Origin of the sequence: Asticcacaulis sp. (assembly GCF_051954415.1) — a bacterium.
Taxonomy (GTDB): domain Bacteria; phylum Pseudomonadota; class Alphaproteobacteria; order Caulobacterales; family Caulobacteraceae; genus Asticcacaulis.
In genome coordinates this window covers 111477-166928 of sequence record NZ_JBQCHT010000022.1, presented here as the reverse complement: position 1 = coordinate 166928, position 55452 = coordinate 111477, and the positions used below count along the sequence as shown (strand labels likewise).

55 protein-coding genes and 1 tRNA gene (1 of these 56 cut by a window edge) are annotated in these 55452 nt (G+C 59.6%); 31 read left to right on the top strand and 25 right to left on the bottom strand.

Features of this window, described 5'->3' with window-relative positions; genetic code table 11:
* A protein-coding gene (gene galA / locus ACTHND_RS07895) for a beta-galactosidase GalA (protein WP_440177401.1) crosses the window boundary here: on the bottom strand, positions 1-1468 show its 5' portion. Its footprint begins 992 nt before the window's first position; 1468 of the gene's 2460 nt are visible here — the first part of the coding sequence; its start codon is at positions 1466-1468; its stop codon lies beyond the left edge, outside the window.
* Positions 1469-1717: 249 nt separating this feature from the next.
* Between galA and ACTHND_RS07890 the strand changes: the two genes are divergently transcribed.
* The 3 genes from ACTHND_RS07890 (at position 1718) to ACTHND_RS07880 (ending at position 3888) form a co-directional block, all read left to right on the top strand.
* Positions 1718-2383 (top strand): LolA family protein, encoded by a 666-nt coding sequence (locus ACTHND_RS07890; RefSeq protein WP_440177400.1) that lies wholly within the window; start codon positions 1718-1720, stop codon positions 2381-2383.
* Between the two features lie 284 nt (positions 2384-2667).
* The gene (gene xth / locus ACTHND_RS07885) at positions 2668-3468 is read left to right on the top strand and encodes an exodeoxyribonuclease III (protein WP_440177399.1); all 801 of its coding nucleotides are present in this window, start codon (positions 2668-2670) and stop codon (positions 3466-3468) included.
* Positions 3469-3888: a hypothetical protein gene (locus ACTHND_RS07880; protein WP_440177398.1), complete on the top strand. Its 420-nt coding sequence runs from the start codon at positions 3469-3471 to the stop codon at positions 3886-3888. It abuts the gene before it with no gap.
* 109 nt (positions 3889-3997) lie between these two features.
* Here the strand turns inward: ACTHND_RS07880 and ACTHND_RS07875 are convergent, their stop codons facing one another.
* From ACTHND_RS07875 to ACTHND_RS07865, 3 genes are all read right to left on the bottom strand, one after another.
* Positions 3998-4528, bottom strand: a complete 531-nt coding sequence (locus tag ACTHND_RS07875) for a lipocalin family protein (protein WP_440177397.1) — start codon at positions 4526-4528, stop codon at positions 3998-4000.
* Between the two features lie 241 nt (positions 4529-4769).
* Positions 4770-5018 (bottom strand): ribonuclease E inhibitor RraB, encoded by a 249-nt coding sequence (locus ACTHND_RS07870; RefSeq protein WP_440177396.1) that lies wholly within the window; start codon positions 5016-5018, stop codon positions 4770-4772.
* A gap of 21 nt (positions 5019-5039) precedes the next feature.
* The gene (locus ACTHND_RS07865) at positions 5040-5726 is read right to left on the bottom strand and encodes a response regulator transcription factor (RefSeq protein ID WP_023456094.1); all 687 of its coding nucleotides are present in this window, start codon (positions 5724-5726) and stop codon (positions 5040-5042) included.
* A 53-nt stretch (positions 5727-5779) separates the two neighbouring features.
* Between ACTHND_RS07865 and ACTHND_RS07860 the strand changes: the two genes are divergently transcribed.
* A complete protein-coding gene (locus tag ACTHND_RS07860; protein ID WP_440177395.1) occupies positions 5780-6289 on the top strand; it encodes a L,D-transpeptidase family protein in 510 nt (169 codons plus the stop codon).
* 128 nt (positions 6290-6417) lie between these two features.
* On the opposite strand, the gene ACTHND_RS07855 is transcribed toward ACTHND_RS07860, so the two are convergent.
* On the bottom strand, positions 6418-7221 hold the full coding sequence (locus tag ACTHND_RS07855) for an undecaprenyl-diphosphate phosphatase (protein WP_440177394.1): 804 nt from the start codon (positions 7219-7221) through the stop codon (positions 6418-6420).
* Positions 7222-7280: 59 nt separating this feature from the next.
* Positions 7281-8507 carry a citrate/2-methylcitrate synthase gene (locus ACTHND_RS07850; protein WP_440177393.1) on the bottom strand — a complete coding sequence of 409 codons (1227 nt, stop codon included), beginning with the start codon at positions 8505-8507 and terminating at the stop codon, positions 7281-7283.
* Between the two features lie 227 nt (positions 8508-8734).
* On the opposite strand from ACTHND_RS07850, the gene ACTHND_RS07845 reads away from it, so the two are divergent.
* From ACTHND_RS07845 to pgi, 5 genes are read left to right on the top strand one after another with little or no spacing between them, the layout of a single operon-like run.
* A complete protein-coding gene (locus ACTHND_RS07845; protein WP_440177392.1) occupies positions 8735-9691 on the top strand; it encodes a cation diffusion facilitator family transporter in 957 nt (318 codons plus the stop codon).
* Between the two features lie 43 nt (positions 9692-9734).
* Positions 9735-10436, top strand: coding sequence for an FtsZ-binding protein FzlA (gene fzlA, locus ACTHND_RS07840; RefSeq protein ID WP_440177391.1), 702 nt, complete (start codon positions 9735-9737; stop codon positions 10434-10436).
* 2 nt (positions 10437-10438) lie between these two features.
* Positions 10439-11572: a tRNA epoxyqueuosine(34) reductase QueG gene (queG, locus tag ACTHND_RS07835; RefSeq protein WP_440177390.1), complete on the top strand. Its 1134-nt coding sequence runs from the start codon at positions 10439-10441 to the stop codon at positions 11570-11572.
* On the top strand, positions 11562-12554 hold the full coding sequence (locus ACTHND_RS07830; protein ID WP_440177389.1) for a glycosyltransferase family 2 protein: 993 nt from the start codon (positions 11562-11564) through the stop codon (positions 12552-12554). The genes queG and ACTHND_RS07830 overlap by 11 nt, the downstream gene beginning before the upstream one ends.
* On the top strand, positions 12551-14155 hold the full coding sequence (gene pgi, locus ACTHND_RS07825; RefSeq protein WP_440177388.1) for a glucose-6-phosphate isomerase: 1605 nt from the start codon (positions 12551-12553) through the stop codon (positions 14153-14155). The genes ACTHND_RS07830 and pgi overlap by 4 nt, the downstream gene beginning before the upstream one ends.
* A 29-nt stretch (positions 14156-14184) precedes the next feature.
* Here the strand turns inward: pgi and ACTHND_RS07820 are convergent, their stop codons facing one another.
* Genes ACTHND_RS07820 through ACTHND_RS07810 form a run of 3 tightly spaced genes read right to left on the bottom strand, consistent with a single transcriptional unit; the run spans position 14185 to position 16380 of the window.
* Positions 14185-14700 carry an FKBP-type peptidyl-prolyl cis-trans isomerase gene (locus tag ACTHND_RS07820; RefSeq protein WP_440177387.1) on the bottom strand — a complete coding sequence of 172 codons (516 nt, stop codon included), beginning with the start codon at positions 14698-14700 and terminating at the stop codon, positions 14185-14187.
* Positions 14700-15125 (bottom strand): FKBP-type peptidyl-prolyl cis-trans isomerase, encoded by a 426-nt coding sequence (locus tag ACTHND_RS07815; RefSeq protein WP_440177386.1) that lies wholly within the window; start codon positions 15123-15125, stop codon positions 14700-14702. Before ACTHND_RS07815 ends, ACTHND_RS07820 begins: the two co-directional genes overlap by 1 nt.
* Positions 15126-15177: 52 nt before the next feature.
* A complete protein-coding gene (locus tag ACTHND_RS07810; protein WP_440177385.1) occupies positions 15178-16380 on the bottom strand; it encodes a threonine ammonia-lyase in 1203 nt (400 codons plus the stop codon).
* A gap of 216 nt (positions 16381-16596) precedes the next feature.
* Here ACTHND_RS07810 and ACTHND_RS07805 point away from each other — a divergent pair, with 216 nt between their 5' ends.
* From ACTHND_RS07805 to ACTHND_RS07795, 3 genes are read left to right on the top strand one after another with little or no spacing between them, the layout of a single operon-like run.
* Complete coding sequence (locus ACTHND_RS07805) at positions 16597-18609, top strand: NAD(+) synthase (RefSeq protein ID WP_440177384.1); 2013 nt, start codon at positions 16597-16599, stop codon at positions 18607-18609.
* Positions 18610-18653: 44 nt separating this feature from the next.
* The gene (locus ACTHND_RS07800) at positions 18654-18887 is read left to right on the top strand and encodes a hypothetical protein (RefSeq protein ID WP_440177383.1); all 234 of its coding nucleotides are present in this window, start codon (positions 18654-18656) and stop codon (positions 18885-18887) included.
* Complete coding sequence (locus ACTHND_RS07795) at positions 18888-19268, top strand: type II toxin-antitoxin system death-on-curing family toxin (RefSeq protein WP_440177382.1); 381 nt, start codon at positions 18888-18890, stop codon at positions 19266-19268.
* On the opposite strand, the gene ACTHND_RS07790 is transcribed toward ACTHND_RS07795, so the two are convergent.
* Positions 19269-19691, bottom strand: coding sequence for a hypothetical protein (locus ACTHND_RS07790; protein WP_440177381.1), 423 nt, complete (start codon positions 19689-19691; stop codon positions 19269-19271). It lies immediately after the preceding gene.
* 3 nt (positions 19692-19694) lie between these two features.
* Entirely contained in the window at positions 19695-20615 is a 921-nt protein-coding gene (locus ACTHND_RS07785) for a hydrogen peroxide-inducible genes activator (protein ID WP_440177380.1), read from the bottom strand.
* 69 nt (positions 20616-20684) lie between these two features.
* Between ACTHND_RS07785 and ACTHND_RS07780 the strand changes: the two genes are divergently transcribed.
* From ACTHND_RS07780 to ahpF, 3 genes are all read left to right on the top strand, one after another.
* The gene (locus ACTHND_RS07780; protein ID WP_440177379.1) at positions 20685-21221 is read left to right on the top strand and encodes a carboxymuconolactone decarboxylase family protein; all 537 of its coding nucleotides are present in this window, start codon (positions 20685-20687) and stop codon (positions 21219-21221) included.
* Between the two features lie 111 nt (positions 21222-21332).
* Positions 21333-21896: an alkyl hydroperoxide reductase subunit C gene (gene ahpC / locus ACTHND_RS07775; RefSeq protein WP_440177378.1), complete on the top strand. Its 564-nt coding sequence runs from the start codon at positions 21333-21335 to the stop codon at positions 21894-21896.
* Positions 21897-22134: 238 nt separating this feature from the next.
* Positions 22135-23721, top strand: coding sequence for an alkyl hydroperoxide reductase subunit F (gene ahpF / locus ACTHND_RS07770; RefSeq protein ID WP_440177377.1), 1587 nt, complete (start codon positions 22135-22137; stop codon positions 23719-23721).
* A gap of 153 nt (positions 23722-23874) precedes the next feature.
* On the opposite strand, the gene ACTHND_RS07765 is transcribed toward ahpF, so the two are convergent.
* Positions 23875-24744: a glutamate racemase gene (locus tag ACTHND_RS07765; RefSeq protein ID WP_440177376.1), complete on the bottom strand. Its 870-nt coding sequence runs from the start codon at positions 24742-24744 to the stop codon at positions 23875-23877.
* Positions 24745-24944: 200 nt separating this feature from the next.
* Between ACTHND_RS07765 and ACTHND_RS07760 the strand changes: the two genes are divergently transcribed.
* A complete protein-coding gene (locus ACTHND_RS07760) occupies positions 24945-27065 on the top strand; it encodes a M3 family metallopeptidase (protein WP_440177412.1) in 2121 nt (706 codons plus the stop codon).
* 37 nt (positions 27066-27102) lie between these two features.
* Here the strand turns inward: ACTHND_RS07760 and ACTHND_RS07755 are convergent, their stop codons facing one another.
* Positions 27103-27873 (bottom strand): DUF6065 family protein, encoded by a 771-nt coding sequence (locus ACTHND_RS07755; RefSeq protein ID WP_440177375.1) that lies wholly within the window; start codon positions 27871-27873, stop codon positions 27103-27105.
* Between the two features lie 42 nt (positions 27874-27915).
* Here ACTHND_RS07755 and ACTHND_RS07750 point away from each other — a divergent pair, with 42 nt between their 5' ends.
* The 4 genes from ACTHND_RS07750 to ACTHND_RS07735 all read left to right on the top strand — a co-directional run bounded on the left by ACTHND_RS07750 (position 27916) and on the right by ACTHND_RS07735 (position 30105).
* Entirely contained in the window at positions 27916-28425 is a 510-nt protein-coding gene (locus ACTHND_RS07750; protein WP_440177374.1) for a prolyl-tRNA synthetase associated domain-containing protein, read from the top strand.
* An 83-nt stretch (positions 28426-28508) separates the two neighbouring features.
* Entirely contained in the window at positions 28509-28880 is a 372-nt protein-coding gene (locus ACTHND_RS07745) for a GxxExxY protein (protein ID WP_440177373.1), read from the top strand.
* Between the two features lie 125 nt (positions 28881-29005).
* Positions 29006-29881 carry a thioredoxin gene (gene trxA, locus ACTHND_RS07740; protein WP_440177372.1) on the top strand — a complete coding sequence of 292 codons (876 nt, stop codon included), beginning with the start codon at positions 29006-29008 and terminating at the stop codon, positions 29879-29881.
* A gap of 8 nt (positions 29882-29889) precedes the next feature.
* On the top strand, positions 29890-30105 hold the full coding sequence (locus tag ACTHND_RS07735) for a Trm112 family protein (protein ID WP_440177371.1): 216 nt from the start codon (positions 29890-29892) through the stop codon (positions 30103-30105).
* Here the strand turns inward: ACTHND_RS07735 and ACTHND_RS07730 are convergent.
* Entirely contained in the window at positions 30095-32380 is a 2286-nt protein-coding gene (locus ACTHND_RS07730; RefSeq protein ID WP_440177370.1) for an alpha-L-rhamnosidase-related protein, read from the bottom strand. The genes ACTHND_RS07735 and ACTHND_RS07730 overlap by 11 nt on opposite strands.
* Positions 32377-33621 (bottom strand): UbiH/UbiF/VisC/COQ6 family ubiquinone biosynthesis hydroxylase, encoded by a 1245-nt coding sequence (locus ACTHND_RS07725; protein ID WP_440177369.1) that lies wholly within the window; start codon positions 33619-33621, stop codon positions 32377-32379. The genes ACTHND_RS07730 and ACTHND_RS07725 overlap by 4 nt, the downstream gene beginning before the upstream one ends.
* Before the next feature lie 92 nt (positions 33622-33713).
* Between ACTHND_RS07725 and ACTHND_RS07720 the strand changes: the two genes are divergently transcribed.
* The 3 genes from ACTHND_RS07720 to ACTHND_RS07710 all read left to right on the top strand — a co-directional run bounded on the left by ACTHND_RS07720 (position 33714) and on the right by ACTHND_RS07710 (position 35410).
* Positions 33714-33989: a hypothetical protein gene (locus ACTHND_RS07720; RefSeq protein WP_440177368.1), complete on the top strand. Its 276-nt coding sequence runs from the start codon at positions 33714-33716 to the stop codon at positions 33987-33989.
* A gap of 30 nt (positions 33990-34019) precedes the next feature.
* Positions 34020-34655 (top strand): glutathione S-transferase family protein, encoded by a 636-nt coding sequence (locus ACTHND_RS07715; protein WP_440177367.1) that lies wholly within the window; start codon positions 34020-34022, stop codon positions 34653-34655.
* Positions 34656-35050: 395 nt separating this feature from the next.
* Positions 35051-35410 (top strand): DUF2794 domain-containing protein, encoded by a 360-nt coding sequence (locus ACTHND_RS07710; RefSeq protein ID WP_440177366.1) that lies wholly within the window; start codon positions 35051-35053, stop codon positions 35408-35410.
* Positions 35411-35467: 57 nt separating this feature from the next.
* Here ACTHND_RS07710 and ACTHND_RS07705 read toward each other — a convergent pair whose 3' ends face one another.
* Positions 35468-36220, bottom strand: coding sequence for a Bax inhibitor-1/YccA family protein (locus ACTHND_RS07705; RefSeq protein WP_440177365.1), 753 nt, complete (start codon positions 36218-36220; stop codon positions 35468-35470).
* Positions 36221-36371: 151 nt separating this feature from the next.
* Here ACTHND_RS07705 and ACTHND_RS07700 point away from each other — a divergent pair, with 151 nt between their 5' ends.
* Both ACTHND_RS07700 and ACTHND_RS07695 read left to right on the top strand, forming a co-directional pair.
* Positions 36372-37406: an aldo/keto reductase gene (locus ACTHND_RS07700; RefSeq protein ID WP_440177364.1), complete on the top strand. Its 1035-nt coding sequence runs from the start codon at positions 36372-36374 to the stop codon at positions 37404-37406.
* A gap of 9 nt (positions 37407-37415) precedes the next feature.
* Positions 37416-38198, top strand: coding sequence for an HpcH/HpaI aldolase/citrate lyase family protein (locus tag ACTHND_RS07695; RefSeq protein ID WP_440177363.1), 783 nt, complete (start codon positions 37416-37418; stop codon positions 38196-38198).
* Between the two features lie 303 nt (positions 38199-38501).
* Here the strand turns inward: ACTHND_RS07695 and cimA are convergent, their stop codons facing one another.
* The 3 genes from cimA to ACTHND_RS07680 all read right to left on the bottom strand — a co-directional run bounded on the left by cimA (position 38502) and on the right by ACTHND_RS07680 (position 42326).
* Positions 38502-40085 carry a citramalate synthase gene (gene cimA, locus ACTHND_RS07690; RefSeq protein WP_440177362.1) on the bottom strand — a complete coding sequence of 528 codons (1584 nt, stop codon included), beginning with the start codon at positions 40083-40085 and terminating at the stop codon, positions 38502-38504.
* A 43-nt stretch (positions 40086-40128) separates the two neighbouring features.
* On the bottom strand, positions 40129-41241 hold the full coding sequence (gene zapE, locus ACTHND_RS07685; RefSeq protein ID WP_440177361.1) for a cell division protein ZapE: 1113 nt from the start codon (positions 41239-41241) through the stop codon (positions 40129-40131).
* A 254-nt stretch (positions 41242-41495) separates the two neighbouring features.
* Positions 41496-42326 (bottom strand): NAD(P)/FAD-dependent oxidoreductase, encoded by an 831-nt coding sequence (locus ACTHND_RS07680; protein ID WP_440177360.1) that lies wholly within the window; start codon positions 42324-42326, stop codon positions 41496-41498.
* Between the two features lie 100 nt (positions 42327-42426).
* On the opposite strand from ACTHND_RS07680, the gene ACTHND_RS07675 reads away from it, so the two are divergent.
* From ACTHND_RS07675 to rarD, 3 genes are all read left to right on the top strand, one after another.
* Positions 42427-42837 carry a response regulator gene (locus tag ACTHND_RS07675; protein ID WP_440177359.1) on the top strand — a complete coding sequence of 137 codons (411 nt, stop codon included), beginning with the start codon at positions 42427-42429 and terminating at the stop codon, positions 42835-42837.
* A gap of 111 nt (positions 42838-42948) precedes the next feature.
* On the top strand, positions 42949-43980 hold the full coding sequence (locus ACTHND_RS07670) for an aspartate-semialdehyde dehydrogenase (RefSeq protein ID WP_440177358.1): 1032 nt from the start codon (positions 42949-42951) through the stop codon (positions 43978-43980).
* A gap of 74 nt (positions 43981-44054) precedes the next feature.
* The gene (gene rarD / locus ACTHND_RS07665; protein WP_440177357.1) at positions 44055-44957 is read left to right on the top strand and encodes an EamA family transporter RarD; all 903 of its coding nucleotides are present in this window, start codon (positions 44055-44057) and stop codon (positions 44955-44957) included.
* 33 nt (positions 44958-44990) lie between these two features.
* Here rarD and ACTHND_RS07660 read toward each other — a convergent pair whose 3' ends face one another.
* A complete protein-coding gene (locus ACTHND_RS07660; protein ID WP_440177356.1) occupies positions 44991-46115 on the bottom strand; it encodes a serine hydrolase domain-containing protein in 1125 nt (374 codons plus the stop codon).
* A gap of 107 nt (positions 46116-46222) precedes the next feature.
* On the opposite strand from ACTHND_RS07660, the gene ACTHND_RS07655 reads away from it, so the two are divergent.
* The gene (locus ACTHND_RS07655) at positions 46223-47038 is read left to right on the top strand and encodes a class I SAM-dependent methyltransferase (protein ID WP_440177355.1); all 816 of its coding nucleotides are present in this window, start codon (positions 46223-46225) and stop codon (positions 47036-47038) included.
* Here the strand turns inward: ACTHND_RS07655 and ACTHND_RS07650 are convergent.
* Positions 47035-47850, bottom strand: a complete 816-nt coding sequence (locus tag ACTHND_RS07650; RefSeq protein WP_440177354.1) for a TIGR03915 family putative DNA repair protein — start codon at positions 47848-47850, stop codon at positions 47035-47037. The two genes, ACTHND_RS07655 and ACTHND_RS07650, sit on opposite strands and share 4 nt — an antisense overlap.
* 2 nt (positions 47851-47852) lie before the next feature.
* The gene (locus ACTHND_RS07645) at positions 47853-49085 is read right to left on the bottom strand and encodes a putative DNA modification/repair radical SAM protein (protein ID WP_440177353.1); all 1233 of its coding nucleotides are present in this window, start codon (positions 49083-49085) and stop codon (positions 47853-47855) included.
* A 54-nt stretch (positions 49086-49139) separates the two neighbouring features.
* Between ACTHND_RS07645 and cutA the strand changes: the two genes are divergently transcribed.
* Positions 49140-49457 carry a divalent-cation tolerance protein CutA gene (cutA, locus tag ACTHND_RS07640; RefSeq protein ID WP_440177352.1) on the top strand — a complete coding sequence of 106 codons (318 nt, stop codon included), beginning with the start codon at positions 49140-49142 and terminating at the stop codon, positions 49455-49457.
* A gap of 97 nt (positions 49458-49554) precedes the next feature.
* Positions 49555-49977 (top strand): DUF3597 domain-containing protein, encoded by a 423-nt coding sequence (locus ACTHND_RS07635; RefSeq protein WP_440177351.1) that lies wholly within the window; start codon positions 49555-49557, stop codon positions 49975-49977.
* 100 nt (positions 49978-50077) lie between these two features.
* Here ACTHND_RS07635 and ACTHND_RS07630 read toward each other — a convergent pair.
* From ACTHND_RS07630 to ACTHND_RS07620, 3 genes are all read right to left on the bottom strand, one after another.
* Positions 50078-50151 (bottom strand) — tRNA-Gly (locus tag ACTHND_RS07630).
* Between the two features lie 687 nt (positions 50152-50838).
* Positions 50839-52233, bottom strand: coding sequence for an efflux transporter outer membrane subunit (locus ACTHND_RS07625; protein ID WP_440177350.1), 1395 nt, complete (start codon positions 52231-52233; stop codon positions 50839-50841).
* Positions 52234-52243: 10 nt separating this feature from the next.
* Positions 52244-55450 carry an efflux RND transporter permease subunit gene (locus tag ACTHND_RS07620; RefSeq protein ID WP_440177349.1) on the bottom strand — a complete coding sequence of 1069 codons (3207 nt, stop codon included), beginning with the start codon at positions 55448-55450 and terminating at the stop codon, positions 52244-52246.
* Positions 55451-55452: the final 2 nt, after the last annotated feature.

The following is a 55452-nucleotide window of genomic DNA, read 5'->3' as shown; positions in this document are numbered from 1 at the left end:
CCAGCTTCTTGACCAACCGGCGCATATCGCGGGCGATCTTAGCGCCGCGCTCCGTCCCTTGCTGCGGCTCCTCATTACCGATTGACCACATGATGATCGAGGGGTGGTTGCGGCCGCGCCGGATCAGGGTTTCCAGCTCGGTCATGCCTTCCGGCGCCGAGGTCATCAGGCGGTTTTCATCAATCACCATAATCCCCAGCCGGTCGCAGGCTTCCAGCACTTCGGGCGTGGCCGGATTGTGCGACGAGCGATAGGCGTTCGAGCCCATGGCCTTCAACTGCTGCAACCGCCAGACATGCAGGCCGTCGGGAATGGCCGAACCGACGCCGGCGTGGTCTTGGTGATTATTGGTGCCCTTGATCTTCATGGCCTCGCCATTGAGGAAAAAGCCATCAACCTTGAACACCACCTCGCGGATACCGAAGGTGCTGGCGAACATATCCACCACCGCGCCGTTTTCCATGATCTCGGTGCGCACGCTGTAGAGATGCGGGTCTTTCAGCCCCCACAACCGCGGCGAGGCCAGTTTTGTCGTCTGGTTCGCTGTTATCTCGGCCTGCGCCGCCAGCTCGACCGGCGTTTTTAGCCGCGCCACCGCCTTGCCGTCGGCGTCGATGATCGTGGAGGTCAGCGTCACCGTCTTCGCCGTATCGGTGCCGTTAACGATGCGTGTTTCGATATCGACCGCGCCGGAAATATCCGATTTGATCCAGGCACCCCACTGATTGATATAGGTGCGCGCCGTCTTGACCAGCCAGACATGGCGATAAATGCCGGCGCCTTCATAAAACCAGCCCTCGCCATAGGAGGCATCCACGCGCACCAGCAGGATATTCGGCTTGTCGTCGGTATTGATGAAATTGCTGATATCGACCTCGAACGGCGTATAGCCGCTCTCGTGCCGGTTCAGGATATAGCCATTGAGAATGACCAGGGAATCGCGGAACACGCCGTCGAATTCCAGGGTCAGGCGCATGTCCTTATCTTCCGGTCGAAGGTCGATGACCTTCCGATACCAGCCGATGCTGGTTTCAGGATATTTGCGCCCGACGGGCTTGTAACCATGCGCCGCTGCCTCGTCTTCCTCGTATGCGCGGCGCTTGTCGGGCGCTGGCAGGGTATAGGTGTCGTTATTGACGAAGGGCAGCTCGACCGCCCAGTCGTGCGGTAAGGTGACCTGACGCCAGGTGCTGTCGTCATAATCCGGCTCAGCGGCCGTGACGCCGGAAAAGCCCTGCTTGGCGTGGGTATACTGATAGGCGCCGAAGCCGAAATCGCGCGTGACATCCGAGGCGTGACCGAAGGCGAAGCGCCAGTCGTCGTCAAAACGAATACGCTGGCGGGGCGTCAGATCGGCTGGCGCAGGGAGGATGCCGGCCAAGGCCGACTGCGCCGTCACCTCAGCACCCAGGCCGACACCCAAGACGGCCGCGCCTTGCAGCAGATGACGACGATGCACCTTCACCATGACTTCGATCCTTAAGAAAACCATAGCCATTAAAGCCGGTTTTTGTCCTCGCACAAGCATAAAGTATACGATTTAATCTGAAGCCGCCATTCACGCCGGGTTCAGCGCACGGCGTTTAGCTTGGTCGCGCACCTTATCCGAAAAGTGCGGCACACTTTTCGGGCTGCGCTTAAAAGGTCGCAAATATGCCGCCTTGAGATGTTTCTGAAGGCATTGGATTTTTACGAATTTTGCTTTTATGGGTAGACCATGACCGATTTTACCAAACGCACCCTGCTGGCTGGCCTTGCCGCCGCACTCGTCACCACACCCGCATTGGCCCAGGGCAGCAAGAACCAGTTCAGCGGCCTGATTTCGCCGCCCAGTTTCAATGCCGCCGATAAGGCGCGCATCCAGAAGGCGACGGATTATCTGCAAAATCTCGGCACTGCCCATGGCCGCTTCGAGCAGACCGATTATCGCGGACGCAAGAGCGCCGGCAACTGGTATCTGGCGCGCCCCGGCAAGATGCGTTTTGAATATGATGCGCCGACTTCGCTGCTGATCGTTTCCAATGGCAAGACGGTCAGCATGTGGGATCCGCGCCTGCAATCCTTCGATCAATATCCGCTGTCCGAAACGCCGCTGTCGCTGTTTCTCGCCCGTCAAATCCGCTTCGATCAGGGCGTGATCGTGACCGCCGTCAGTTCCAACGCACAAGGCTTTACGCTGAAGGCGCGCGACCGCCGCAAATCGGTGGAAGGCTCGGTGGTGCTGGGCTTCGACCAGGCGCCGAACGGCGCACTAGCCCTGCGAGAATGGACGATTACCGATGCGCAAAACCGCGCCACAAACCTGAAACTGACGAGTTTCACACGCGATTCGGCGCAAAAGCCTGATTTATTTGTGTTAAATAAGCCGCAGAAGAAAAAATAACGCCTTTTTCACTTTTTCCCTTGTGAATTTTTGGCAAGAGTGTTATTTTGAACACATGGAGATGGAACGGCGGATTATCTCCCGACCTGGACTTCCAGGTGTGCGTTTTCCCTTTTTTCTCTTCGTGTTATGTGCCAAATCTTTAAACCGATCCGTCAGCGCGGATCGGTTTTTTTTGTGTTTTTTCCGCTCAGGCACCGCGGGGCTCGGCGCATCAGCGCCGGCGGGCGGTCGCCCTTGCCAATGCCTGACGGCATTGGAAACACTAGAGAGTTTGCTCGTTTATGCGCCTTAGCCTTGTCTCGTGGAACGTCAATTCCGTTCGCCTGCGCCTGCCCCAGATCGAACAGTTCCTGAGAGATACCGATGTCGACATCCTGTGTATGCAGGAGATCAAGTGCCAGGAGCACGAGTTCCCGCGCGAGGCGTTCGAGGCTTTGGGCTACAGCCATATCCATATCGCCGGGCAAAAGGGCTGGCATGGCGTGGCGCTGGTATCGAAGCTCCCGTTCGAGACTCTGCCGGCGCCGGCCTTCTGCCGCCGCGGCGAGGCGCGCGCGCAGGGCATCCGCATTGATGGCATCGATATCTGGAACTTCTATATCCCGGCCGGCGGTGATTTCCCCGACCGCGAAGGCAATGACAAGTTCGATCACAAGCTGACCTTCTATGAGCGGCTGATTGAAGACCTGGAGCGGCGCGGGCCGGACAAGCCCCTGCTGATCTGCGGCGACCTCAATATCGCGCCGGGCGAATTCGATGTCTGGAGCCACCGCCAGATGCTGCGCGTGGTCAGCCATACGCCGGTCGAGATTGAAACCTTCGGCAAGCTGATGGAGGCCGGTGCGTTTCACGATCCCTTCCGCGTCGCCTATCCCGATCCGCAGAAAATATTTACCTGGTGGAGCTATCGTGCGGCGGACTTCCGCAAAAGCAATCGCGGCCTGCGCCTCGATCACATCCTGCTCAATCCGGGGCTGATGGCGAAGGTCAGGGGCGATATTACTGCCAGAATCCACGACACCGTGCGCGAATGGGAGCGGCCCTCCGATCACGCGCCGATCCAGACCATTTTCGAGCTATAGATGTCCGATTTAGTTGAAAGCCGCCTGCCTGAAGCCATCCTCGCCAAGGCAGATTTTCGTCATAACGAATATGCCTGGCGCATTGCCGACCTGCCGGAAGTGATCGAAGCGGCGCGCGCCATGGGCCTGCGCAATATCGGCGGCCAACTGCAAATCCGCACGCCGGATGCCATCGGCGAATGCGACTGGGTGCAGGTGGATGCCTGCCAGTTGATTCCGCCGTTCCTGCCCTGGGACGCCCAGGTCGAAATGGCGGCCAATGTCGCCTTTCAGGATTTACAATTGCTCAAGGCGGAATTTAATTTCGGCAAAGAGATTAGAGAAGCCTTTCCTGAACCGGTGGCGCGCTTTGTCGAAGCCGGCGGCACACTGGAAGATGCCATCTGGTTCGTCTGGTATGTGGACGCGGAAGAGGTTTAGCGGCGCTTGTCTTTGCGGCTGAACGCCATCAGGGCAATCACCCGGATCAGGACTGTGACCGCGATAATCGCAACGACAATATATTCTATAATCGTCTGCATTTTCGTGCCTAAAAGGCCGGAAACTCCAGCTTACTGACATCATAACCCAGTTCCCTGGCCTTGGAGACCATGACGGCGCGGGCTTCGGCTGTCGGCACGGTGCGGCTGTAGATCCACAGGTTTTTCATCTTCGGATCCGCACTGATGAACCAGTCGTGTTCCGGTGATTCATACAGCACCCAGTAGTTCCAGGTGATGAAAAAGGGATAATGGGCTTCCAGTTTGGTATTATTGCCGCCGGCATTCGTCAGCACGCCGCGCGCCTTGATCGTCTTGAGTTTGCCGGTCGGCGTATCCTTGTGGCAGCCGTCTTCCACCGCGATCTCGTTCGGTTTGGCGCCGGGGCTGTAGGTCGTATAACCCGCCACGCAGCCATTGGTCAGCCACATGGGGCGGCGGGCGATTTCCAGCCAGGTGCCGCTGTAATGGCTCATGGGAACGGCCGCCGTCTGGGGTGCCTGAGCACCGGAGGGCATGGACGCGCAGGCGGACAGCAGTAGAGCGCCGACGGCGCTGGCAATGGCGAGTTTCAGAAACATGCGAAATCCTTTGCTTGCCGCCCCTCTAAAGATACGCTGGTAAAGCGGATCGGATCACACATAAGAAGGCCGGCGCTTTAAAAGCGCCGGCCCAGAGTTCAATTTCGCTAGGGAATGAGGAGGCGTTTCTGGAACTGGTTGCGACGTTCACCGAAGCTGATGGGCAGCTTTAAGACGCAATCAGGTTGGTCTGGTATGCCGTTTGTGGAAAAAGCCGCATAAATCACATTCAGAATGAAGTTTAAATGGCTCTGTCATATCCGTCATACTCGCCGCGATTAGATCGTGCCAATGACCTTAATTTGCCTTCGATCAAGAGTATCTCAAATGAATTTACGGTCTTAGTGGCAAGGACCAACCATTCCTCTTCATCTCCTGATGCTCTTGATTCCACTAAGAAACCTTTGCGTTTCAGATGATGAACAACAGGCGCGGCTTGAGCTTCATCGGAAAAATACAGATAAAAATTTGTCGCAGTTCCACCGAACATCTCCCCCTCCAATTTGAACGTTCAGAACTGCAACCTATACCCGCCCGCGTCCGTCATCAGCAGGCGGGCATTGGCGGGATCGGGTTCGATCTTTTGGCGCAGACGATAGACGTGGGTTTCCAGTGTGTGGGTGGTGACGCCGGCATTATAGCCCCAGACCTCGGTCAGCAACTCTTCGCGGGTGATTGGCTTGCCGCCGGCGCGATAGAGGTACTTCAGGATATTGGTTTCTTTCTCGGTCAGGCGCGTCTTCTTCTGCGTCTGATCGACCAGAACCTTCAACGCCGGCTTGAATTCGTAAGGCCCGATGCGGAAGGTGGCGTCCTCACTGGTTTCGTGCGAACGGACCTGGGCGCGAATGCGCGCCAGCAGGACGGCGAAACGGAACGGCTTGGTGACGTAATCGTTGGCACCGGCATCAAGGCCCAGAATCGTATCGGAATCCGAGGTCTGGCCCGTCAGCATGATCACCGGCGTGGTCAGGCCCCCTTTGCGCAGCAGGCGGCAGGCTTCGCGGCCGTCCATGTCGGGCAGGTCGACATCGAGCAGGATCAGGTCGGCATTGACGCTCTTGCCCAGCTTGAGGCCCTCGGTGCCGTTTGACGCCTGAATGACCTTGAATTCTTCATGAAGTTCGAGCTGTTCCGCCAGGGCTTCGCGCAGTTCATCATCGTCATCGACGATCAGCAGGGTTTTTTGTTGCACCATGATCCTGTACTTTAAGTCTTGTCGTTATCAGATTAAGCCGCGATGACAAATAAATGATCAATAAGTTTAGTGCCGCCGCCGCTGGCCAATTCCACATCAACGAACATAGTGTGCGTTGCGCTATTGGGAAAGGGGGCGTTCGCCCCGCGGGCGATAAAAGAGAGGGGGATGGCGCTTCTCCGCTGGGAATCTGGCCGATTCGTTCTGTTTTTTACCGTCCGGACCGCCTGGCGCCGCCCGAAACCGCTTTGGAATTGGTGCCTTTGTCGCCTGATGACGGCTGGTGCGACGATCCGTCCTCAGAATTTTATAACCGGCATGTGAAGCTGCCCTTTCAGCCTGGCCACGAAAAGCTCTGGCGGTATGACCACGTCTATGATGTGATCGTGGTACTGGGGCATAATGATGACCCGCCGGCGCCCGGCATGGGATCGGCCATATTCATGCACCTGGCGCGGGAAGATTATTCCGGCACCGAGGGCTGCGTGGCGGTGGCCCTGCCGGACATGCTGGAGTTTCTGCGGGCAGCCCGGCCGGGTGATGCGGTTGAGATTCGACGCTAATCTAATGGGGCGTGGGGTCCGTGACCCCACAAACCTTACCTTATTCCAAAGAAAAACCCGACCTTTAGGCCGGGTTTTTCTTTGGAAAGAGAGAAGACGTGGGGCCGCAGGCCCCAAACCCCATTAGTTTAGTGCGCGAAGCCGAACCACCACACCAGTCCGCCCACGCCGACCACGACCCGCCACAGGGCGAAGAAGCCGTAACCGCGCTTCTGCACGAAGCTGATAAACGGCTTGATGACAAGGAGCGCCGACAGGAAGGCGACCAGAAAACCGATGGCGATAGTGCTGTACTGATCGGAGGTCAGATCCTTGTGACTGTCGGCGAATTCGACCACGAAGGCGCCCAGCATGGTCGGGATGGCGAGGAAGAAGGAAAATTCGGCGCCGGCCGTCTTGTCCACCTTGGCCACCATGGCGCCGATCAGGGTCGAGCCCGAGCGCGACATGCCAGGAATGATGGCCAGGCACTGGAACAGGCCGATCAGCAACGAGGTCTTGATGTCGAGTTTGGCGGAATCATGATGCACGGGCTTCGGGGCATATTTATCGACCGCCCACAAGGCCACGCCGCCAACGATCAGGGCGCAACAGATCAGCGGAATATTCTCGAAAAGAGTACCCAGGATGCCCGACTTCTTGACGAGAACACCGATGACCACAGCCGGAAAGAAGGCCACCAGCACACTGATGGCGAACCGGCGCGAATCCGCCGAGGTCGGCAGGGTGATCACGGCCTTCCACAGCCGGGCGAAATAGAGCACGACCACAGCCAAAATCGCGCCCAACTGGATCATGACGGTGAAATTGCCGCCCGGATCATCGAACGCCATCAGCTTTTCGGCGATCAGCAGGTGCGCCGTGGAAGAAACAGGCAAGAATTCCGTGAGCCCTTCGATCAGACCCAGCAGCGCCGCGAGTAAATAGTGCATGGAAACCCCTATATGATCGGGAAATCCTTAGAGCACTTTAAACGCCAAGTGAATCGAAATCATGCGTCAGCCGGCTCGGTCGCTTCCGGATGGATGCCGATATAGCGCAGGCGCGCCTTCGGCGAAGCGCCGGTCTGCATCTGCTCGATGGCGTGGGCCAGCCAGCCGGCGCTGCGGCCAAGGCCATACAGCGTCATCGGGGCTTCGCGCGGCAGGTCGAGGTGACGGCCGATCAGGGCCAGGGCGAGCGACATGCCGACGCTCTGGCCGGTCAGGTCTTCGCCGACGCGCAGGATCATCTTGAGGTCTTCGCCCATGTGCGGTGCGGCCTCGATCAGGTTGCGCGCGCGGAGGGTTTCCGAAGGCGAGGGTTCTTTTTCGAAGCCGGGCAGTTCGTGGCCTTTTTCGAGCAGCGCCTTGGCCAGGGCCAGCGGATTGCCGTGGCGCCGCACCTGGGTGACATAGGATTCTGCGCGCGAAATACGACCGCCCAGTTTCGGACTGGTCAGGGTGGCGAAACCGGCGATCAGCGGAATGGCCAGCGGGCCCATGGTGGCGGCGGCGACGCGCACGGCCAGGGTGGCTTCGTCAAGGCTGGTATCGGCCGAGAGCACGAGGGCGCGGCGCAGCAGGTCGACGTCCTTCAGGTCATAGACCTTCCAGGCGCGGGCCAGGCGCTGGTGGAAGAACAGGCGCGGCCCGCCATTGGTGACCGCATCGAACATTTCGTTGATCAGGCTGGCCGCCTCGGTGCCAAGGTCGCGTTCAGCCTTGATCTCGGAAAGAGCATCCTCTTCCAGTCGGCGGCTGAGCATGGAGAGCACGCGGGTGCGCGGACCGCCGGGGAAGTTGACATCCGGGCGCGGCTTGAGCGGACCGAACGGATTGGGGCTGTCGCTGCGCCACAGAAGCGCCGCCACATTTTCAAAGTTCTCGGTTTCGGCCAGGGAGACGAGATCGCGGCCGCGGACATAGTGATGGCCGTGCAGGGTAATGGCGACTTCGGTATCAATGGCCGCTTCGCCGCGCGTGATAGTGCCGCCGGAAAGACTGGGGGCGGCATGGTGGCGCGGCGCGCCGTGGTCGGCTCTGGAGTCTCTGGATATCCGGCCCGGTGCGCGGCGTGACAGGCGCTCGACATCATCGAGCGCATAGAGGCTGAGGCGTGGATGCGTGGGGTCGCTCTTGGCGGCGATGCGCTGGCGGCTGACATAGGCATAGAGGGTTTGCGGCTTGACCTCTAGGCGCTTGAGGGCCTCGGTGCGGCTGATCCAGACTCGTGACATGTCTACCTGCTCAAAAAACGAAACAAAAACCACGGCAAATATCAAGATTGATTATTGCGAGGTTTACACCCTTTGCGCCAAAGTCAAAGGTGGATTTACGATTTGTTAACATGTTTTTTCATCGTAATGCCGCCGTCCAGCCTCCAACGGCTTCCGGGCCAAATCAGGGCGGGAAACGGGCGATCGTGCGGCTTTGCAGACCGGCGGCAAGGTGCTAACAGATTTCAATGACTTCCAAACCGCCTCACGCCAAAGGCCCTGGCCTGCACAATTTGTCACCGGACAGCCTGGTGCGGCTGGCCACCACCCTGTCGGTCGTCACGGCCTGCGTCATGGTGGCGATGAAGGGGGTGACGCTTTACCTTTCGGGTTCGCAGTCCATCCTGGCCTCCCTGGCCGATTCCGGGCTTGACCTGCTGGCCTCCCTGATCACCTTCGGCGCGGTGCGTTATGCCAAGGTGCCGCCGGACAAGGAACATCCCTTCGGTCACGGCAAGGCCGAAGCTTTCAGCGCGCTTTTTCAGGCTGGGCTTGTCTTTGCTTCGGGCGCACTGGTCATGCAGTCCTGCATCCACAACCTGCAAAATCCGCAGCCGATCACGCGCTCCGGCCTGGCGATCGGCGTGCTGATCCTGTCGCTGGCCCTGACCCTGGGGCTGGTTTTCGTGCAGAACCTGGCCCTGAAAAGCAGCCAGTCGGTGGCGGTCTCGGCCGACCGGATGCACTATGTCACCGACCTGGTCAGTAATGGCGTGGCTCTGGCGGGCGTTGTGCTGGCCACCTTGGGCCTGGGCTTCATGGATGCGGTCGCCGGTTTCCTGATGGCAGCCTGGTTCATCTGGGGCGCGGTCAATGTGCTGAAGGAGGCCGCAGACCACCTGATGGATAAGGCTCTGGGCGATGACGAGGTGGCGCGCATCGCCGGCCTGATCGCCAATGACGAACGCGTGCTGGGCGTTCACCAGTTGCGCACCCGCCTGACCGGTCCCTATATCCAGATCCAGGCCCATGTCGAAATGGCGCCGACCCTGTCGCTGGATGCGGCGCACCAGATCATCATCGCGGCCGAAAAACGCCTGCTCGATATCTTTCCCAATGCCGATATCCTGATCCACCCCGATCCGAAAGGCCGTGCGGAGGCCCATGCCGGCGTTTTCAGTGAAGAACACGACGCGGATACCTGACTGGGCTTTGACTTACGGGGGGCGAATAAGGCATAGAGAAGCCATGACCGCCTGTTCGCGCCAGCTTTATCATTTTGCTTTCGACCCGCATTCGCGCATGGTCCGTCTGGCGCTGGGTGAAAAGAAGCTCGCCTTCGAGGAAATCCCGGTGCGTTACTGGGAGCCGGACGACACGATCCTGCGCCTGAATCCCTCCGGCCTGTTGCCGATCCTGGTGGAAACACCCGAACAGGAGTCTGGCGGCCAGACCCACCGTATCTGCGAGGACCGCGCCATCATGGAGCACCTCGAAGAAGCCTATACGGATATCCGCCTGTGGCCGAAGAACGTCAACGAACGCGCCGAGGCGCGCCGTCTGGTCGGGTGGTTCGAGCGCAAGTTCGATTTCGAGGTCAATGCCCTGCTGCTGCACGAAAAGATGGAAAAGCGGCTGATGGGCGGCGGCGTGCCCGATATACCGGCCATGAAGGCCGGCCGCGATGCGCTGAAAGACCATCTGCGTTATTTCGAAAGCCTGCTGGCCGTGCGTAACTGGCTGGCCGGGCACACCATCTCCTATGCCGATTTCGCCTGTGCCGGACAGTTGTCGATCCTCGATTATCTCGACGAGATCAACTGGTCGCGCTACCCGCATCTCAAGACCTGGTACATGGTGATCAAGTCGCGCCCCTGCTTCCGGCCGCTGCTGAATGACAAGCTGCCCGGCGTGGCGCCTTCGGCCCACTATAAAGAACTCGACTTCTGATCATGGACGATCTGGCCGCCTCCATCCGGCAGCAGGCGCATATTCTGGGATTCAGCGCGGCGCGCTTCGCCGCCCTGCCGGATGTATGGGCGGCGTCCGAGCGGCTTAAGGTGTTTGTCGAGGCCGGATTTCACGGCGACATGACCTGGATGGAAGAGACGCTGGAGCGCCGCAGGCATCCGCGCAATATGTGGAGCGGCGCGCAGTCGGCCCTGGTGCTGGGCTATAATTACGGCCCCGACAGCGATCCGCTGGCTTTGCTGGATCAGACCGATACGGCCAATATCAGCGTCTATGCCCGCGGTGACGATTATCACGAACTGATCAAGAAGAAGCTGAAACAACTGGCGACCTGGATCGTTGGGCAGACCGGCTGCGAGCTGAAGGTCTTTGTCGATACGGCGCCACTGATGGAAAAGCCGCTGGCGGCGCTGGCCGGCCTGGGCTGGCAGGGCAAGCACACCAACCTGGTGTCGCGCGAATTTGGCTCATGGCTGTTTCTCGGCGTCATCCTTCTGGATCGGGTGATTGCGGAGGATACGCCGGAACGCGACCATTGCGGCTCGTGCCATGCCTGCCTGGATATCTGCCCGACCAGTGCGTTTGAAGGGCCTTACCGACTCGATGCTCGCAAGTGCCTGTCTTATCTCACCATCGAATATCGCGGCCCGTGGCCTGAAATATACCGCCGCGCCATGGGCAACCGCATCTATGGCTGCGATGATTGTCTCGCCGTCTGTCCGTGGAACAAGTTCGCCCGCGCGACGCATGAGATCAAACTTCAGGCGCGGGAAGGGTTCGAGGGTTTGAAACTGGCCGATCTGGCCGGGCTCGATGATCCGTCCTTCCGGGCGCTGTTTTCCAAATCGCCGGTCAAGCGGATTGGTCGGGAATCGTTTCTGCGTAATGTGCATTATGCGCTGGGTAATCACTTCCGTGTGTCTGGCCATCCGGAGACGGCCGCGCTATTGCAACGCAGCCTTGATGAGGAAAATCCGGTGGTTCGCGGTGCCGCGGTCTGGGCCTTGAAGCAGGGCCTTGAGCCGGAAGCGTTTGCGCGCTTGCGGATACAAAAAGCCGCCGGCGAAGCCGACGCGGATGTTCTGAAGGAATGGGAGGGCGGCCATGCCCAGTGACACGCCGAAATTCACCCTCATTACCCTCAGTTACCGCAGTGAAGCCTCTATTGAGCGTTGCCTGAAGGCTTTGACGGCACTGGGGCGCACGGTTGAAATCATCCATGCCGACAATGGTTCGGAAGCTATGGATTTCGACGCGCTGCAAGCGCAGTTTCCTTCGGTTATCTTCATGCCGTTCGGCGAAAACCTGGGCTATGCGGCGGGCAATAACCGGGCGGCAAAGGCGGCGCGCGGGCACTGGCTCGGCTTCATCAATCCGGACGCCTTCGTGGCTGATGACTGGCTGAAGGCGATGAAGCAGGCCGTTGACGATTATCCGACCATCGGCCTGTTCACCTCGCTGCAATTTCAGGCCGAGGATACGTCCCGGCTGGATGGCGCCGGCGACGCCCTGACCTTTTTCGGCTTCCCCTATCGCTCCGGCCTGGGGCAGGTTCTGCCGCCTAACCTGAAGCCGGCGCATGTCTTTTCGCCCTGTGGCGCGGCCTTCATCATCCGGCGCGACCTGTTCGAGTATCTGGGCGGTTTCGATGAAAATTTCTTCTGCTATTGCGAGGATGTCGATCTCGGCTTCCGCGCCCGCCTGATCGGCGAAAGCTGCGTGTTCGTGCCCGCCGCGCGGGTCGATCATATCGGTTCGGCCAGCACCGGCGTGCGCTCCGATTTCGCGCTTTTTCACGGCTATCGCAATCGCCTCTGGATGTATGTCAGAAACATGCCCCTGGCCCTGCTGCTGCCGACCCTGCCGCTGCATATTGGTCTTACGCTGCTCATGGCCCTGGCCGATACGCTGAAAGGCAAGGGGGGCGTGGTCTGGCGGGGTATTTTCGCCGCGTGCAAGGGCATGGGACCAATCCTGAAACAGCGAAAATCAATTCAGGACGGGCGGCAAATAAGCGCTTTACGGCTGGCCAAAAGCTTGACATGGAGTCCGCTCAAAATTCTTTCCCGCACCATGGACCACCGGAGCCGACCATGACCCTCGATGCCCTGAAAACCCAGGCCGCCGCCGACGCCCACCTCAAGATCGTTGACCAGTTCGCGGCCGATCCGGACCGCCTGTCGCGGATGACTCTTGATGTTGCCGGTATCTTCGTCGATGTGTCCAAGCAGAGCTGGTCGAAGGCCGGTTTTGAGGCCGCCATCGCTGCTGTGGCGCAATCGGGCATCGCCGAAGCGCGCGAGAAGATGTGGACGGGCCAGGAGATCAATGTCTCCGAAGGTCGCGCCGTGCTGCACGTTGCTCTTCGTGATTCTGATGCCGAAAATCTCCGCCTGCGCGGGCTGGAAATCACTTCGGACGTCAAGACCGCGCGCGACGCCATGAAAGACTATGCCGATGGCATTCGCACCGGCGCCATCACCGGCTCTACCGGAAAGCCGTTCAGGACCATCATCCATATCGGCATCGGCGGGTCCGACCTTGGCCCGCGCCTGGTCTGGCACGGTCTGGCGCCTTTGACTCCGCAAATCGATATCCGTTTTGTCGCCAACGTTGATGGCTCTGAACTGGCCTTGGCCACCGCCGGCCTTGATCCGGCGGAAACGCTTGTCATCGCCGTCTCCAAGACCTTCACCACCCAGGAAACCCTGGCCAACTTCCTGGCCGCGCGTGACTGGCTGATCAAGGGGCTGGGTGAGGAAGTCTCCAAGAAGCACCTCGCCGCCGTCTCCGCCGCACCTGACAAGACCGGTGCCTACGGTATCCCTGCTGATCGCGTCTTCGGCTTCAAGGATTGGGTCGGCGGCCGCTATTCGCTGTGGTCGGCCGTGTCGCTGTCGGTCATTATCGCCGCCGGCTATGACGTCTATGAGCGTTTGCTGGCCGGCGCCCACGAGATGGACCAACACTTCCTGACCGCGCCGCTGGAAAAGAATGCGCCGGTCCTGCTGGCCGCTGCGCAGCTTTATAACCGCATCGGCCTGAACCGTCCGTCTCGTGCCGTCATCCCTTACGTCCACCGCCTTCGCCGCCTGGCCGCCTTCCTGCAGCAGCTTGAGATGGAATCGAACGGCAAGCGCACCTCGCCAACCGGTGAATTACTCGATACGCAAACCTGCCCGGTCGTCTTCGGCGACGAAGGCACCAACGCCCAGCACGCTTTCTTCCAGATGCTGCACCAGTCGGAAGACATCGTGCCGCTGGAACTGATTGCCGCCGCGACCAATACCGAAGCTTCGACCGATATGCAGCAAAAACTGCTGTCGAATGTCATCGCCCAAGGCGAAGCCTTCATGGTTGGCAAGTCGCTGGAAACCTCCGAAGCCGAATGCCGCAAGCTCGGCTTCGATGACGCGAAAACGGCTCAGATCGCGCCGCAGAAGGTCTGCCCCGGCAACAAGCCGTCAACCACTGTCCTGCTCAACGAGCTGACGCCGGAAACCCTGGGTGCGCTGCTCGCCATGTATGAGCACAAGACCTTTGTCGAAGGCATCGTCATGGGGCTGAACAGCTTCGATCAGTGGGGCGTCGAACTGGGTAAGACCTTGGGCGTCAATGTGCTGAAGGATATCACCGGCAGCGAAATCGCCGCCCATGATCCGAGCACAACGGCGTTGATCAAGCGTATAAAGGGGTAGACGCAGGGGCACAGCCCCTGCACCCATAATTACTCCCCTTGGACACCCAGCAACTGGATTCGGAAGATCAGGGTCGAGTTCGGCGGGATCTCGCCCATGTCGCGTTCGCCATAGCCCTGGCTCGGCGGTGTGTATAACGTCACCTCGTCACCGACGTGCAGCAGCGGAATGACCTCCTGCCAGGCTGGGACGAGACGGGAGAGCGGGAAATCGGCCGGCTGATTGCGGGCATAGGACGAGTCGAAGACATGTCCGTTCAGCAGCTTGCCTTCGTAATTGATCTTGACCGTGTCGTTGATTGTCGGCTGCGGGCCGGGATTAGGGCTGCGCGAAACGATCTTGTACATCACACCCGAAGGCAGCTTGATGATGCCAGGCTGTTTGGCAATATCGGCCAGATAGGCTTCGCCGTCTTTGAGGTTCTGCGCCGCGGCGGCATCAGCCGAAGCCTGCATGGCCTCAAGCTGGGCGGTGGTATCGGCGGGCTGGCCGCAAGCCGTCAGGGTCAGCAGACCAGCGAGAGCAGCGATGGAGACGAGGCGCATTACTGGTTGATCCCCAGCAGTTGCACGCGGAAGATCAGGGTCGAATTGGGCGGGATTTCACCGAGATCGCGCTCGCCATAGGCCGAGGTCGGCGGCGTGTAGAGGACGATCTCATCGCCGACATGCATAAGCGGAATGACCTGCTGCCAGGCTGAAATCAGGCGGCCGAGCGGGAAATTGGCCGGCTCGTTACGGGCAAAGGAGGAGTCAAAAACCGAACCGTCGAGCAGCTTGCCTTCGTAATTGATGGTGACATTATCGGCCACGGTCGGCTGCGCGCCCGGATTGGGAGAGCGCGACACGATCTTGTACATCACGCCCGACGGCAGGACGGACACACCCGGCACCTTGGCGGTTTGCGCCAGGAATTCCTGACCCTTTTGCAGGTTCTGTTCGGAGAGGGTTTGGGCGTTTGTCTTGTCCATGGCTTGTCCACATGCGGTAAGAATGAAGGCGAGGGCGAAAAGGGTGGCTTTTTTAGTCCATCCGTAAGGCATAGCCTGTGCTCCTGAGGGCTTCTGAAATTTCAAAGGCATGACGCGGGCCTTGCGTCTCCACCATGATGTCGAACTCCGCCCCCTTGGCGGGGACATCGAGCACCAGGCGGTTATGCGCCACATCGACGATATTCCCGCCTTTTTGCGAGATGACATCGGCCATGCGCGACAACATGCCGGGGCGATCGTCGCCTAAGATTCGATAGGTGACAAGGCGTTTTTCGCGGACCAGTTCGCGCTGGAGCACCGAGGCCAGCAGGCGCAGGTCGATATTGCCGCCGCAGAGGATCAGGCCGACATTCAGGCCCTCAAAACGTTCCGGATAGCGCATGACGGCGGCAAGCCCTGCGGCGCCTGCGCCTTCGGTGACCGTCTTCTCGATATTGGCCAAGGCGGCGATGGCGTGCTCGAAATCGGCTTCGTCGATGATCAGCACGTCATCGACCAGCGGATTGGCGAGGGTGAACGAGATATCGCCGACCTCTTTCACCGCGATGCCCTCGGCAATGGTGGCGCCGCCCATGGGGATTGGCATAACGCGACGACGAGCCGTGAACGAAGGGAACATGGCGGCTTCGACGCCGATGATTTTGATCCACGGCTTCATTGCCTTGGCGGCGATGGCCGCGCCAGCGATCAGGCCGCCACCACCGATCGGCACCAGAATAACGTCCAGTTCCGGCACGTCTTCCAGCATTTCGATGACCAGAGTGCCCTGGCCCGTCAGGACCTGTTCGTCATTGAACGGATGGACATAAATCCCGCCCTTCTCGGTACACAGCGTCTGCGCGATGACCGATGCCTCGTCATAGCTGTGGCCTTCGATCACCACCTCGGCGCCATAGCCACGCGTCTTTTCCACCTTCACGAAGGGGGTGCCGATTGGCATGACGATGGTGGCCGGGATGCCGAGACGCTGGGCGTGCCAGGCCACCCCTTGCGCGTGATTGCCGGCGGAGGCGGCGAAAACACCGCGCTGGCGTTCGTCCGCGCTTAGTTGCAGCAGCTTGTTGAGCGCACCGCGCTCCTTGAAGGCCGAGGTATATTGCTGGTTTTCCGCCTTGAGCCAGAGCTTCGTCTTGGTGGCGGCGCTGAGGCGCTGGGAAAAGGCGCATGGCGTGCGCACCACATGGCCCTTTATGCGTTCGGCAGCGGCTTCGATATCTGGAAAGGTCACGGTCATAATGGCGCTTCCCTTATCAGAGGCGGGCAGAGGGCGCTTTCAAAAAATGGGAGCGAGTGCAAAAAAAGCCAGATGGTTTCAAATAAAACGAAAATAACCTACTCGATTATCGCATTGGTCCAATTGACCAAATTTGTGGGCAAAATCCGGATATCGTTCTTATGTAATTCTTGATTGTCTGTCATTAATGACAAATATTAAATCGGAATCGCCGAAATGCCCAAAAAGTTGCAAAATTTCTTCTCTCCGGCCTCTCATGGCTTTGTCCGTATCGCCTGCGTGACACCGAAGGTGCATATCGCCGATCCGCAGGCTAATCTGGCGGAACATCTTTCGCTGGCCAAACGCGCGGATGAAGCTGGCGCCGATCTGGTTGTTTTTCCGGAACTATCGCTTTCAGCTTACACCATCGATGATTTGTTTACGCAGGAGCTCTTGCTTAAAAGCTGCGAAGATGCCCTCGAAACCCTTATTGTCGAGACGGAGAACATAAGATCGGTGCTTGTGGTAGGCGTTCCGCTTATCATCAACGGTGCCGTTTATAATTGCGCAGCCGTTGTACATCGCGGCCATTGCATAGGCATAGTTCCCAAAACATACCTTCCAAATTATCGTGAATATTATGAAAAGCGGTACTTTGCGTCCGGCTCCCAGTTAATGGGCGAGACGCCTATGCTGAAGGATTCCAAAGGAAGGGGGTATGCAATCTTTGTTGACTCCAACGTGCCCGTTTTCAGAGCCTATGGTTTTGAAGCTTTCAGCTTTGGTGTGGAAATTTGTGAGGACGTTTGGTCACCTGTTACGCCTTCAACCCGTCTAGCTCTGAACGGGGCGACAATAATTGTAAATCTATCCGCATCACCAGTCGTAATAGGTAAATCCCGCTCCAGAAAGCGGCTTTGCGCAGCTACTTCAGAGCGTTTGATGTGCGCCTACGCATACAGTGCTGCGGGCCCCGGAGAATCCACCACAGACCTCGCTTGGGATGGTCAGTCTCTGATCTATGAACTGGGCGATCTGCTGGCAGAAGGTGAACGCTTTATGTCGGACAGCATCACATTTGCCGATGTTGACGTACATCGTATTGTGCAAGACAGGCTACGAAATGGCACGTTTAATGATGCTCGCGTTTTTTCCAAAGCCAGCCAGGATATGTTCCGGACCTTTTCCTACACGCCCCACACCTTGACTGACTTCCATCGCCAGGTGCCGCGCTTTCCTTACGTGACGAGCGACCCGGAACGGCTGGACGAAGACTGCTACGAAGCCTTCAACATTCAGGTCCACGGCCTGATGCAGCGGCTTGCCACCAGCAACACCCAAAATGTCGTCATCGGCATTTCCGGCGGTCTGGATTCGACCCACGCCCTGATCGTGGCCTGCAAGGCGTTCGACCGGTTGGGCATTCCGCGCGCCAATATCCACGGCTATACCATGCCGGGCTTCGGCACCTCGACCGGTTCGCGTAATGACGCCATGAAGCTGATGAAGGCGCTGGGCATTTCCGCCGAAGTGCTGGATATCCGCCCGGCGGCCAAGCGGATGCTGATGGATATCGGTCATCCCTACTCACGCGGCGAGCGGGTCTATGACGTCAATTTCGAAAACGTCCAAGCGGGGCTGCGCACCGATTTCCTGTTCAGGTTGGCGGGTGAGAAGAAGGGCTTTGTCGTCGGCACCGGTGATCTGTCTGAACTGGCGCTCGGCTGGTGTACCTATGGCGTCGGCGATCATATGAGCCACTATAATGTCAATTGTGGTGCGCCCAAAACCCTGATCCAGCACCTGATCCGCTGGGCGGCGAAGAAAGAGTTTGATGCGAAGACCGGCCGTATTCTGCAATCGGTGCTCGACCGTGAAATCTCGCCGGAACTGGTGCCGATCAAGGCCGGTGTCATCCAGAAGACCGAGGATAAGGTTGGACCTTACGAGCTTCAGGATTTCAACCTCTATTACATTACGCGCTATGGCCTGAAGCCGTCCAAGGTCGCCTTTCTCAGCTATCAGGCGTGGAAAGATAAATATACGCTTCCGGAAATCCGGAAATGGCTTGAACTATTCCTGTTCCGCTTCTTCACCATCTCGCAGTTCAAGCGCTCGGCCGTGCCCAATGGGCCAAAACTGATTTCCGGCGGCGCTCTCTCTCCGCGTGGCGACTGGCGCGCGCCGAGTGATGGCAATGCGAAAATCTGGTTGGATGAATTGAAGGCGAACGTGCCGGACATGTAGTCTGTCATGAAATTTCATGATAAAGTGCGATCAGGAGATCAGCCATGACCGAACATCAGTCCCGTGAGAAATTCGCCACCCAGATGGACAGTGCCATGCTGGCCGAATTGCGTGCCCTAGCCAAGGCCGAAGGGCGTCAGTTGCAGTCTCTGATCGAGGAGGCTGTCGGCAAGCTGCTTGAAACACGACAGGAAGCAAGAGCTGAACCCGATTTTGAGATGCTTATGAAGCGCAATCATGATCGCTACGCTGGTGTTTTTGAAAAACTGGCCAAGTAGGTGACGCGCTATCTAACTGTTCGGGAAGTTCTCAGGCTGCATGACGATCAACTGCTGCGTCATGGCGGCGGATCAGGTGTGCGTGATCCTGGACAGCTTGAGTCCGCCCTGTTTCGGCCGCAGACAGGTTATTATGCCGATCTGATCGCGGAAGCGGCGGCCTTATGGGAAAGCCTGTCGCAAAATCATCCGTTTATTGATGGTAATAAACGAACAGCCTTGTCTTCGATGTTGATGTTTCTGAACCTCAACGGTCTGGATATTGTCGTGCCGGACGATGATCTATGGGTATTCGTAAATGGTCTTTACGATATGCACAGCTTCCGTTTCGAAGCCTTGGAGCCGTGGCTGCGTGAACACGCCGTTCCGCTGGCGCTCTGACTATTTCAGTCTGGTCGCCATGCCGTTAAAGCTGCACGTCAGGCCGTGATAGACGGTGCAGATGCCGCTTTCGGAGACCGTCAGCTTGTCGCCGTCTTTTTTGATATCGATAGTGCAGGTGGTCTTGTCATCCGGCTTTAAAGTCAGGCTGAGCTCGGCAGGAGATATGTCCTTGGCCGGTTCGCCGCCAGCCAGACCGATATCGCCGGTGCAGCCGTCGGCCGTCGCCGCCACCAGCACGACCTTATGTGCATTGGGCAGACCGCTGACGCGGACCATCAGGTCGCCTTCGTACTTGCCGGGCCAGTCATCGCTGATCGGCGGGGGCGCCACGGCGGCAGCCGAAGACGTATCCGCTTCCGGCGCCGGTTTCGAGCAACTGGTCAACATCAGCAGAGCAAGGGCAGCACAGATGAGGCGCATTCTCTACTCCTTGAGCTTTTCGGCCAGCAATCGCGCTTCGGCGGCGCGGCTGGAACCAGCGCGCCAGATGACGACAATATCGCGGAAGGCGTGATCCGAGGCAAGGGGTCGCACGCAGACCTCATCGGCTTTCACCATGCCGGAGTCCACCGCCATCGCCGGCAGCAGGGAGACGCCCAGACCGGAACCGACCATCTGGACGAGCGTATTTAGTGAGGTCGCCGCGAAGCCGCCACCGTGATTGGCGGCATAGGTCGACAGCGATTCCGAGGTGCCGGTGGGCGAGGTCCACGAACAGGCAGCGAGCGCATGATCGCGCAGGCAGTGACCGTCCTCCAGCAGGATCAGTTCCTCGTTCTTCAGGTCTTCCGGGGCGATGCGGTCGCCGCCGGACAGGCGGTGGCCGAACGGCGTAGCCGCCACGATCTCGTCCTTGCAGATAAAGGCGTGATCCAGACCGGCCAGATCATAGGGCAGGGCGATAACGGCGGCATCGAGCGCACCGGATTTCAGCGAGGCGATCAGGCGGGCCGTCTGATCCTCACGCAGGAACAGGCGCAGGTCGGGGAAATCCTTGCGCAGTTTCAGCAGCGCCTTGGGCAGCAGGAAAGGGGCAACCGTGGGGATGACGCCCAGCCGGAAACGGCCGGTCAGCGGGCGATTGGCGCCACGCGCCGCCTCCACCAGGTCTTCAGCTCGCGCCAGGATATCTTCCGAACGCTTGAGTGTTTCTTCCCCGACGGCCGTCAGGATCACCTGCCCGCGTGAGCGATCGACCACACGGACGCCCAGGATTTTTTCCAGTTCGGCGATACCGGAGGACAGCGCCGGCTGCGACACGAAGGCCGCTTCCGCCGCGCCGCCGAAGCTCTTATGTTCGGCCAGCAGCTTGAGATATTGCAATTGTCTGAGAGTCGGGAGCATGATGGCTATATAAGATCAGTTTATTGAATTGTCAAAATTCATAATCACATTCTATGCGCTGAGGTTCCTATGTCCATTGATATCCTGCAAAGCCTGATCCCTGCCTACGCCAAAGACTTGTCGTCGAACCTGACCAACCTATTGGGTGAAACGATTCTGAGTGACCAGCAGAAATGGGGCAGTTTTCTCTCCTGCGCCCATGCCATCGGCGTGCCGGCGGTGGTGCGTCATATCGAAGCCGCCGCCGGTGAGGTGCTCACACCGGAAGCGGTCACCGCCGCCAGGGCCGCCGCCGCCATCATGGGCCTGAACAATGTCTATTTCCGCGCCCTGCACCTGATGCAGAACAAGGAGTATGAAAAAATGCGCGCCGGCCTGCGCATGAATATCCTGACCAATCCCGGCGTCGATAAGGTCGATTTCGAACTGTGGTCGCTGGCGGTTTCGGCGGTCAATGCCTGCGGCCTGTGCATGGACAGCCACGAAAAGGTGCTGCGCAATCACGGCGTCACCGCGGTTCAGATACAGGCGGCCCTGCGCATCGCCTCAACCGTCAATGCCATTTCGGCGGTTTTGAGGGCCGAGGCGGCGCTGGCACCCTCATAAAAAAAATCTATGCAAAAATAAAATAAAACAAATTTGCTCTATTGATTGTTTTGAGCGATTGTCCCCCCGTACCGCTTAACCCGGTCCCACTCTTACTCAAGGAAATACCCCATGGCTCTCATCAACACCGCCATCAAGCCGTTCAAGGCGACCGCTTACAAGGCCGGCAAGTTCGTCGACATCTCGGATGCCGACACCAAGGGCAAGTGGTCCATCTTCTTCTTTTACCCTGCCGACTTCACCTTCGTCTGCCCGACCGAGCTGGAAGACCTGGCCGGCATCTATCCCGAACTGCAAAAGATGAACGTCGAAGTGTTCTCGGTCTCGACCGACACGCACTTCTCGCACAAGGCCTGGCACGACACCTCGCCCGCCATCAGCAAGATCAATTACTACATGGTTGGCGACCAGTCCGGCACGATCACCAACAATTTCGACGTGATGCGTCCGGGCGTTGGCCTGGCTGACCGCGGCACCTTCCTGGTCGATCCGGATGGCATCATCCAATTCATGGAAATCACCTCGGAAGGCGTCGGCCGTAACGCCACCGAACTGCTCCGCAAGGTCAAGGCCGCGCAATATGTCGCCTCGCACCCTGGCGAAGTCTGCCCGGCCAAGTGGGAAGAAGGCGAAAAGACGCTCGCCCCTTCGCTCGACCTCGTGGGTAAAATCTAAAGCCCTTCTCCTCCCCTGCGCAGCGTACGGGGGAGGTGGCAGCGCGAGGCTCGCAGAGCCGGTGTCGCTGACGGAGGGGGCCGCACTGGTTGTAAAGTGGCCCCCTCCGTCTGTTCGCTACGCTCACAGCCACCTCCCCCGCTTCGCAAGGGAGGAGGTAAGTTCATTCTCCTTATCTGAGCTCTGCGGAGCCCAAATATGGACAATGATTTCCCCCTATTTCTAACGGAGTACCACCATGCTTGACGCAGGGATGAAGACGCAACTGAAGGCGTATCTGGAAAACCTCCGGATGCCGATTGAACTGGTCGCCACGGTCGATGACAGCGCAAAGTCGCGCGAGATGGTCGAGCTACTGAACGATATCGTCGAAGCCTCGGATAAGGTTTCGCTCAAAACCGGTGGCAGCGGTGCCCGCGTGCCCTCTTTCGCCATTGTTCGCCCCGGTTCCGATATCAGCGTCACCTTCGCTGGCCTGCCGATGGGACATGAATTCACTTCGCTGGTCCTGGCCCTGCTGCAGGTCGGCGGCCACCCGCCGCGCGTCGAGGCCGATGTGATCGAGCAGGTCAAGGCGCTGGAAATAGATGGCGAGCTGAAGTTCGAAACCTATTTCTCGCTGACCTGCCAGAACTGCCCGGACGTGGTGCAGGCGCTGAACCTGATGAGCGTGTTGAACCCCAAGATCAAGCATGTCGCTATCGATGGCGCCCTGTTCAAGGACGAGGTCGAAAAGCGCCAGGTCATGGCCGTGCCGACCATCCTGGTCAATGGCCAGCCCTTCGGCCAGGGCCGCATGGGGCTGGAACAGATCCTGGCCAAGATCGATACCGGCGCCCAGGCGCGTGAAGCTGCCAAGATTGACGCCAAGTCGGAATTCGATGTGCTGATCGTGGGTGGCGGCCCGGCGGGTGCGGCGGCGGCCATCTATGCGGCGCGTAAGGGCATCCGCACCGGCGTGGTGGCCGAGCGTTTCGGCGGCCAGGTGCTTGATACCATGGCGATCGAGAACTTCATCTCGGTCTCGCACACTGAAGGACCAAAACTGGCCACGGCGCTGGAGCAGCATGTCAGGGAATACGACGTCGATATCATGAATCTGCAAAAGGCGACGAAGCTGATCCCGGCCTCCGAACCCGGCGGGCTGGCCGAGGTGCAGCTCGAAAGCGGCGCCGCCCTGCGGGCCCGCACCGTGGTCATCTCGACCGGTGCCCGCTGGCGCCAGATGAATGTGCCCGGCGAAGACCAGTACCGCAACAAGGGCGTGGCCTATTGCCCGCACTGTGATGGTCCGCTCTTCAAGGGCAAGCGCACAGCGGTGATCGGCGGCGGCAATTCCGGTGTCGAAGCGGCCATCGACCTGGCCGGCATAGTGGCCCATGTCACCCTGCTGGAATTCGCGCCGGAACTGCGTGCCGATGCCGTGCTGCAACGCAAGCTCTACAGCCTGCCGAACGTGACGGTCATCACCGAAGCCCAGACCACGGAAGTGCTGGGCGATGGCGATAAGGTGACGGGCCTGGTCTACAAGGATCGCATTCACGACACGCAGCACACGATCGAACTGGAAGGCATCTTCGTGCAGATCGGCCTGCTGCCCAATACCGAATGGCTGAAGGACACGATCAACCTCTCCCCGCGTGGCGAGATCGAGATCAATGACCGCGGCGAAACCTCGGCGCACGGCATCTTCGCCGCCGGCGATGCCACCACCGTCCCGTACAAACAGATCGTCATTGCCATGGGCGAAGGCTCCAAGGCGGCGCTGTCGGCCTTTGATCACCTGATCCGGACGTCGCTGCCGGTGGATATCGCGGCGGAGTAGGCAGGCAAGGGGTCGCGGACCCCTTGACCCCGAAACGCGATAGTGGCTAGTCAATGAACGACAAAAAACCGGGCCTCAAGAGGTCCGGTTTTTTGTCGTTAAACGGTTAATCACTAACGAGTTATGAGGTCCAGGAGGCCGTGCCTCCTGGCCTTACGCTACTTTCACCGCGCTAACCGCCGCGAACGTGAGCGGCGCGCCCCAGAAAGCTTCGATCAGCGCCGATTGCGTGCGCGGCTCGCCGGTGGTGAGGAATTCGCGCTGGCCGGTATCGCCAATGGTATATTCCGGGTGGCGCTCGATATAGTCCGCCAAGGCCTTGGAGACCGGTGCGGGCTGGTGGATCAGCGGCGTGCCGGTGGGCAGGTGTTCGCGGAAGAGATCGGCCACCAGTTCATAGTGGGTGCAGCCGAGGATAGCGCGGTCGGGATAGCGGCCGATGCGGATGCGCAAAGACTCGACATGGCCCTTGATCTTGGCCGAGAGGTCTTCGCGCGCGGCGCCCTGCTCGATCATGTCGGCCAGGCCGGAGCAGGCTTCGGTGAAGACGGCGATATCCTGGCGGCGCTTGTCGATTTCGATTTCGTAGACGCGCGAACGGGCGGTGGCGACGGTCGAGAACACGCCGATGACATCAAGCTTTTCGATCTTCTCGCCGCGGCGTTCGGCCTCGTGTTCCCAGGGCAGGCCGGTGGCGGCCTCGATGGTGGGGACGATGATACCCAGCACATTGACCGGACGCTTATAGGTTTTGCGGAACTGGGCCAGCCAGGTCGATTGCAGGCGGCGCAGGGCCACGGCGGAAGCGGTATTGCAGGCCAGCACCACCAGAGACGCGCCGGCCTCGAACAGGGTTTCGCAGCCGGCCCTGGTCAGCTCGACGATCTCCTCGCCGGAGCGATCACCATAGGGCGCGTGTTTCTGATCGGCGAGATAGACGAAATCGGCCTGGGGCAGACGATCGACCAGGGCGCGATGGATGCTCAAACCGCCGATGCCGGAATCAAAAACGCCAATCGCCATGAACTGATTTCCTGTGTTACGAAAACTTAATTTGGCCGCGTTTGTTGCGGTCTATAGGTTCATCAGTTACGACTTTTGTCATGTGCCGTAAACAGGCCATTTCTGCCCTGCACCCATAGAGCGCATCCCGAAAAGTGTGATGCACTTTTCGGATTAAGATGCGCGTACCTACAGGAGAGTTCACCTTGCCTTCACCCCAAATGAACCGCCGCTCCGCCCTTGGCCTGATGGCCGGCGCCAGCACCGCAGCCTTCGTCACCCCCACATTCGCGCAAAGCACTGGAGGCATCGCCATCGCTACCGCCTATCTGACTCAAGCCTGGACCGGTCCCTATGGCGGCGTGCCCTCTTTCGACAAGGTGAAGATTGCCGATTTCGAACCGGCGACCTTGACGGCCATGGACGCCATGCGCGCAGAGATCAGGGCGATTACGGATAATCCGGCCCAGCCGACCTTCCAGAACGTCATCGAAGCCTATGAGACTTCCGGCGCCGCCTATGACCGCGTCGGCGCGGTTTATAATGTCTGGGATTCAAATCTCTCGACCGGCGGCTTCCCGGATGTCTCCGCCAAACTGTCGCCGATCAAGGCGGCGTTCGGTGATGAAATCACCCAGAATGCCGACCTCTTCCAGCGCATCGAGGCGGTCTATAACCAGCGCGACAGCCTGAAACTCAATCCGCAGCAGGACCGCCTGTTGTGGAAGAAGTACAACAACTTCGTCCGCGCCGGCGCCAAGCTTTCGGAAGCGCAAAAGAAGGAAGTGGCCGATATCAATCAGCAACTGGCCACCCTGTTCAATCGCTTCTCGAACAACCTGAAGCACGACGAGGCGCAGGCCACCTTTATTACCAAGGATGACCTTGACGGCCTGCCGGAACCCTTCATCGCCGCCCTGGCCTCCAAGGCCAAGGAATTGGGTAAAGACGGTATGTATGCCGTGCAGAACACCCGTTCGGCCATGGAGCCCTTCACCACCTATTCGACCCGCCGTGACCTGCGCGAAAAGGTGTGGCGCGCCTATATCATGCGCGGCGACAATAACGACCAGTGGGACAACAAGCAGATCGGTTCGCAGATCCTCAAGCTGCGGGCGAAGCGCGCCAAGCTCTATGGCTACCCGACCCACGCCCACTGGCGCCTGGAAGTGGCCATGGCCAAGACCCCGGACAATGCCATGAACCTGATGGAGGCGGTGTGGGGGCCGGCGGTCAATCGCGTCCACGAAGAAGTGGCCGACATGCAGAAGATCGCCGATGCCGAGGGCGCCAACATTACGATCGCCGCCTGGGATTATCGCTTCTATGCCGAGAAGGTAAAGAAGGCGAAGTACGATCTCGATGAGTCGGAAGTGAAGCCCTACCTGCAACTGAACAAGATACAGGACGCCATGTTCTGGGCCGCCAACAAGATGTATGGCTTCGAGTTCATTCAGGTAAAGGACGTGCCGGTGTTCCATCCGGACGTGACGACCTACAAGGTGATGCGCGCCGGCAAGCAGGTTGGCGTGTGGTACTACGACCCTTACGCCCGCGAAGGTAAATCCTCCGGCGCCTGGGAAACCGAGTATCAGGGCCAGTCCTATATGCTGGACCACATCTGCATCTGCTCGAACAACTGCAACTTCATCAAGGCCGAGCCAGGTCAGCCGATCCTGATCTCGTGGGATGACGCCGAGACCATGTTCCATGAGTTTGGCCACGCCATCCACGCCCTGTCGTCCAATGCCTACTATCCGAGCCAGGGCGGCACCAATACGGCGACCGATTTCGTCGAGTTCCCGTCGCAGCTCAACGAGCACTGGCTGCCCCTGCCGGTGGTGCTGAACCAGTTCGCCATCCACTATGAAACCGGCAAGCCGATGCCTGCCGAATTGCAGGAAAAGCTGGTGCGTTCGTCGAAATTCAACCAGGGTTTCGCCACGGTCGAATACCTGGCCTGCGCCCTGATCGACATGAAATATCACCTGGCCGGCGATGTCGATATCGACATTGATGCCTTTGAGAAAAGCGAACTGGCCAGGCTGAACATGCCGACCGAAATCGTCATGCGTCACCGCCCGACCCAGTTCGCGCACATCTTCGCCGATGACGGTTATTCGGCAGGCTATTACTCGTACCTGTGGTCGGACGCGCTGGTGGCCGACGCCTATGAGAAGTTCATGACCGAGGGCGGGCCGTTCGATGGTCCGACCGCCAAGAACTATTTCGACAATATCCTCAGCGTGGGCGACACCATTCCGCAGGATGTCGCCTATCGCAATTTCCTCGGCCGCGACGTCAACCGCGATGCGCTGATGCGGCTGCGCGGCTTCGCTTAAACAGACAGGACCGGGGCCACTGGCCTCGGTCCTACTTTTAGCGCGTCTTTTTCGGGCGAATGACCTTGGGGGTCTTCAGGCGGCGGCGGTTGATATGGTCATCGACCTTTTCGATCACCTGGCCCGTCGGGTCCGGCTTTTCGCCCTTGAAATAGAATTTCTGCCAGGCTTCCTTGACCGCATCGGGATCACGCCTCACCAGGCTATCATTGAATTCCTGCCGCGTCCGGGCCCAGGCATCGAACTGTTTCTTCAGCTCCGGATCGCTTTCCAGCGACTTGATCACCGGCTGGATATCGTCCTGGCCCTTGTGCTGCACCACCTGGATAAAGCAGAAGGGTTCGCCCTTTTTGAAGGTCACCATGCCGGGACGCGTCATCAGCCAGTTCATGGTGAAGGGGAAGGGCAGCCAGTCGGTTTCCACCAGCCCGGTCAGCGGCGCGATGCCGTCCTTGACCTGGTTGGGCGCACCGGACGCCTGCACGGCATAGCCGGGCGGGGTGCGGAACAGGAAACCGGTATGAAAGGTCACCACGCCGTGGGTGAAGTGCGATGAGACCAGGTGTTCCAGATTATAGTTGGGGTCGGCATCGCAGGTGATCGTCAGGTCGTTCTTGCCGATGCCGCCGTTCCAGATGATGGTGATATCGGTGGGGCAAAGAATTTCCCAGCCGGTGGTGTTTGCCATGGTGAGCGGCAGGCAGCGATAGGGGAAGCGGGACTGAAAACTGTCCATCCATTCCCGCTCCGGCCGGCCGGGCACGATTTCCGGCGGATAGGTGGTCATGACAAAGCACTCAAGTTCCATCTGGCAGTTCCATCGTCAAAAGGATTGCGGTAAAGGCGGATCATGACCGATCCGCTCTACACGCCTGAAAAACTGCTCGAAGCCTTAAATGATTTGGGCCTGAAAACAAGCACCCTGACCCATGAAGCCGTCTTTCGCGTCGGGGAAGGCGACGACATAAAGTCGCAGCTTCCCGGCGCCCATACCAAGAACCTGTTCCTGAAGGACGACAAAGGGCAGCTCTGGCTGATCTCGGCCGAGCAATCGACGCAGATTCCGCTGAAGATCCTGCCGAAGGTAATCGGTTCGGGCCGCCTCAGCTTTGGTTCGGAAGACCGGCTTTATAATGCCCTGGGCGTGCGGCCGGGTTCGGTGACGGCGCTGGGCCTGATCAATGATCCGGAACACAAGGTGCGGTTTATCCTCGACAAGGCCCTGGCCGATGCAGAGATCGTCAATTTCCACCCCCTGACCAATACGGCCACGACTTCTTTATCCCAGGCGGATTTCCGGGCGTTTATAGGGTCTCTGGGCCGTGAACTGGTGATCGTGGATTTCGCGACATTGATGTAAGGGGTTTAGCCACAGATGTCACAGATGGGCACAGATAATCCGAGTGTGTGAATAGTTTAGTGGGCCATCGGAAAGGGGAGAAGGTGTCTGATCAGCGTGATCCGCAAACCTATACTATTATAGGTGCCGCAATGGAGGTGCATGGAATTCTGGGAAGTGGCTTTCTGGAATCGGTTTACCATGAAGCCCTGTCTCGTGAACTATCTCACCTGAATATTCCATATGCCCGCGAATGTTCATTGCCGGTTATCTATAAGGGTGAAGCCCTGCCATGTCTGTTTCGTGCGGACCTTATTTGTTTTGGTACGATCCTTGTCGAACTCAAGGCGCAAACGCGCCTGTCGGGAACCGAAGATGCTCAGGTCGTTAATTATCTGAAAGCATCCGGGTTAAAGAAGGGACTTTTGCTCAATTTCGGCGCTTCGCGCCTGGATTACAAACGCTACGTTTTATAACACCTGAGTCAAAACACACTAAAATTCATCTGTGCCCATCTGTGACATCTGTGGCTGAACCTTCCTGCCTTGAACCGGTTGAACACAAACACCATCTGAGCTAAGCCACGCTTGAGAGGTACACCATGGCCAGCAACGACCCCAATATCATCGACGGTTCTGAAAACACCTTCATGGCTGACGTCATCGAAGCCTCAATGACCCAGCCGGTCATTGTCGATTTCTGGGCCACCTGGTGCGGTCCGTGCCGCCAGTTGGGTCCGGCGCTGGAAAAGGTCATCGGCGAGCAGAAGGGCAAGGTGAAACTGGTCAAGATCGATGTCGATCAAAACCAGGCCATCGCCGCCCAGATGCGCGTCCAGTCCATCCCCACCGTCTACGCCTTTGTCGGCGGGCGTCCGGTGGATGGTTTCATGGGCGCCAAGTCGGAAACCGAACTGCGCGCCTTTATCGACAAGCTGGGCGTGGCCGGTGACGGCAGTCCGTCGGTCGATGATGCCCTGGCCCTGGCCACCAAGTCGGTGGAAGACGGCGATATGCCCAGCGCCATGGAAGCCTATGCTTTCGTGCTGGAACAGGATCCGGAAAATACCAGGGCCATTGCCGGCATGGCGCGGATTTACCTGAAACTGCAACAGCCGGACCATGCCAGGGCTACGCTCGATCAAGTGCCGGCGGATACAAAAGATGCCGATATTCTGGGCCTGCGCGCCGCGCTCGAACTGGCTGAGGGTGCGCCCACCGATATCACTGGCCTGCGCACCAAGATCGCCGCCAATGGCCGGGATTTTGATGCCTGGTATGACCTCGGTCGTGCCCTGGCTGCCCAGGGTGAGATGGCGGAGGCGATGAATGCCCTGCTGGAAATCGTCAAGTACGAGCCGGAATGGAACGGTCAGGCCGCCCGCACCTATCTGTTCAAGATCTTCACCGCGCTTGGCGCCTCATCCGAACTGACAAAGGCCGGCCGCCGCCGCCTCTCCTCGCTACTTTTCTCCTGAGGCTCGCCATGACCGATATCGAAACCTACGCCAAGAACGAGCTGGAAATCGATCCGCGCCTGCTGGAAGCCCTGGTCTGTCCGGTCACACGCCGGCCGCTGACCTATGACAAGGCGGCGCAGGAACTGATCAGCCCGACGGCCGGCCTGGCCTTCCCCATCCGCTCCGGTGTGCCGATCATGCTGGTCGATCAGGCCCGCAAGTTCGAACCGGTCAAGGCGTAAAGCGGTTTTTGCCGGCCGTGAGCGGGTAGCTTTTGCCGTTCCATATGAAATCACCCGGCAGACCGGAAGGCATGTCGATCTCGGCAGACAGGCCAGTCTTCGTTTGTGCGTAATGAACGCTTACTGGTCCCCAAGGCGTTTGCGCGGTGGCTTCCAGTTGCTCCAGATTGCCGAGGTGTGGCGTAATCCGCACCCTCGCATAGCCGGGCGCTGCCGATTGCACGCCGGCGACAATGGCCAGCAGGTCGGCGGTCGGGTGCGCGCTCCAGGCATGGCTGTCCGAGCGGTCTTCCAGTTTCGCTTCCGGCCAGGTCGAGAAGTGCAGAGGCAGCAGATCGCGCCAGGTTTGCAGCAGGTCAAGATAGCGGTCGCTCAATCCGGCATGTTCATAGGCCCGCACCAGATACCACGAAAAATAATAGCTGACCGGGATCAGCCCTTCCGGCGGCTCAATGCCATGTGCGGTGATACGGGTCAGGATATCCGCTTGCTGGTCCTTCGGCGCGACATCATAGAGTACGGCCAGGGCATTGGTTTGTTGCGAAAACAGGGTCTTCGACGGATCGTCGGCGAACAGATGGCGGTTTGCATCCCAGCAGTTGTCCTGAATGCCGGCGCGCACAGTTTCAGCCTGCGCTCTGTCGGTTGCGCCTATTCGGGCATCACCTAACGCCTCCTCCAGATCAGCGGCCTGCTGCAGGGCGCCGAGATAGATCAGCGAGGTCAGACAGGATTCCCCATTGCGGTCGAAGCTGGGGAAGGCGTCACGATCCTTGCCAACCCAGTCGACGAAATTCCAGGTCGGGTTCTTGCCGAGCAGGCCACTGGCGTGAACAAAGGGCCTGAACCAGGCCAGCACCTCGCGGGCACGCGGCAAATTGCGCGAAATGACGGCCGTATCCGGCTGGTTCATCCAGTAGTCGTGCATCATGCCGATCCACAGCAGCGAAAACGGCGCGATCGGATTATGGCCACGACTGGGATAGGCCCCCTCGGTCAGTCCGCCTTCGGTATCGGACCAGCCGAACGCATCGATAGCATTGACCGCCAGCCGTTTGTCCCCCGAAACCGCATAGGAAATCAGCATCTGGATGCGGGTGTCGCCGACATATTGCAACTGTTCCCAGTAGGCGGAGTCCATATAGGTCTCATGCGCATCGAGCCGCGCCGTGCGCCAGCCGATATCCCATATTTCATTGAGCGCCGGATCGCTGGAGTGGAACCGGCCAATGGCTTCAAATGGATAGTGGGTTTCATGGGTTTCCAGGCGTTCGAGCGTCAGCGGCTGACCTTTCGTCTCGATGTCCAGTTGCAGGAAGCGCCAGACCCGCCAGTGCAGCGGCTCGAAGCTGACCGGCTCCCCACTGGCAACAAAGGTGTCAGTCAGGCCGCGAATGGTGCGATCGTCGACCGCGTCGCGCACGCCTTTTCTGCCTGCCTTGTCATAAAGCGCTTCAGCGTAGGTCGCCCTGATCATTGCATCCTTGCCGCCGGAAACCCGAAGCCGCGGATAGGCCGCCACCATGTTGTCGCGGCGGATCAGAAGGGTGACATGGCTGTGGGCCGGAATGACCTGCGGTGCATCGGGGAAAGAGCCTTCGCCGCGCACCAACCGGCCATTATCGGTCAATTCATAGGTCATTTGCGGCAGGGGATCGGGCGTCAGGTTCCGGGGTGAAGATGCCGTCGCCGCTTGCCAGCCGATCACCGGTTGGCGCGCATCGATGTTTTCCGGCGCGCCGGCGACATAATAGCCCAGCCAGTCCGGCGTATCGATCTGCGCCATGCCGGATGTAGCCCTATGGCCGCTGTCTGGCGCCACCTGCCAGCCGGGACCGCTATCCAGGCCCGCATAAGCGCTGTCTTCGGCCCTGAGATAAAAGCCCGTTCCCGCCGATTGCTGCGATAGCGGTCCGGTTTGCTTCTTGAGGTCGTCCTCACCCGGAATGACGAAATTCCACACCGTGGCATTGATGGCGTTCGAGCCTGCCTTCAGCCAGGGCGCGAGATCGATGCGGGCATATCGCCAGTGCGCCAGATCGCTGGTGGCCGGACCGGAAGCCACGCGCTGGCCGTTGATATACAGCAGAAAGCGGTTGTCAGCGCTGACATCGACCCAGAGATGCGCCGGTGTCTTGTCGAGCGTGATATCCTTGCGGAAATGCAGAACCACTGGAGCGGCAGATACGCCCGGCGCAGTGATCCAGTTCGATTCCTGCGCCACGGCGGGTACGGCCAATCCCAGCATACACAGGATCAGCCAGAGCGGCCTCACACCAGCTCTCCCCGCAGCAGTTTCGGCAGGTCACCCGTGGCCGCGCCGGCGTCTTCCATGACGAACTGGCGCAGGGCGGACACCTTGTTGAACAGGCCGATGCCGACGCCACGCACAGCCCGCAGCAGCGGATTGCCATTGGAGAACAGGCGCACAAAGCCGTCCATCACCACGGAGGTCGAGACATTATCGAAGCGCCGCCACTTGGCATAGCGTTCCAGCACCAGGTCGCTGCCGATATCTTCACCCAGGCGCGCCGCCTCGATCAGTACCTCGGCCAGGGCCGCCACGTCCTTGAGGCCGAGATTAAGCCCCTGTCCGGCGATCGGATGGATGCCGTGGGCGGAATCGCCCAGCAGGGCCAGCCGGCCCTTGTGCATCTCTTCCGCCAGGCCCAGGCCCAGCGGATAGATGAATTTCTCGCCCACCAATGTGAGTTCGCCAAGAAATTCGCCGAAACGCCCGATCAGGTGATCGTAAAACAACTGGTCATCAACCTGCATCAGCGCTTTCGCTTTCGCATGGGTTTCCGACCAGACAATGCAGGCGCGGTTGTCGTTCAGCGGCAGGATGGCGAACGGACCGGTGGGCAGGAAGTGCTCATAGGCGACGTGATTGTGCGAATGTTCCATCTGCACGGTGCAGACCACGGCGCTCTGCTCATAGGTCCAGTTGATATATTTGATACCGGCCTTTTCGCGCAGGGTGGACTTGCGGCCTTCCGCCGAGACGATCAGCGGTGCGCGCAGAGTCTCTCCCGTATCCAGATCAACCTCGGCGAAGGAACCGTCCTCACGATTATCGATCACCGAAGCCGGACTGATCAGGCGGATGCCCTGGTTGATGACCTCTTCGTACAGCGCCTTGCGCACCTGGCGGTTCTCGACCATGTAGCCCAGGGGCTCATCGCCGGTGCGATCGGAAATTTCCTCCGAGGCGAAATGCAGGAAAAACGGCAGGGGCTTAGGCGCCGAAGCCCCCGGCAAGTGGCCGTCGGTGACGAAGATTTCGTCCATGCGGCAGGCATACTTTTCCAGCACATCGCCGACGCCCAGCGCCTTCCACTGGCGGAAACAGGCATAGGCGATGGCCGAGGCGCGGCCGTCAAAACTGACATCCAGCATGTCATCGAAGGGTTGCCGCTCAACCAGGGCCACGTCCAGCCCGCCGGATTTCAGGGCCAAGGCCAGGGTCATGCCGGCCATGCCGGCGCCAACGATTACGACATCATATGTTTTCATAATCGCATCATAGCCTTGCCGGCCAAAAGCGCAATGCGGTGAGGTGCCGCGGTTTGTTGCTTTCCGCACGGGCGCGCCGTAAGAACGGGATCATGAAAAACCGCCTGCCGCTCATCATCACCATCGCCGGACTGGCCGCGGCCCTCTATGCCGTGATACTGAACCTTGTCACGGCTGTGCCGGCTGCCGCACAATCCTTCGTGGTGCAGAGCCTGATCTTTGCTGTCGTGGCCATCGTCTGCGGTATCTATATTCTGCGCCGGGGCGGCGGCTGGCGGTTTCTGGCCATCGCCATGATCGGCCCGGCGGTATTTGTCATCGCGGATGCCGGAATGCGTCTCGCGCTTTATCTGCGTCAGGGTGTATAGTCGGCCGCCTGACCTCAAGGATAAGCTGCCATGACCCAGCCCGCCGCACCGATCAAATTCTATTCCATGCACCTTTCGGGTAATGCCCACCGGGTGCTGCTGACCTTGCGGGCGCTCGACCTGCCGTTTGAGCTGATCGAGGTCAACCTGCGCGCCAAGGAGCAGAAGTCGGAAGCCTTCCTGCAGATGAACCCGTTCGGCCAAGTGCCGGTGATCGATGACAATGGCACAATCATCTGGGATTCCATCGGCATCATGACCTATCTGGCGCTGCGTTACGATGATGGTCGGTTGCTGCCGCGTGACCCGGCACAATTCGGGCAGATCATGGCCTGGCTGGGCAAGACCTCCGGCCCGATCGCCTACGGCATGGCCACGGCGCGGCGGATCAACCTCTTCAATGCCCCGGCGGATATCGATACAGCCCATGCCATCGCGCACGACTTCCTGCATGTGATGAATGAACATCTGGAAGGCCGCGCCTGGCTGGTGGGTGGCACCGTCACCCTCGCTGATCTCGCCTGCTATGCCTATGTCGCCCACGCACCGGAAGGCGGGGTGGACCTGAAGGGGTTCGGCAATGTCAGCGGCTGGCTGGCCCAGGTCGAGGCCCTGCCCTTCTTCGCCGCCATGCCCAGGGCCAAGGTCGGCCTCTGGGCGGAATAAAATCCAGATTTCAATGAAATCTGGCAAGGGCAAGCGCCCGCCCGAGCCTATGCGAGAAGCCCCGCGGCGCCTGAGCGGAAAAATGCCAAAAAAAGACGCCGCTACGAGGGGGAAAACGTAGCAGCGCCAGAATATCTCGGGGAAGAAGAAATGTCTGCCGGCCGGGGGACTACTGGATTCCGGGGGCTGGGGGGGCTGTTCAGGGGGGAACCCGAGCAAGTCGCCTCGGCCGACATCTGCATAATCGATGGGGAAGCGGGCCGTGGAAGGGCCAAATTAAGGTCATATCGCGTCCTTTTCATAACTTTCCCATAAAGACGACCTTATGAATTTACTTGCGCGATTCAGCCGCATCAGGCGTAATCAGGTCAGATTTCCTGCGGAGTCTTGGGCTTATGAGTATTCAGGATTTGAGCGGCGCCTTTAACGCCTCGCAGCCGCAAAATGCCGGAAAGCCAGGCCCGGTCTTCTTTGAACGCAAGGAACTGGAACTGATCCTGCGGCTATACGGACAACATGTCGCCTCCGGTGAGTGGCGCGATTACGCCATAGATCAGCTTGCCGACGCCGTGGCCTTCAATATTTTCCGCCGCTCCAATGAAGCCCCGCTTTACCGTATTGAGAAACGCCCGTCGCTTGCCCGCAAGCAGGGCGCTTTTGCCGTCTTCAACCAGGTCGGCCTGATCCTAAAACGTGGCCGCGAACTGGGCCCCGTGCTGGCCGTGCTGGATAAACGCAGGTTCGACGTTCTTTAAAAGAAAACCCCTCCGGAATGGCTTCCGGAGGGGTTTTCAGTTCAGATGTATCAGCTCTTAACGACGGCCGCCAAACAGGTTCAGCAGGCTGAGAAACAGGTTGATAAAGCTGACATAGAGGCCGATGGCGCCGATATAGGTCAGGGCGGCGCGATGATTGGCCGAAAGCTGACCCGCCGAATAGTACAGCGACTTCAGCGACTGGGTCTGATAGGCAATCAGGGCCGAGAACAGAACCACGCCGATACCCGACATCGCCATCATCATGATGCCGCTCTTGAGGATGAAGGCATTGACCAGGCCGGCAATGATCAGGCCCAGGACCGAGGCCGAGAAGAAGCCGCCCCAGCCCGACATGTTGACCTTGGTGGTATAGCCGATCAGGCTGACGACGCCGAAGGTGGCTGCGGTCACAAAAAAGATGGTGGCGATCGAGATGCCGGTGTAGAGCAGGAAGATCGACGACAGAGACACGCCCATGATGGCGACGAACACCCAGTAGAAGGCACCCGAAACCGCCGCGTTCAGACCGTTCATGAAGCGGCCGGAAATGAAGCTCAGCACCAGCGGCGCGAAGGCGAAGATCCAGCCCAGAGGCGTATAACCGGTGACGCGGCCGTCAGCAGTGAAATTGTAGAGAAGCTGGATCAGGAAAGGCGAGTTGGCCACGGCCCAGGCCATGCCGCCGGTGACCACGAGGCCCAGCGCCATTTTCTGATAGATGCCCAGCAGGAAGTTGCGCAGGCCCATATCCTTGGCCTGTTCTTCCACGGTGGGCATGGCAATATAGCGAGTGTCCATGTCGTTCATAGGTTTGAAACCCCTGTTAAATGTCTGATGCCGCTGGCGCGGTATTGCCAAGGCATTCTGGTGATAATATGGGACCGTGGCGCTTTCCTGACAAGAGGCATTCTCTCACCCGCAGGGACTTTGATATTCTAAGTCATTTAGGCAAATCCGCATGAAATATTCCCCCCTCGGACGCACCGGTCTTGAAGTCTCCCGCGTCTGTCTCGGCACCATGATGTATGGCAGCCAGGTGTCGCAAACCGATGCCTGGGCGCAGATGGATTATGCGCTGACGCGCGGCATCAATTTCTTCGATACGGCCGAAGCCTATGCCATTCCGCCGCGCCCGGAAACGCAAGGCGCCACCGAACGGATCATCGGCGAATGGTTTCAGGCGCGCGGCAACCGCAAGGACATTATCCTGGCCACAAAGGCCGCCGGCCGCGCCGATTTCATGACCTGGATCAGGAATGGCCCGCGCCATACGCGCGACCATCTCGATGCCGCCATCGAAGGCTCGCTGGATCGCCTGCAAACCGACTATATCGACCTCTACCAACTGCACTGGCCGGACCGCCGCTATGCCGGCTTCGGCTTCCACCACTATACCGACTACGACGCCGATTATGAGAGCTTTCATGCTATCCTCGAAAGCCTCGACCGCCACGTGAAGGCCGGACGTATCCGCCATATTGGCGTGTCGAACGAGAGCCCCTACGGCGTGATGAAGTTCCTGGCGGAATCGGAAAAGCACGGCCTGCCGCGCATTGCCTCGATCCAGAACGCCTACTCGCTCGTTTCCCGCGCCTTCGACTACGGCCTGGCGGAAGTAGCCTTGCGTGAAGATGTCGGTCTGCTGGCCTATTCCTCGCTGGCACAAGGCTATCTGACCGGCAAGTACCGCAATGGCGCCCTGCCGGAAGGCGCGCGCAAGACGCTCTATCAGCGCCTCAATCGCTACGAAGGCCCCGGCGGCATCGAGATGATCGACAAATATGTCGATCTGGCCGCCGAACTGGGCCTGAAACCCGAACAACTGGCACTGAAATTCGTCGATCAGCGGCCGTTCGTCACCTCGACCATTATAGGCGCCAGTTCGATGGAACAGTTGATCAGCGATATCGACGCCTTCGATCTGGAATGGACGCCGGAGATCGACAAGGCGGTAATGGCCCTGCACCTCAGCCATCCCAATCCCTGTCCGTAAGGCTCTCACATGATGCGCTCTGCCCTCTTCATTCCCTGCGCCAATCCGAAGGCCATGGCCAAGGCAGCGACGCTGCAATGCGGTGCGCTGATCTTCGACCTGGAGGATGCCGTCGGCGATGCTGAGCGCGACGGGGCGCTGGTGCGGCTGGCGGAGGCGCTGGCGGGTACATTCGTGGCCAAGACGATACTTGTGCGCATCCATCCGCAATATCTGGGTGGCATTCACAAGGCGCTGGCAGGATTGCGGATCGACGGTCTGGTCATCCCGAAAGTGAACAATGCGGCCGATATCACCGGCGTGGCACATCTCTGGCCTGGCGTACCGCTGTGGGCGATGATCGAGACGGCGCAAGGCGTGGTCAATCTGGCGGAAATCGCGGCATCGGGTGTTAAGGGTCTGATTGCCGGACCGAACGACCTGCGCAAGGATCTGCGTACCCGGCCAATGGCGGCCCGCGCTGATATCCTGTTCGCCCTGTCGCAGATCGTGCTTTATGGCCGGGCCAATGGTCTGGCTGTACTCGATGGCGTCTATAATGCCTTCAAGGATGAATCGGGCTTTGCAGCGGAATGCGCACAGGGCCGCAGTCTCGGTTTCGACGGCAAGACCCTGATCCATCCGGCACAGGTCGCGGCGTGTGAAGCCGCCTTTTCCCCTTCGGAAGCGGAAGTGGTATGGGCTAAAGCGGTTGTCGCCGCCTTTGAAGGCAGTGCGGCCGGCGTCGTATCGGTGAATGGTGAAATGGTCGAGCGCCTGCATCTGGAACAGGCGCGGAAGATTTTGGAATAGCCTGAACCGAACTCCGACGATAGCGGTAGCGTGAGGCGATCAAGGACATCTGTGTCATCTGTGGATACCCCTTCCTGCCAGGGCCGGAAGCGCGCGCGAAGCTGTTTTTTTTTGATCCACAGATTACACAGATATTCGGGGTAAGCACACGCTACCGCTATCGTCCGGTGCGCGTTGCGAAGAGAGGTAAGAAACCCCACCACCACATCTCGCCCGCGCAGGCGCTGCCTCGTGCGGTCCCCCTCCCCGTTTGTCGGGGTGGGGGACCGCGCCCAAAGGGCGTGGTGGTGGGGTATCTTAAGGTCAAACGCCTGCCTTCAGCAGGTGATAGGTAATCGCATCGTAAAGCGCATTATAGGACGCATCGATCACATTGTGGCTGACGCCCAGCGTGTTCCAGGTGCGACCCTGGTCATCGCGGCTTTCGATCATGACGCGGGTCAGCGCCGCGGTGGCGTCTGAAGGGGTCAGGATGCGCACCTTGTAGTCGTTCAGGTGCATGGTATTGAGCTGCGGATAATGCGGCGTCAGGGCCTTGCGCAGGGCAGCGTCGAGCGCATTGACCGGACCGTTGCCTTCGGCCACGCTCATCACCTGCTCGCCTTTGACGACCAGCTTCACGGTCGCCTCGGCGACATCAAAGGCGCGGCCTTTCGCATCGAGGCGGTATTCGTTGAGCGCGCGATAGCTTTGCAGTTCGTAATAGCGCGGCAACTGGCCCAGGCGTTCACGCGCCATCAGTTCGAAACTGGCGCTGGCGTCTTCATAGGCATAGCCCAGGGCTTCGCGCTCCTTCACCGCCTTGACCAGTTCGCCGATATGGTCGTCATCGTCGGCAACCTCTATGCCCATCTGGTGCAGGCGGTTGACGATATTGGCGCGGCCGGCCTTGTCCGACACCAGGATCAGACGCGAATTGCCGACCAGGGCGGGATCGATATGCTCGTAGGACCGGCTGTCCTTGTTCATGGCGCTGACGTGCAGACCGCCCTTATGCGCGAAGGCGGATGAGCCGACATAGGCCGCGTGGCGGTTGGGGGCGCGGTTCAGGCGGTCATCGACCAGGCGCGACAATTCGCCGATATGGGTCAGTTGCTCAGCCGAAAGGCCGGTATCATAGCCCATCTTGAGCATCAGGGTCGGGATAATGGCGATCAGATTGGCATTGCCGCAGCGCTCGCCGATGCCATTGATGCAACCCTGCACCTGACGCACGCCGGCTTCGACTGCGGCCAGCGAGTTGGCCACAGCCTGCTCGGTGTCGTTATGGCAGTGGATGCCGAGCCTGGCGTCGGGCAGGGCGGCCTTCACGGCGCTGACAATGCCATAGACTTCGGAAGGCATGGAGCCGCCATTGGTATCGCACAACACCAGCCAGTTGGCGCCGCCTTCATGCGCGGCCTTCAGCGCCTCAATGGCATAGGCGGGATTGGCCTTGTAGCCGTCGAAGAAGTGCTCGGCATCAAACACGGCTTCGCGGCCATTGGCACGGATATGGGCCAGGCTGTCGCTGATCATGCGCAGGTTTTCGGCGGTGGAAACCTTAAGCGCCGTCTCGACCTGCCAGTCCCAGGTTTTGCCGACCAGGCAGACGGTCGGCGTATTGACCGCCAGCAGATCCTGCAAACCGGGATCATTAGAGGCTGAACGGCCGGCGCGACGAGTCATGCCAAAGGCCGAAATCTTCGCCGTCTTCGTCTTCGGCAGGGCGCCGAAAAAGGCGTCGTCGGTTGGGTTGGCGCCGGGCCAGCCGCCTTCGATATAGTCAATACCGAAGGCATCAAGCGCGGCCGCAATCGCCTGCTTGTCGGCGACAGAAAAATCGATTCCTTGCGCCTGCGCACCGTCGCGCAGCGTGGAGTCATAAAGATAGATACGTTCAGCCATGGCCCATCTACAGAATGGGGATAAGTGCGGTCAATCGATTTCGCTAACCTGCTCTGTTCAGATAGTCCTCGGAGCGCATTTCTTCCAAACGCGAGACCGTACGCTCGAATTCGAAGGCGCCATCGCCCACCGGATAGAGCAAAGACGGCTCGGCGTCCGCCAGGATTACCGTCTTGGTGCCGGCCTCATAAAGCGCATCGATCAGGGTGACGAAGCGCTTCGCCTCGTTGCGGTTGGACGGCGACAAAATCGGCACGCCCTCGATGAAGACCGTTGTAAAGCGCTCGGCGATGGCGAGATAATCGGCCGGGCCGTTATTGGCGGCGCACAGTTCTGAGAAGGTGGCGCGCAGCATCGGGCCGGCGGCGCGGGCGAAATGCAGCTTGCGCTCATTGACCGTCAGGACTGCGTCCATCTCGGTCATCAGGTGCTTCATGTCGGCCCACAGGGTATTGAAGGCGGCAATGGCGTGCGGTTCGGTGGAAGGCGAGAACCAGGTTTTCGCGCCGCGCAGGCGGTCAAGCCGGAAATCCTTAGGGCCAGAGACCTGAACGAGCGTGGTGCGGTCCTTGATCATGGCAATAAAGGGCAGGATATGCTCGCGGTTCAGGCCGTCCTTGTAGAGATCGTCCGGCGGTCGGTTGGAAGTGGCGACCAGAATGACCTTGCGCGCAAACAGCGCTTCGAACAGCCGGCCGAGGATCATGGCGTCGGCGATGTCCGTCACCTGCAATTCGTCGAAGCACAAAAGCTGCGACTGGCTGGCGATCAGGCGGGCCACCGGCGCGATCGGATCGTCGCCCTTATGCGTGCCGAAATTGATCTTGCGGGTCTTCGCATCGCTTTCGCGCCACAGGCGGATATAGTGATGGACCTCAGCCATGAAGGCATGGAAGTGGACGCGACGCTTCGGGATCTTGTGAATATTGTTGTAGAACAGGTCCATCATCATGGACTTGCCGCGGCCCGGCGGCCCCCAGAGGTAGAGTCCGCAGACGCGCGGCTGGATGCCAAGGAGGCGCCGCCACAGGGCGCGACTCTGGCGGATGCGGCGCTCTAACACGACCAATGCCTCGATGGCTGCCTTCTGGGCGGCATCGGGAATAATCTCGCCCGATTTCAGCAGGCGTTTGTATTCACTACGGATATTGGCCATTCGATCTGTTCACGCGACGGCCTTTGCGGCCACCCACCAGTTTATTGCGATCCGTTATAGACGATCCGGCTCAATATGGCGTTAAAAAAATGCTGCATGTGCGTTAGAAGCAAGAAGCCCCACCACCACATCTCGGCCGCTGGCCTCGTGCGGTCCCCCTCCCCAGCATAGCCGGGGAGGTATAATATTTTTGTACCTCCCCATCTTGATGGGAGGGGGACCGCGCCCTTCTTAGGGCGGGGTGGTGGGGTTTCTTACTTTTGCAGCTTGATCGAAATCTGCTTGGCCACCTGAATGCCATGCGCCGCCGAAGTGGTCACGCATGGATGCCAGTAATCGGTCACTTCACCACAGGCATAGACGCCCGGCAGGCTGGTTTGGCCAAAGCGATCGACGCGAATATAGCCGTTTTCCAGGTCAGGTCTCAGCCCCTGCGGCACCACAGCTTCGAAGCCGAACATGATGCCGAACGCATCGAACGCCTCGCCATTGAGGGTCATCGCGCTCTGATCCGCCTTATATGGCCCGACGACTACCGGCACATCCGGGATCATGTCCTGCAACAGCTTCTGTGCACGAGGCGGACGGCGCGAAAAGATCGTCACCTTCCCGCCCCTGTCACGCACGAACCGCGCCTGGTCGAAGGCGTTATCCCCGCCGCCGAGAATGGCCACGCGTTTGCCTTTGACGTTGAGCGCCTCCATTCCCGTACCTGGCCCGATAACAACCCGGTCCGAGGCCGTAAAGCCGCCGGTACGTGGCTGTGAACCCGTGGCGATCACCAGATAGGGCGCGGAAAATGTACCAATGGGCGTCGTCACCTGCTGCTCCTCGACGGAAACCGCCGGGCAATTCAGCCGCACATCGACGCTCACCGCCTTCGCGTGATCCGCCAGCGAAGCCGCCACCTGCTGGCCGGTTTTACCCTGTACGCCCGGTATCCACAAATTTTCATACGGGCTGCGCGTCTGCAAACCGCCCAGTTGCGCGGAAGCCTCTAGCACCACGCATTCGACCCCGAGCTTCTTCAGCCAGATGGCGCAACTGATCCCGGCGGGGCCGCCGCCTATAATGATGGCATCCATCTTGCGTAACTCATATTCAGATAACACGTAATGTGTATATTTGTAACAGGTCGTGATTCGCGGAAACCGCACAGCCTGTATCAGGGAAGAGGGAAAGACCTTGAAATTATTATGCGTAGAAGACAATGCTACCCAGCGCAAAATGGTCGATCTGATGCTGGCGGCTACGGGGATAGATGTCGATTTCGCCACGGACGGCCAGGAAGCCCTGGAAGCCTACCAGACCACGGAATATGACGCCGTCCTGATGGATATGGAAATGCCGGGGATGTCGGGCCTGCAGGCGACGCGCGAAATTCGTCTGATGGAAGATGGCTTTCATCTCGGCTATACACCCATCCTGTTTCTGAGCGCCAATGAAAGTGCCGAACGGATCGACATGGGGTATCAGGTCGGGGGCGACGGTCACCTGAACAAACCCTTCACCTCAGGCGCTCTGATCAGCGCCCTGGACAGCGTCATGCGCGCCGTCAAGCGCCGCGGCCTGACGGAGATGAGGCAGGCGCTTTAGTATCGCCAGAAACCGCTGCGGGTAAAATCCGTGCGTGTGGATAATTAAGCCTTGTCATATGGCTTAAAAAGGATCATTTGCGCTGCTCGTATATTTAACAGGAGCAGTCTTATGGGTTATCGGGTCGCCGTAGTCGGCGCCACCGGCGCTGTGGGTCGTGAAATGATGACGATCCTCGAAGAAGTGAACTTCCCCGTCTCGGATATTTACGCGGTCGCTTCGCGTAAATCGGTCGGCGTCGAGGTCTCTTTCGGCAACAAAACCCTGAAGTGCGTCGATCTCGAAACCTTCGACTTCACCAAGGTCGACATTGTTCTGATGAGCGCCGGTGGTGATGTCTCCAAAGCCTGGTCGGAAAAGATCGGCAAGGCCGGCCCGATCGTGATCGATAATTCCTCGGCCTGGCGCATGGACCCGGACGTGCCGCTGATCATTCCGGAAGTGAACCCGGACGCCGTCTGGGACTGCAAGAAGAAGCACATCATCGCCAATCCCAACTGCTCGACCATACAGATGCTGGTGGTGCTGAAGCCGCTGCATGACGCTGCCACCATCAAGCGCGTCGTCGTCTCGACCTACCAGTCGGTGGCCGGCGCCGGCAAGGCGGGCATGGACGAGCTGTGGGACCAGACCAAGGCCATCTACGGCATGGGCGACAAGACCCCGAAGAAGTTCACCAAGCAGATCGCTTTCAACGTCATTCCGCACATCGACGTCTTCATGGAAGACGGCTACACCAAGGAAGAGTGGAAGATGATCGTGGAGACCCACAAGATCCTCGACCCGACCATCGATGTCGTCCCCACCGCCGTGCGCGTTCCGGTCTTTGTTGGCCACTCGGAATCGATCAATATCGAGTTCGAAAACCCGATGGACGAGCAACTGGCCCGTGAAATCCTGCGTGAAGCGCCGGGCGTCGCCGTGGTCGACAAGCGCGAGGCCGGCGGTTACATCACCCCTATTGAGGTGGTGGGCGAGTTCGATACCTACGTGTCGCGCATCCGTAACGACCCGACCGTACCTTATGGCATTTCGCTGTGGTGCGCGTCGGACAACCTGCGCAAGGGCGCGGCGCTCAATGCCGTGCAGATTGCACAGCTTCTTGACGAACGCGGTGTCATTGAGGCCCGAGCCGACGCTTAAATCTCACAGATCGTGATGTTTTAAAGCCGGTGGAGCCTGAAGGTTCCACCGGCTTTTTCTTTCTGGATACGACCATGTCTTCCCTGACCTCCCGGTTTACCTCGCCCGTTGCCCTGGCCATAGTGTGCTACCTGATCTGGGGCCTGGTGCCCCTGTTCTATCTGCCGATCCACGCCTTCGGCGGCGCGGCGCTGGAAATCATCGCCCACCGCTCGGTGTGGGCCGTGCTCTGCGCCGGCGCGCTGGTCTGGGTCACCAAACAATGGCCGGAGGTCTTCCGCGCCTTCCAGACCCCGCAACTGCGCTGGATGCTGCTCCTGACCTCGGCCTTGGTCGCTACCAACTGGGGCGTCTATGTCTGGGCCGTGACCAATGGCCACACCATCGAATCCTCGCTGGGCTATTACCTCAACCCCCTGCTCAACATGGCAGCCGGGGCCATTCTGTTCCGCGAACGGCTCGATAACTGGGGCAAGGGCGCCATTGCGCTGGCGGCCATCGGCGTGATCGTCCAGACCCTCGCCATCGGCCATGTACCGTGGATCGCCCTGATCCTGGCCATAAGCTTTGGCGCCTATGGGATCCTGCGCAAGCAACTGGCCATCAATGCCCTGGCCGGGCTGTTCGTTGAATGCGTCTATATGTTCGTGCCGGCGATCCTCTATCTGGTCTGGTTTGAAACGACGGGCCAGGGGCACTTCTTCGCGTTCGATCACGCCTTCTGGTTCACGATGACCGGCCCGATCACGGTCCTGCCGCTGACGCTCTTTTCCTATGTGGCGCGCCGCCTGCCGCTGTCGACCATGGGCTTTATCCAGTTCATCTCACCGACCAGCACCCTGGTCATCGGCCTGTTCCAGGGCGAACCCTTCACGCTTTTGCGCGGGATAAGCTTCGCCTTTATCTGGGCCGGGGCGATGGTCTTTGCGTTTGGGGCGTGGCGCAGGTTGAAGGCGATCAAGGTTGCGGAAGTATAAGACGAGGGGGCACAGTCCCCTCGACCCCATGACTTAAAGACATTGATACAACGCGTTGATCAGCCCCACCGGGCGCGGATCGCCGATCAGATAGGCCGACTGCTTGTTCATCACATAGCCGACGCTCAGGCGCTTTTCAGGATCAGCCATGGCGCAGGAGCCACCCCAGCCGCTATGGCCCAACGCACGTTCATTCGGTCCGTAAATCCGGATGCCGGTATTGCGCAGCAAACCGGCGGCCCATGACAGCTTGAACGGCAACACCCGATCCTGACCATATACACGCTCACGGGTCAGTTGCCCCAGCGTGCCAAGCGACAGCAACTTCTGGCCTTTCAGCGCACCGCCATTGGCGACGATGCCCATGAACTGCGCCAGAGACAGCGCCGTCGCGTGCGTGTTGGCCGAAGGGATTTCCATGCGCCGCCAGTCGGCCGAGCCCTTACCGGCGGGCGAAGACCCGCGATCGAGAAAAGCCGCCTGTTTGATGGCGTCAAGCGTGCCCAGATCGGGCGCCGAGGTCGGCTTCTGCATGACCGAAATGCGCGCGGCATAGTCGTCCGGCGTGCCGATCATCAGGTCGAGACCAAACTTCGCGGCGATATCCTCGCGCAGAGCTGTGCCCATAGACCGGCCATCGACGCGGCGGAACACCTCGCCCAGCAGATAGCCGCCGGCGATCGGGTGATAGCCGGAGCCCTGGCCCGGCGTCCACAGCGGCGCCTGTTCGCACAACGCCTTCAGCGTGGCCTCCACATCGAACCAGATGGTCGGATCCTGCGGCGGCGAAAAGCCCGGCAAACCGCCCTGGTGCGAGATCAGTTGGCCCACCGTTATGCGCGACTTGCCGTTCTGGCCAAATTCCGGCCAGTAATGGGCCACCGACGTTTCGTAATCGAGCTTGCCCTTATCGACCAGCCGGGCGATCATCACGGCCATCACCGCCTTACCGGTCGAAAACACCGGCGTAAGCGTGGTATCACTAAAAGGCACCGTCCCTTCGCGGTCGGCATTGCCGCCCCAGATATCCAGCACCGTCTCGCCATCGATCACCGCCGAGAAGCGCGCGCCGCGCTCCTTGCCCTCGGCAAAATTGGCGGCAAAGGCATCCTTCACGGCGGCGAACTTTGGCGGGCAAATACCTGAAATCTCGGTCATGAATAGGGCACCTTTTTCTGATTCCTTTTGTGTATCGCTACACCCGTGATGTGACAAGACAAACGCGGCACGACTTGTTACACATTAAGCAAAACAGGAGGACTCCGATGCCCGTGCCATTTATCGCCCGCCGTACCTTGATCGCCGCTACGGCCGTGATGGGCCTGTTCTGTGCCGCGCCCGTTTTCGCCGCCGACCCGCCGCTGGATGCCGCCGTGAAGGGCGCCTGGCGTGACGCAGGCAACACCGCGCGCGATCAATACCGTCATCCGGTCGAGGCCCTGACCTTCTGGGGGCTGAAACCCGGCATGACGATTGTCGAGGTCGATCCCGGCGCCAAGGGTTGGTGGACAGAAATCCTGGCGCCCTATGCCAGGGCGACCGGAGGCCATTATATCGCCGCCCTGCGCGATCCGAAGGACGCCAACTTCTGGAAAAAGGTCTACGACACCTCCGTCTACGGCCAGGTTTCCGCCAACACCCTGACGCCGCAATCGAGCGACCTGCCGGCCAACAGCGCCGACTTCCTGCTGGTGGCCCGCGCCTTTCATAACTGGGCGCGCCAGGGTGAGACCACCGACGTTTATCTTAGGGTCTTCTACGCTACTTTGAAGCCCGGCGGCATATTGGCGGTGGAGCAGCATCGCGCGCCGGAAGGCAGCGACCCCAAGGCCGGCACCGGTTACGTGCCGGAATCCTATGTCATCGCCGCGGCGGAAAAGGCCGGATTTGTCTTTGATGGCCGCTCGGAAATCAACGCCAATCCGAAAGATACTCGCGATCATCCGTTTGGTGTCTGGACGCTTCCGCCGGTGCGTCAGATCAAGGACGACACCCGCACCCTGACCGATGCCGAACGTGCCCATTTCGACGCCATTGGCGAATCTGACCGCATGACCCTGAAGTTCCACAAGCCGAGCTAGGGTCTGCGTGACTGAAGCCGCGCATGTAACGCCGGTGCCCGATCGCTGGCGGCACGTTCGGCCATGTCGCGCACGCGCTGCTCGGCGCCGGCGATCAGATCGGGGATCAGCGCGGATTCCGGCAGGTTCTTCCAGTATTTCTTCGGCATCTCGGTTTGCATCATTTTCACCTTCAGCCGCGCCGGATTGAAAATGTGGGCGTAATAGGTACGCCACAGCTCGTCAGTATCATCCGAGATATCCGGGCGCTCGGCAGGTTCATCGCAGAAACGGATGGTCTCGCCATCCCAGGCAATCGCGCCTTTCGGCGTGGCGATCAGCCAGTCCATGTCGGTGAAGCGGCGCTGGAAAAAACCGGCATTGCGGGGGACGATATAATGGTCAGGCTCGAACCAGGCCACGAAGGCGCGGCGCTCCGTTTCTGACGGCACCTCCTTGAAGCGGACGAAGGCGTGCATTTTGTGACTGTCACGGTGGATCGAGCGGTTAAAAGTGTGCGCCCTGGCGACATCCGGATCGGAGCGGATTTGCAGCAGATCCTTGTCGTTTTGCAGCCGCCACAGCAGCCGGTAGGCCAGGTCGAAGCGCGACGGATCACTGTGGCAGATCACGCTTTCGGCCAGCAGCAAGAAATCTTTCGTCACGGAAATAGCCCGTGTCGTTGTTTGCGCGGGCGGCGTGGCGGGAAACAGCTCCTGGCCTGCGGCTTCTTCGCTCAGCCAGTCGATATCGCGCGGGGGTATGCCTTTCGCCAGCAGTCCACGCGCCGCATCGCGCCACTCGCCGAAATCGCCACGCGCACGCAGGATCACCCTCACAAGAGCACCATCTGCTCCGGTTGCGGCGCGAACATCTCGCGCAGGTCGCCGCGGTCAATCAGTTTCAGCGGCGTCCAGCCGGCGGCTTCGATAAAGGCCCGCACCTTCTTAACCGATACCTTCAGTCTGGCCAGGTCATCGAGCGCCAGGCGTTTAAAGCGTCGCGTGTTGAGGATGGCATTGACCGTCTTCACGCCGAAACCCGGCACACGCAACAGCATTTCCTTGTCCGCCGTATTGATATCGACCGGAAAACGGGCACGATTTTCCAGCGCCCAGGCCAGTTTGGGATCAACCGACAGATCAAGCATCCCGTCCGGCCGCCCGGCAGTAATTTCATCTATACCGAACCCATAAAAACGATAAAGCCAGTCGGCCTGGTAAAGGCGGTGTTCGCGCACCAGTGGCGGCTTGATCAGCGGCAGGATTTTCGAGGCATCCGGAATCGGCGAAAAGGCAGAATAATAGACCCGCCGCAATTTATAGCCCTTGTAAAGCCCGGCGCTGGTGGCCAGGATGGTGGCGTCGTTGGCCTGATCGGCGCCGATGATCATCTGCGTGCTCTGGCCGGCCGGCACGAAGAGTTTGCGACGCTTGCCTTGCATCGTCGGTTCGCTGGCCTCGTCGATCTTCGCCTTCAGTTCGCCCATCGAGCGACGGATATTGGCCGGATGCTTCTGTGGCGCGAACGCCTCGACACCGGCATCCGTCGGCAACTCGATATTGATCGACAGGCGATCAGCGAAAAGCCCAGCCTCCTCGATCAGTTTCGCCGAGGCTTCGGGGATGGTCTTGAGATGGATATAGCCGCGGAAATTGTGCTTCAGCCGCAGGTCGCGGGCGATGCGCACCATCTGCTCCATGGTGTAGTCGGAATTGCGGATAATGCCCGACGACAGGAACAACCCTTCGATATAGTTGCGGCGATAGAATTCGAGTGTCAACCACACCACCTCTTCCGATGAAAAGCGTGCCCGTTCGACATTGGATGACAACCGGTTGATGCAGTAAGCGCAGTCATAGATGCAGAAATTGGTCATCAGGATCTTGAGCAGCGAGATGCAGCGGCCGTCCGGCGCATAGGCATGGCAGATGCCGGAACCTTCCGTTGACCCCAGTCCGCCGGAAGCCGATGAATCGCGTTTTGTCGTGCCCGACGAGGCGCAGGAAGCGTCATACTTGGCAGCATCAGACAGGATAGCCAGCCTTTCCTTAAGCGTCTTTTTCATATGTTCATGATATGTTCTATTTCCTGTGGCGTCAACCCCTGTATGGTTGCTGGCATGACTGATATCGTGACCGTTTCCATAGCCTGCGCCAGTGAAGCCGAGGCCGCCAGCCTGACCGGACTGTTGGTCACGGCGCGCCTGGCTGCCTGCGTGCAGAGCCACGAGATCCATTCGACCTATCGCTGGAAAGGCGAGATCGACAAGTCGTCGGAAATCATGCTGACGGCCAAGACCCTGGCCGACCGCCTGCCAATGCTGGAGGCTTTGGTCAAACAGCACCACAGCTACGAAGTGCCGGAGATCATCGCCACGCCGGTGATTTGGGCCAGTGCAGACTACACGAAATGGCTGAAAGAGATACTGGAAGCGTGATCCGGTCCAGACCGTATTTCAACATCCCTTATCGCATTTTTATAATCGCCTGGCCTAGAGAGAAGGCAGGGGGTTTGGCACGACGGAGTAAAAGCTTATGAGCATTTTCAGCCAAATCAAGGACTTCATCTTCCACAAACACGGCGATCAGATCGTCCCGGCGCCCCGGCAGCCGATACCCGCCGAAGACTCTATCCATACATCCGAAGCCATCGCACCGGCCACCACCATGGCCGATCCGCTGCCGGCGCCGGTCATGGAGCAGGTTGATGTGGCGGCCATTCTCGATCAGGAAAACGCCAAGCGCGAGCCGAAGCTGAACTGGCGCATGTCGATTGTTGATTTGCTGAAACTGGTCGGGCTGGAATCGGACCTGGGCGTGCGTCAGGCGCTGGCGGCCGAACTGGGCTTCACCGGCGATATCCGCCATTCCGGCGCCATGAATGTCTGGCTGCACAAGCAGGTGATGCAGAAACTGGCCGAAAACGGCGGCAAGGTGCCGGCAGAACTGAAGAACTGATCAGGTTGCGGAAGTTGGAACGGTGAAGGGAATCGAACCACCCGCGCGCACAAGCGCGCAAAGCAAAAATGCAGAGGGTTCGATGACTCGGAGAAGAGACTGGAGCGGGTGAAGGGAATCGAACCCTCGTATTCAGCTTGGGAAGCTGCTGCTCTACCATTGAGCTACACCCGCGTCTCGAAGGTGCTAGTGCCATAAGACGGGCGGCAGCGTCAACGGATATCGGCGTATAAAAAAAGTCCGGCGTGGGGAAACACGCCGGACTTTTTACGACCTTCAGCTTGTCCAGCAGCCGTTGGGATTTCAGCACCAACACTGACGATCAGACGTTACAATTTTCGAACATTTGTCAGATATTCACGTTAATTTTATAATGTATACCATCGAAATTTGTTGCCTATGAAGATGCGCGACCTTAGGTTGTTTTTGTGCAAAGGCACGGTAAAAAAATGGAGATCTTCATGAAAATTCCAATGAGCATTCGATTTTTGGCATTAATCTTTGTCACAGTTCCCAGTACAAGCGCCGCGGACATAGCTAGTTGCTGGAATAGTTGCCAAGCTGCCTATAATGCTTCTGTGCAAACTTGCTACAACACTTACCTAAAAAATCATACTACAAATCAATATTCTTATTATAAGCCTATGTATGATGTTTGTGTTCAAAATGCCTGGACTGTGTATAATGATTGTTCTGGAGCCTGTACTGCTCACAACTGAAGTTAATTTTTCCAAATTGAGGGATAAGTATTGGCAGATAGTTTTCTGTAATTAAATGGCATCAATAAAATTCTATAATTATCAATAACACCCCTTAAAAAGCCCGGCATGTTAACCATCCCGGGCTTTTTTTCTACGGGGCTTAACTTGTCCAGCCGCCGCCAAGGGCCCGGATCAGCCCGACCGTGGACTGATACTGCGCGGCCCGCACCTTCAGCGCCTGCCGACGGATGGCCAGCAATTGCCGCTGGGCGTCAAGCACCTCAAGCTGTGACGACGAGCCGTTGGTATAGCGCGACTGCGACATGGCCAGGGCCCGCGTGGCGGCGGAAACCGCCTGATCCTGTGCCGTTTGCTGCTGCTTCAGATAAGTCAGATCCGATAGCTGATCCTCGACATCGGAAAGCGCCACAAGCGTGCTCTGCTGGTAATCGGCAAAGGCCGCATCAAGGCCCCCTTTCGCATAGTCGATTCCGGCATTGCGGCGACCGCCGTCGAAGATGGCCTGCGCCAGTATGCCGGTCAGAGACCAGTTTTTCGCCGTGTCCTCGAACAGATTGCCGAGGTCGCCCGAAGCGTAACCGCCGGAAGCGGTCAGGCTGAGGGTGGGGAGCCAGGCCGCCTTGGCAATGCCGACGCGCTTCTGCGCCGCCAGCAGCGAGGCATAGGACGCGGTGACATCGGGGCGGCGTTGCAGCACATCGGCGGGAATGCCCGCGGGGATCACCGGCACAGCCCCGGCCCAGGGCTCGCTCGACCAGGCGACAGCCGCGACATCGAAATCGCTGGCGGGTTCACCCAACAGGACGGCCAGGGCATGAGCCAGTTGCGCGCGTTGCTGGTCGAGCGCGGCGCCTTGGGCTTCGGTGGAAGCGACCTCGGCCTGCATCCGCGCCACGTCAATTTCGGCGACATCGCCTTCCTCAAAGCGACGCTGGGTGACATCGAGACTGCCGCGATAGGCGACCAGCGTGTCGCGGACGATGGCGCGGTCTTCATCGAGCGCGCGCAGGGCGAAATAGCTTTCGGCGACGCGCGACTGGATCAGCAGTTGCGTGTCCTTCAGCAGGGCATCGCTGGCCTGTGCATCCAGCTTCGCCGCTGAAGCGGCCTTGGAAAGCCGCCCCGACAGGTCGATCTCATAACTGAGATCGACACCTAGCCCATGCGCCGAGGCCGGTTTTTGCGAACCGGGATTGAGCGTGGCGGTATTGGCGCCGGTGGTGGCCTGATAGCCGATGCCGGCCTGTGGCCAGAGATCGGCTTTTGACGAACGGATCAGGGCCTGGGCCTGCTCCAGATGCGCCGCGGCCAGCTTGATGGTGTTGTTGCGGGTCATGGCGCGGGCGGTCAGGTCATTGAGCACCGCGTCATCGAAGACCAGCCACCAGGCCGTGCCCTGAACGGGCGCGGGTGTGGCATCAGCCGTTTTACCGGCAAAGGCCGCAGGCGTCTCGAACGAAGCCTTTTCCAGCGGGGCGGTGGCGCAGCCTGACATGAGGAGAGCGGCCAAAGAGAGGACAGTAAAGCGGGGCATATTGGCCTCCTTAATCGATATATTGAACATGCGGGGCCTCGTCGGGTTCACCTTCACCCTCAAGCGTCGAGGTGTGCGACTTGAGCGGGCGATTGCCGGACAGGGCGCGCAGCAGGACGTAGAAGAAGGGCGTCATGAACAGGCCGATAAAGGTGGCGCCGATCATGCCGGAGAAGACGGCCAGCCCCATGGCGCGGCGCATTTCCGAACCGGCCCCCTGAGAGACGACCAGAGGCAGAACGCCCATGATGAAGGCGATTGAGGTCATCAGGATCGGGCGCAGGCGCAGGCGGCTGGCGCGGATGGCGGCCTCCAGCGGACTTAAGCCGGTCAGTTCGAGTTCGCGGGCGAATTCGACAATCAGGATGGCGTTTTTCGCCGACAGCCCCACCAGGACGAACAGGCCGATCTGGGTGAAGATGTTGTTGTCGCCGTGCATGACGAACACACCGATCATGGCCGACATCAGTCCCATCGGTACGATCAGAATGATCGACAACGGCAGGACGACGCTTTCATACTGGGCGGCCAGCACCAGGAAGACGAGCAGGATGACCAGGCCGAAGACGAGGTTGGACGAGTCGCCGGCCAGGATCTGCTGGTAGGTCAGTTCGGTCCATTCGTAGTCGATACCAGCGGGCAGGGTTTCCGCGGCGATGCGCTTGATGGCGTCCTGCGCCTGGCCGGAGGAATAGCCGGGGGCCGGGCCGCCGGAGATATCGGCGGCGAGATAGCCGTTATAGCGGCTGGCGGTGACCGGGCCGGAGACAGGATCGACCTTCAGCACGGCGGCCAGCGGCACCATTTCGCCCGTCTTAGAGCGGACCTTCAGCGAGCCGATGTCTTCGGCGCGGGCGCGATAGGGCGCATCGGCCTGGACCCGGACGCTGTAGGTGCGGCCGAAACGGTTGAAATCGTTGACATATTGCGAGCCGAGATAGATCTGCATGGTCGAGAAGATATCGCTGACCGAGACACCCAACTGGCGGGCGCGGGTGCGGTCGATATCGGCGAAAAGCTGCGGCGTGTTGATGTTGTAGCCGGTGAAGACGCCCGCCAGTTCCTTGGTCTGCGAAGCCTTGGCGACAAACGCCTTGGTGGCTTCGTCAAGCTTCTGGTAGCCGAGGCCGGCGCGGTCTTCGAGCTGGAGCTTGAAGCCGCCGGTGGTGCCTATGCCGAGGAGTGGCGGCGGCGGGAACATGACCGAATAGCCTTCCTGGATGCCGGCCAGCTTGCCGTTGAGCGCTCCGGCGATGGCGCCGGCGGAGAGGGCGGCGCCGTGACGCTCGCCGAAGGGCTTCAGCGGCATGAAGACAACCGCTTCATTGGAGGCGATGGTGAAGCCGTTGATCGACAGGCCGGGGAAGGCCAGGGCGTGGGCAACGCCGGGTTGCTGCATGGCGATCTCGGAGACCTTGCGGGCCACGGCTTCGGTACGGTCAAGCGTGGCGCCATCGGGCAGCTTGACCATGCCGACCAGATACGCCTTATCCTGCTGCGGAATGAAGCCGCCGGGCACCACCTGGAAGAGGACGAAGGCCAGGGCCGCCAGCGCGCCATAGACGCCGAGCATCAGACCCTTGCGGCCGGCGATCTTGCCGACGCTCTTGCCGTAGGATTCAGACGAACGCTTGAAGGTGCGGTTGAAGGCGTTGAAGAAGCCACCGAGCCAGCGGTCCATGAAGCGGGTCAGGCCGTCCTTGGGGGCATGGTGGCCCTTGAGGAGCAGGGCGGCCAGGGCGGGGGAAAGGGTCAGGGAGTTGATCGCTGAGATGACCGTCGAGATGGCGATGGTCAGCGAGAACTGGCGGTAGAACTGGCCGGAAAGGCCGGTAATGAAGGCCAGCGGCACGAAGACGGCGACCAGGACAAGCGCGATGGCGATGATCGGGCCGGAGACTTCGCGCATGGCCTGATAGGTGGCGTCACGCGGGGACTTGCCGGCTTCGATATTGCGCTCGACGTTTTCGACGACGACGATGGCGTCATCGACCACGATCCCGATGGCGAGCACCAGGCCGAACAGGGTGAGCGCATTGATGGTGAAGCCGAAGACGTGCATCACCGCGAAGGTGCCGATGACCGAGACTGGCACGGCCAGGAGCGGGATCAGCGAGGCGCGCCAGGTTTGCAGGAACAGAATGACGACTATGACGACGAGCGCGATGGCTTCCAGCAGGGTATGGATGACCGAATCGATCGATTCGTGGACGTATTCTGAGGTATCGTAGGCGATCTCGTAGGAGACGCCTTCCGGCATGGCCTTTTGCAGTTCGGCCATTGTGTCGTGAACGTCCTTGGAAAGCTGGAGCGAGTTGGCGCCGGCGGTCTCGAAGATGGGGATGCCGACGGCGTTCTTGTTATCGAGCAGGGAGCGCAGGGCATAGTCGGCCGCGCCCATTTCGACACGGGCGATATCGCCAAGGCGGGTGACGGCGCCGTCAGGGCCTGTCTTGACGATGATGTTGCGGAAATCTTCCTCGGTCGACAGGCGGCCCTGGGCATTGACAGACAGTTGCAGGGTCAGGTCAGGGATGCCGGGAGAGCCGCCGATAACGCCGGCCGCGGCCTGGACGTTTTCAGAGCGGATGGCGTCGGCGACATCGGACGGCGACAGGCCGCGTTCGGCGACCTTCTGCGGATCGAGCCAGACGCGCATGGCGTATTCACCGCCACCGAACATCTGGATCGGCCCCACGCCCTTGATGGCTTGCAGGCGATCCTTGACGTGAAGCAGGGCGTAGTTGCGCAGGTAGTTGACGTCATAGCGGCCATTGGGCGAGGTCAGGTGAACGACCAGCGGCAGCGAGGACTGCGATTTTTGTGTGGTGATACCAAGCGCGCGCACATCGGCCGGCAGGCGGGCCTCGGCCTGGGAGACGCGGTTTTGCACCATCTGCTGCGCCAGGTCGGCATTGGTGCCGAGCTTGAAGGTGACGGTCAGGGTCATCTGGCCGTCGGCGGTCGCTTGCGAGGACATGTAGAGCATGTTCTCGACGCCATTGACCGATTCCTCGATGGGCGAGGCGACGGTTTCGGCGATGACGGCGGGCGAGGCGCCAGGATACATGGCGTGGACGACGACCTGCGGCGGCACCACTTCCGGATATTCGGAAACGGGCAGGACGCGCAAGCTAAGCAGGCCCGCCACGAGGAAGAGCAGGGACAGCACGCCGGCGAAGATCGGCCTGTCGATAAAGAATTTGGAGAGGTTCATAA

Bases quoted from the DNA above. Each gene is read 5' to 3' on its own strand.
- ACTHND_RS07865 (WP_023456094.1), bottom strand. From the start codon at position 5,726: ATGGTGCAACAAAAAACCCTGCTGATCGTCGATGACGATGATGAACTG.
- ACTHND_RS07720 (WP_440177368.1), top strand. From the start codon at position 33,714: ATGAAAAACCGCCTGCCGCTCATCATCACCATCGCCGGACTGGCCGCG.
- ACTHND_RS07660 (WP_440177356.1), bottom strand. From the start codon at position 46,115: ATGACCGAGATTTCAGGTATTTGCCCGCCAAAGTTCGCCGCCGTGAAG.
- fzlA (WP_440177391.1), top strand. From the start codon at position 9,735: ATGACCGCCTGTTCGCGCCAGCTTTATCATTTTGCTTTCGACCCGCAT.
- ACTHND_RS07890 (WP_440177400.1), top strand. From the start codon at position 1,718: ATGACCGATTTTACCAAACGCACCCTGCTGGCTGGCCTTGCCGCCGCA.
- ACTHND_RS07725 (WP_440177369.1), bottom strand. From the start codon at position 33,621: ATGAAAACATATGATGTCGTAATCGTTGGCGCCGGCATGGCCGGCATG.
- ACTHND_RS07735 (WP_440177371.1), top strand. From the start codon at position 29,890: ATGACCGATATCGAAACCTACGCCAAGAACGAGCTGGAAATCGATCCG.
- ahpF (WP_440177377.1), top strand. From the start codon at position 22,135: ATGCTTGACGCAGGGATGAAGACGCAACTGAAGGCGTATCTGGAAAAC.
- ACTHND_RS07855 (WP_440177394.1), bottom strand. From the start codon at position 7,221: ATGCACTATTTACTCGCGGCGCTGCTGGGTCTGATCGAAGGGCTCACG.
- ACTHND_RS07655 (WP_440177355.1), top strand. From the start codon at position 46,223: ATGCCCGTGCCATTTATCGCCCGCCGTACCTTGATCGCCGCTACGGCC.
- ACTHND_RS07710 (WP_440177366.1), top strand. From the start codon at position 35,051: ATGAGTATTCAGGATTTGAGCGGCGCCTTTAACGCCTCGCAGCCGCAA.
- ACTHND_RS07860 (WP_440177395.1), top strand. From the start codon at position 5,780: ATGATCAATAAGTTTAGTGCCGCCGCCGCTGGCCAATTCCACATCAAC.
- ACTHND_RS07670 (WP_440177358.1), top strand. From the start codon at position 42,949: ATGGGTTATCGGGTCGCCGTAGTCGGCGCCACCGGCGCTGTGGGTCGT.
- xth (WP_440177399.1), top strand. From the start codon at position 2,668: ATGCGCCTTAGCCTTGTCTCGTGGAACGTCAATTCCGTTCGCCTGCGC.
- ACTHND_RS07695 (WP_440177363.1), top strand. From the start codon at position 37,416: ATGATGCGCTCTGCCCTCTTCATTCCCTGCGCCAATCCGAAGGCCATG.
- ACTHND_RS07760 (WP_440177412.1), top strand. From the start codon at position 24,945: ATGAACCGCCGCTCCGCCCTTGGCCTGATGGCCGGCGCCAGCACCGCA.
- ACTHND_RS07850 (WP_440177393.1), bottom strand. From the start codon at position 8,507: ATGTCACGAGTCTGGATCAGCCGCACCGAGGCCCTCAAGCGCCTAGAG.
- ACTHND_RS07750 (WP_440177374.1), top strand. From the start codon at position 27,916: ATGACCGATCCGCTCTACACGCCTGAAAAACTGCTCGAAGCCTTAAAT.
- ACTHND_RS07705 (WP_440177365.1), bottom strand. From the start codon at position 36,220: ATGAACGACATGGACACTCGCTATATTGCCATGCCCACCGTGGAAGAA.
- ACTHND_RS07790 (WP_440177381.1), bottom strand. From the start codon at position 19,691: ATGCGCCTCATCTGTGCTGCCCTTGCTCTGCTGATGTTGACCAGTTGC.
- rarD (WP_440177357.1), top strand. From the start codon at position 44,055: ATGTCTTCCCTGACCTCCCGGTTTACCTCGCCCGTTGCCCTGGCCATA.
- ACTHND_RS07870 (WP_440177396.1), bottom strand. From the start codon at position 5,018: ATGTTCGGTGGAACTGCGACAAATTTTTATCTGTATTTTTCCGATGAA.
- cimA (WP_440177362.1), bottom strand. From the start codon at position 40,085: ATGGCTGAACGTATCTATCTTTATGACTCCACGCTGCGCGACGGTGCG.
- ACTHND_RS07780 (WP_440177379.1), top strand. From the start codon at position 20,685: ATGTCCATTGATATCCTGCAAAGCCTGATCCCTGCCTACGCCAAAGAC.
- ACTHND_RS07815 (WP_440177386.1), bottom strand. From the start codon at position 15,125: ATGGACAAGACAAACGCCCAAACCCTCTCCGAACAGAACCTGCAAAAG.
- ACTHND_RS07785 (WP_440177380.1), bottom strand. From the start codon at position 20,615: ATGCTCCCGACTCTCAGACAATTGCAATATCTCAAGCTGCTGGCCGAA.
- ACTHND_RS07820 (WP_440177387.1), bottom strand. From the start codon at position 14,700: ATGCGCCTCGTCTCCATCGCTGCTCTCGCTGGTCTGCTGACCCTGACG.
- ACTHND_RS07880 (WP_440177398.1), top strand. From the start codon at position 3,469: ATGTCCGATTTAGTTGAAAGCCGCCTGCCTGAAGCCATCCTCGCCAAG.
- ahpC (WP_440177378.1), top strand. From the start codon at position 21,333: ATGGCTCTCATCAACACCGCCATCAAGCCGTTCAAGGCGACCGCTTAC.
- ACTHND_RS07805 (WP_440177384.1), top strand. From the start codon at position 16,597: ATGCCCAAAAAGTTGCAAAATTTCTTCTCTCCGGCCTCTCATGGCTTT.
- zapE (WP_440177361.1), bottom strand. From the start codon at position 41,241: ATGGCCAATATCCGTAGTGAATACAAACGCCTGCTGAAATCGGGCGAG.
- ACTHND_RS07635 (WP_440177351.1), top strand. From the start codon at position 49,555: ATGAGCATTTTCAGCCAAATCAAGGACTTCATCTTCCACAAACACGGC.
- ACTHND_RS07765 (WP_440177376.1), bottom strand. From the start codon at position 24,744: ATGGCGATTGGCGTTTTTGATTCCGGCATCGGCGGTTTGAGCATCCAT.
- ACTHND_RS07830 (WP_440177389.1), top strand. From the start codon at position 11,562: ATGCCCAGTGACACGCCGAAATTCACCCTCATTACCCTCAGTTACCGC.
- cutA (WP_440177352.1), top strand. From the start codon at position 49,140: ATGACTGATATCGTGACCGTTTCCATAGCCTGCGCCAGTGAAGCCGAG.
- ACTHND_RS07845 (WP_440177392.1), top strand. From the start codon at position 8,735: ATGACTTCCAAACCGCCTCACGCCAAAGGCCCTGGCCTGCACAATTTG.
- ACTHND_RS07680 (WP_440177360.1), bottom strand. From the start codon at position 42,326: ATGGATGCCATCATTATAGGCGGCGGCCCCGCCGGGATCAGTTGCGCC.
- ACTHND_RS07755 (WP_440177375.1), bottom strand. From the start codon at position 27,873: ATGGAACTTGAGTGCTTTGTCATGACCACCTATCCGCCGGAAATCGTG.
- trxA (WP_440177372.1), top strand. From the start codon at position 29,006: ATGGCCAGCAACGACCCCAATATCATCGACGGTTCTGAAAACACCTTC.
- ACTHND_RS07645 (WP_440177353.1), bottom strand. From the start codon at position 49,085: ATGAAAAAGACGCTTAAGGAAAGGCTGGCTATCCTGTCTGATGCTGCC.
- queG (WP_440177390.1), top strand. From the start codon at position 10,439: ATGGACGATCTGGCCGCCTCCATCCGGCAGCAGGCGCATATTCTGGGA.
- ACTHND_RS07715 (WP_440177367.1), top strand. From the start codon at position 34,020: ATGACCCAGCCCGCCGCACCGATCAAATTCTATTCCATGCACCTTTCG.
- ACTHND_RS07620 (WP_440177349.1), bottom strand. From the start codon at position 55,450: ATGAACCTCTCCAAATTCTTTATCGACAGGCCGATCTTCGCCGGCGTG.
- ACTHND_RS07625 (WP_440177350.1), bottom strand. From the start codon at position 52,233: ATGCCCCGCTTTACTGTCCTCTCTTTGGCCGCTCTCCTCATGTCAGGC.
- ACTHND_RS07810 (WP_440177385.1), bottom strand. From the start codon at position 16,380: ATGACCGTGACCTTTCCAGATATCGAAGCCGCTGCCGAACGCATAAAG.
- ACTHND_RS07800 (WP_440177383.1), top strand. From the start codon at position 18,654: ATGACCGAACATCAGTCCCGTGAGAAATTCGCCACCCAGATGGACAGT.
- ACTHND_RS07875 (WP_440177397.1), bottom strand. From the start codon at position 4,528: ATGTTTCTGAAACTCGCCATTGCCAGCGCCGTCGGCGCTCTACTGCTG.
- pgi (WP_440177388.1), top strand. From the start codon at position 12,551: ATGACCCTCGATGCCCTGAAAACCCAGGCCGCCGCCGACGCCCACCTC.
- ACTHND_RS07700 (WP_440177364.1), top strand. From the start codon at position 36,372: ATGAAATATTCCCCCCTCGGACGCACCGGTCTTGAAGTCTCCCGCGTC.